Here is a 41,254-nt window from a genome sequence, read left to right as displayed (position 1 = left end):
GCGACACATCTGGTGTGTCCATCCTCGCAGTATCCGGTTCTCAAGGTGCACGCCTGCGCGTCTCATCCGGTCCGACCGGGCCGCGCGGCAAGGAGATATATTGCCAGACCGGAGGGGCCCCGGGGGCGGGAATCACGCACTCCATATTTTGTTCACAAATAAATTGATCCTTCAGCTGTTCCACTGAAGTCATATCTGAAGCATCGGCTTCCGGTATTGGCGATGACCAGCTGGTTTATAGGTGTTGAGGTATCGGTCATCTCTGGTGCGCTACTTTACTCTAACGGCATCTGGTTTTGGTTTCCTGTCGGTAAAAGGCTGGTTTTGGCCGCCAGGCGTCCTTATATATAGAGAAGATCGGGTTCGAACCCGTGCACCGGCAACAAAAAAGCGGCCGGCATCCGCCAGTCGCTTTTCTATTCTATGGTGGGCCGTCAGGGGTTCGCGCCCGCTGCGCGGGCGGCCGCTTCGGCGCCTCCGCGCCTCGCGCGCTGCGCTGGCAAACGCTGACGCGTTTCCTCAGCTCCGCGCCCTTTCGGGTTCGAACCCGTGCACCGGCAACAAAAAAGCGGCCGGCATCCGCCAGTCGCTTTTCTATTCTATGGTGGGCCGTCAGGGGTTCGAACCCTGGACCTTGGGATTAAAAGTCCCCTGCTCTGCCAGCTGAGCTAACGGCCCGCGGATGGCATTGTACCACGGTCTGAGACTATTCCCAACTCCATTGGCCGTTCTGGAAAATCACAATTTCACGTCCATCAGGTGTAATGCCCGTAACATCGATGTCGTCCGTGCCAATCATAAAGTCAACGTGCGTGCTCGAAACGTTGACGCCATGCTCCAGAAGTTCCTCTTTGGACATGTCATACCCGCTTTCGATGCACTCGGGAAAACCGACACCCAACGCAAGGTGACAACTGGCGTTCTCGTCATAGAGTGTGTCGTAGAATAGAATGCCGCTTTCACGAATCGGTGTGTTCTTGGAAATAAGCGCGACCTCGCCCAGATGAGCAGCACCTTCATCGGTTTCAATAATGCTCGCAAGCGTTGCCTTACCCACGCGAGCGTCATAGTCCACTACGCGGCCGTTCTCGAACTTAATCCAAAAATCGTCAACCTTATTGCCGTGGTGAATGAGCGGCATAGCCGAGTACACGATGCCGTCGGCGCGCATACGATCGGGCGAGGTGAAGACCTCCTCGGTGGGAATGTTGGGGAAGAAAGGGTGACCGTCGGGAGTTTTTCCCTTGCCGCCGGCCCACTCATGGCCTTTCGTCATTCCAATCGTCAGATCAGTTCCATTCGAAGCGGTGTAGTGCAGGCAATCAAATTGATTATCGTTTAGGAAGCGCAGGTTTTTTTCGAATGTGGCGTCATGGAGCTCCCAGTCGCTCTCCGGGTCCTGGCCATCAGCACGAGCGGTGTGCAGAATCGCATTCCACAGCTTATAGACTGCAACCTCATCGGCGTCTCCCGGGAATACCTCGCGCGCCCAAGCAGCGACCGGAGCGCCGGCGATGCACCACGGGTTAATGTTGTAGTCCAGTCCACGGCGGAAGACCTTACACTGCATGTTCCTCGCCTTAGAAGCTGCGGCAGGCTTAGCGGGATCGATGCCCTTGAGGGCAGCAGGGTCCGTGCCCTCAATAAAGATAAAGCAGGCTCCGTCCTGAGCCAACGAATCCAGCTGCATGCGCTTCCACTCGGGAGTCTGCTCAAAATAGCTTTTCTCGACATGCTCGTAGGTAAGCCTCGTCACGGCATCGTCAGCCCAGATGACCGTCACGTGACCGGCACCGGCGTCATAAGCCTCCGCAACCACCACGCGCGCAAATGACGCGCACTCGACGGGAGACTGAACGACGACCTCCTGACCGGGCTTAACGTTGACGCCCTTGCGGACAACGAGACGCGCATAATTTTTAATCTTGGGCTCCAGGGACTTCATACCCTCCAGAGCCTCTTCGACCGTCAGGGCAGCTCGAATCATGTGCCACTCCATCTATCTACAGGACAGTAAAAAGGCGCGCCGCAAAAAACGACGCGCCTTATATCTTAGCGATATCTATAGGTTGTAACGCTACTACTTCTTCTTGGAGGCCTTCTTGTCCTCTTTGGCAGCCGAGCGCTCGATAATAGCGTTGAGCTTGTTATCGGACATGCCCTCGGCCTGCGCGCGATACATATTACGCAAGGGACGGATGCGCACGAAGTCGTAGATGAAGTCACCCAGAATGACGATGTAGGACAAAACAATGCCGGCCATCTGGACGGGGCTGGACACCATGCCAGCGGGAGCGAAGTACAGCGAAGACCAAATGGCCACGACGAGCACCATGCCGATAGTAAGCACGGCCCACCAGATGCGACGGCGCTTGGTGTAGTCCTCATCCTGCTTGAGAAGAATGCTCGACACCGTGTAGATGCGGTCCTCCTTGGCGCGCCGCTTAGCCTTGCGGGCGCGCTTCTCCTCTTTAGAGAGGCCCTCGAGGCTCTCGCCCTTCTCGAGCTCCTTGCGGCGTGCCTTGGATGATGCCGGCACGACGTGAACAGAACTCGCTGCCTGACGAGCTGGCTTGGCGGATGCGGCGGACTTGCGCGCAACCCCGGTAACCTCGTGGGATTGCGTGCGCTTGTTCGTGGCGCTACGGGTACTCACTTACGCGTTCTCCTTCATGCTTGTAAACTGGGAGCCCGTGATGATCTGGAAGGCCTCGCGATAGCGCTCGGACGTGCCATCGATGACCTCGGCGGGCAGATGCGGGGTCTCCCCCGTCATATCCCAGTTGGCCTTGAGCCAATTGCGGACGAATTGCTTGTCGTAGCTAGGCTGAATCTTACCCTCCTCGTAGCTGGCGGCAGGCCAGAAACGGCTGGAGTCGGGCGTGAGGCACTCGTCGATCAGCGTGACCTTGCCATCGATGACACCAAACTCAAACTTGGTGTCGGCAATGATGATGCCACGGGTCGCTGCATACTCGGCGGCAGCCTTGTAGATCTTAAGAGATAGATCGCGGATCTGCGTGGCGATGTCCTCGCCAACGATCTCGCAGCAACGCTCAAACGAGATATTCTCGTCGTGATCACCGATCTCGGCCTTCGTGGACGGGGTGAACAGCGGCTCGGGGAGCTTAGAGGCCTCGGTCAGGCCCTCAGGCAGCTGGATGCCGCAGACGGTGCCGTTCTCGTCGTAGGTCTTCTTGCCCGAACCGGTCAGATAGCCGCGGACGATGCACTCGATAGGAATCGTCTGGGCCTTCTTAACCAGCATGGCGCGGCCTGCGAGATAGTCACGATACTCGGCAAACTCCTTGGGGAAATCCGCCGGATCGATGGAGACGAGGTGATTGGGGACGATATCGGCAAACTTGTCGAACCAGAACGCCGAGATACGGTTGAGCACCTCTCCCTTAAACGGAATTTCGTCGGGAAGAATAAAGTCGAACGCAGAAATGCGATCGGTGGCGACCATCAACAGGTTTTCGCCGGCATCGTAGATATCACGAACCTTGCCACGGGAATCCGGACGACGCTCCATCGTTGTCACGTGAGTCACTCCTTACCTAAATACGACAGAAATGCGGGTTCTTTACCGCACGTTTTCGCAAACTCGGAGCGGCAGGGACGCGGTCCCTCCTTCACCGAATAGCGAAAAGCTAGTGCTCCATTGTAGTAGATGCCGCGTCCGCCGTGTGCTCGCGGGGCAGATGAATCGTAAAAGTCGTACCCTTTCCAAGCTCCGACTCCACGGATATGTAGCCATGGTGACGCTCGACGATCTGTTTAGTTACGGCGAGGCCGACGCCCAGGCCGCCAGCTTCGCGGGCGCGGCTGGCATCGGCGCGCCAAAATCGTCCGAAGATACGCGACAGATCGTCCTTGGCAATACCGATACCGGTATCCGAAACGGCAATACTGACATGCTTGCGGCCACTGAGCACCGACACTACGACCCAACCGCCCTCGGGGGTGTAGCGCATGGCGTTGCTCATGAGGTTGATGACGCATTGCGTGATCATGTCGGGATCGGCCTCGACGACATCGTCGTGCCCCTGGGTTTCATCTGCAAAGCGAAGGCGAAGGTCACGGTCGGCAAACAGACGCTCCTGGCCGTTCACAATCGATCGCACGAACGGAACCATGTCCACCGGTTCGAGATTGAGCGGAGCCGTGCTGTTTTCCATACGCGATAGGTCAAGCATCTGCTGCACCAAACGAGCCAGGCGACGCGTCTCGGAAGCGACCGTCTCCAGATGCTCGTCGTCGGTGGGGTACACGCCGTCTTGCATGGCCTCGACCGTTGCAAGCATGGCCATGAGCGGTGTACGAAGCTCGTGTGCGACATCCGAGGTCAGGCGCTTTTCGTGCTTCATATCTTTCTCGAGCGAGGTGGCCATCTCGTCAAAGGTCTCACCCAGCTGGTCGATTTCGTCATCGCCGCGCAAGCCCGTACGAGCAGACAGATCGCCGTCGCGAATTTGCTTGGCTGTGCTCGTAATACGATGAATCGGCTTGGTAAGCATGCGCGACACGAGCGATCCGATAACGACCGAGATGCAGATTGCAACAACCGCGGCAAGAGCCATGGCGTTAAAGGTCTTCTCCCTAAACGCAGAATCTGCCTTAGTGAGCAGAGCGTCGGAGCCGATAGCCCATAGCTTTACCTGTCCGACATGCTCGCCAGAGGACGTAACGATTTCGACGTTGGCAACGCTATCGGAGTCGGTGGGCGCTGACGAGACCGGGCTATGCGAGGCCTTTTTACCGCTCGAGCTGCTCGACGGCAATTCGCTCTCGCGCACATCGGCGGTCGCACTTGCCGAAGGCCATGAGTCGTCATAAACGACAACGCCCTTTTTGTTGACGACCTGCATACCCAGGTCGTCGGACACCAAGCTCGATGTCGCGACCGTGCGCAGCTCGCCCGCAGTCCAATTGCCGTTTTCCTCATACGACGTCGCAAGCTTTTCGGCAGCAGAATTGGCGATCTCGACGATATTGGAGCGCGTGTAATCCGAAAAGACGGTACCCCACACAACGGAGACAACGCCCACCAGCACCAATACCGTCATGAGCGATGTCAGGGCAAAAGCCAAAGCCATACGCGAGGGATAGCTCATCGCCGGCCGTGAATCGGAACGAGGCGTGTTCCAACTTGCCTTGGAACCCGCCTCGTTCTCCTGCTTGTGCTTTTGTCCGATTTCAAAGCGCGCAGGTGTCATATGTGATTTACCTATTTCTCGTCCGACTTATCGGTCTTGGCCGGAGCCTCGAAGCGATAACCGACGCCGTGAACGGTATAGAGCCACTTAGGCTTCTTGGGGTCGTCGCCCAGCTTGGCGCGAAGGTTCTTCACGTGGCTGTCGATGGTGCGCTCGTAGCCCTCAAAGTCGTAGCCGAGCACCTTCTCGACCAGTTCCATACGGTTATAGACGCGACCGGGATGGCGAGCAAGCGTGGTAAGCAGCTTAAACTCGGAAGCGGTCAAATCGACTTCCTTGCCCTCGACCAAGATCTTGTGGCCCGAGATATCGATGACCAGATCGCCAAAGTCGAGTACCTCAACGGCGGGCTCGTCTGCCTGGTGAGCACGACGGAACAGGGCGCGAACGCGGGCGACGAGCTCGCGCGGCGAGAACGGCTTGATCAGGTAGTCGTCGGCACCAAGCTCGAGGCCGATGATGCGATCCTCGATCTCGCCCTTGGCGGTAAGCATGATGATGGGCACATCCGAGGTATCGCGGATAGTGCGGCAAACGCGCTCGCCGGGGATCTTGGGGAGCATAAGGTCGAGCACAACCAGGTCGAACTGGTGCTTCTCGAACTCCTCGATCGCAGACTGGCCATCGCCAACGCCAACAACCCAGTAGCCCTCGCGCTCGAGATAGGCAGCGACAGCGTCACGGATCGCCTTCTCGTCCTCGACCAGCAGAATCTTTTTTGCATCTGAAGCCATAACACGGCCCCCCTGTCTCAATTAGCTAAGAACAAGCCCATTTTAACGCACCTGAGCCCACCGGGCATCGCATGGGCGCGACAGCTCGGCGGGCGGTACTCACGGTTACAATGGGCTTATTCCCCCGTTGGCGCCTTTTTAACCCCTCGGCGCTAAAGAGAGAACAGGCGAGCGGTAACCGTCTCGGGAATTCCTTGGCTATTGCGCACCGTGGCATAGGTTAAAAACGTATTCGATTTTCCCGCCGTAGCTGGATAATCGCCATATTCGAGAGCACGGTCGGGCGACAGCAGTGAACCATAGGTTTTAGCGGAGGTATCGATCAGAAAATGCGACGCCTGAACCTTAACCAGATATTTGCCCTTCCTGCCGGCGGCGCACGCAAGCGGTTCGCGCGATAGAAATTGATACGGGCCGCCCTCGTTACCAATGTAGGTACCCATATTGCCCAGGCCGCCCACGCCGGCATAGGTCGCCTCAATGGAGAACACAAACGTATCGCCCATATATACGGCCTCGAAAGGTGACACCGACGAAGGAAGGACCAGCTGAGCCCTCTTGGTATTGTTGCCGTCCGTCAGGTCGATCGCCGTCATGCCGTAATAGACGCCCTCGTCATTGCGCACGCGGGGTGAGATAGTCAGGATGCCATCGCTCACGCGCGGTGCAGACGCAAAGCGGCCTGTCGACTTCCAGATTGCCTCCGCTTTAGATTCATCGAGCGAACGGCGGTAGCAATATGAATCGCTGCCGGTCTTATTGCCACCGGTCGAAGGCATCTTGTACCAGATGACCGACGAGTCAAAGGCGGTAAACAGCGGAGGGTCGTAATCCTCACCGCCGCGATCAAGCTCAACGGCATTACCAGTAAGCGCCGCGCCCGACAGGGTTTGCGCATAGAGCTTCCACGACGAATTCGCGTAGTTCATCTCAACCCACGCAAACACGCTATCGGTGGCGCGAACGTCGTAAAACGCATAACCGGAACCCTCGACAGGATCGTCGATCAACGTGGTGAGTGAGCCGTCCCCCATGTTGAACACGCCAAGCGTGTTGGCATGCAGCGCAGATGCGGGCGCCATCATCGCCGCAGCGTAACCGCCATCGCAGTAATACAGGAGCGTCCCCAATGGCAACGTCCACGACGCCGTCGGCTTAAGATCAATGTCGACGGCCTCATACTCTTCGGTAATCGAGACGATCTTGGAATCATCTTTGATAACCTGCGGCTCACCGGCAGCATCATCGCTGGTGCCCGTTTTTTTCGAGCACCCCGCAAGCAGCGTGGCAGCACTCGCGGCAGCACCACCCAACACAAATCCTCGGCGCGTTACCCCATTCTTAACGCGATCAAAAATACTCATTAGGCAATCTCGGCACGCGCGGCCTCGATGGCACGCGTAAGCTGGTCGGCACAGGAGGTCTTTTTCGTGCCGCACGTATTGCCGGCCAACACCTCAATCACACGATCGGAAGAAACACCTTCGACCAATTTAGAGATGGCCTTGAGGTTGCCGTTGCAGCCGCCGGTAAACTCAACGCCCAGCACTTTGCTGCCGTCATCGGAAAGATTGAGGTGAATATTGCGAGTACACACGCCCTGGGGCTTGTAATCAAACGAAATCATGCGATCTCCTTCTCAGAATGTCATTCGAGACGACTATTATCCCCGTCTTTCCATAAATGCAACGAGGCGCTTTACCGGCAACACACATTACCAGCAAAGCGCCCTAAAAAGCTAACGTTATGCCCGAACCTACTCGAAGCTCAGCTGCTCCAGACGATCGAAGACCGTATCGATGCGGGTGAGGAAGTCCCACGGATCAAAGATCTCGTCGAGCTTCTCCTGGCTGACGGTGCAGCGCGGATCGGCCTCGAGGCGCTCCTTGAAGGTGGGGCCGGAAACGCAGTCCTGCACCTCATGCCAGGTCGCCATGGCGTTTTCCTGCACGATTGCGTAGGCTTCCTCACGGGTAATGCCCGTATCGACGAGGGCCAACAGAACCTTGGAGGAGAAGATGAGACCGCGGGTCTTGTTGAGGTTGGCCATCATGCGAGCCGGATACAGCTGGAGGCCATCGATAACGCGGATAAGGCACTGGAACATGTGGTCAAGCGCGATAAAGCTATCGGCCTGGGCGACGCGCTCGGCAGAAGAGTGCGAAATGTCACGCTCATGCCACAGGGCGACGTTGTCGAAGGCGACCTGGGCGTTGGACTTCACGACGCGCGACAGGCCGCAGACCTTCTCCATGGTGATGGGGTTACGCTTGTGCGGCATGGCGGAGCTGCCCTTTTGACCCTTGCGGAACGGCTCCTCGGCCTCGAGCGTATCGGTCTTCTGCAGATTGCGAACCTCGGTAGCGATACGCTCGCAGGTGGCCGCCGTGGTGGCGAGGACGCCAGCGAGGTAGGCATGATGGTCGCGGCTGATAACCTGCGTGGACAGTGGGTCGTGAACCAAACCCAGGTGCTCGCAGACATACTCCTCGACAAACGGCTCGATGGAGCTGTAGGTGCCAACGGCACCCGAGATGGCACCGAAGGCGACGTTCTTGCGAGCGTCCTCAAGGCGGTCCAGATCGCGCTTGAGCTCCCAGGCCCAAGAGCCAAACTTCATACCAAAGGTCATAGGCTCGGCGTGGATGCCGTGAGTGCGACCGGCGCAGAGCGTGTTACGCTCCTCGAAAGCGCGACGTTTGCAGATCTCGCCGAGTTTCTTGACGTCCTCGATAATTAGGTCGCAGGCCTGGGTGAGCTGATAGCACAGGGCCGTATCGCCCAAGTCAGAGCTGGTCATGCCATAGTGAACCCAACGGCTGGGCTTAGGCTCGCCCTCGGGAACATCGGCGTCGATATACTCCTTCATATTGGTCAGGAAGGCAATGACGTCATGGCGCGTGACTTCTTCGATCTCGTCGACCTTCGCCTTCTCAAAGTTGGCGTGGTCGCGGATCCACTGAGCTTCTTCTTTAGAAATACCGATCTTGCCGAGCTCCGCCTGGGCCTCGCAGGCCAGAACCTCAATCTCCTGCCAAATGGCGTACTTGTTCTCGAGGGAGAAGATGTGTCCCATCTCCGGGCGGGTATAGCGATCGATCATAGCGGCTCCTTTTTGGTTATTGGCACGTTGGTCGTAACCCAACCATTGTACCGTGCGCAGGTGCAAGTATAGGCAGCAGGTATTAACCTAACATTTTGCCATTTGCCTAACGTTCACACCTTGTCGGGTTCGAGTCCCGGCGCTTTATTGAAAAAAGCACGACACCGTGATGGTGCCGTGCTTGTACTTTTAACTGGAGCGGGCAACGGGACATCCGCGCATTTGCTTCGCAAATCCGCACCGGCTTCAGGCGCCTGTCGGCGCCTTCACCTGCTCGCTACAAACGCTTCGCGTTTGCTTAACGCTCACACCCTGTCGGGTTCGAGTCCCGGCACTTTATTGAAAAAAGCACGACACCGTGATGGTGCCGTGCTTGTACTTTTAACTGGAGCGGGCAACGGGACTCGAACCCGCGAGTGTCAGCTTGGGAAGCTGATGCCTTACCACTTGGCGATGCCCGCATATGTGGGGGATAGTATAACGCGGTTGTCTTGTTTGATACAAGGGCGCCAACCCTTGTTTTACGCATGGAAAATCATCTTCTTGTTGCTCGAATTGCGAAAACAGGGACTCGAGTAACCTGTTTTACACCGTCTTCTACCTGCTCTTTTGTTTGATTATCTAAAACCGGTCTCCATCTGTTGGGAACTTGGCAAGTTCTTGGTCAGCTCGCGGTACTTACCCGTATGACCCCCGGCGCTAATCTCATCCCACGCGCCACAATCTCCCAGCGCGGCGCACAAAGGATAAGGAGCAGCCATGTCCAATGCACCCACGCACTCTGTCCACAGCGCAATCGCAACAGCACCGCTGCTCCTATTCCTCTTGTTGTTTCTAGCCTGCGCCACGCCTGGCACCGCCTGCGCCGTCGACGGAAACGATACGCTTAGTTTTCGCACCATCAGCGATATGTGCGGACCGTTTGGCATTGGCAAGTACGAGGCACAAGACGCCTCGATTTCTTACTGCATGAACCAAGACTGCCCCGGCCCCAGCAGCCCGGGAGGACCCTGGCGGACCTACAATCAGGGTTGGACATGGCTCGACAACGAGTTTGCCGCCGTCATCTGCCATGGATACCCTTCCGCCACATCATTTGGCGGCCATAACCTAACGGCCGAACGCGCCCGCGCCGCAACCCAGATTGCCGTGTGGATGCTCAAAGGAACCACGCGCCCCGATGGCTCTTTTGCGTATACAAACAACGCCGGCGTTGCCAAAAGCGGCAAGTTCAATCAAGACGCCGAGGTTGTCGCGGCGGCGCGCTGGCTCTACGACAACGCAAAAGCCGGAAATATTAAGGCCGACCCGCATCGCGCCAGACGCTATCACGGACCTGTCTCTAACGAAGGCCGTCACCAGGATATGCTCTACGTTTTGCCCACCATCAACGTATCCTTTGAGAAAAGATCTGCAAACACTGTCATTACCAGCGGGAACGATACGTATCAGTTAGGTGGGGCGACGTTTAACATCTTTGAGAAAAACACGGACAAACACGTCGGCAGCATCAAAATGGACGGCAACGGTCGTGCACGGGCAACACTTTTGCCCAACACGGCATATTACCTAATCGAAACCAAAGCGCCGACAGGCTATCTGTCCCGACGCGATCGCATTGACTTTACCACCGGAAAAAGCGACGGACATGTCACAATCAACGAGCAGCCAGGTTCTATCACGCTGCGTGTCGTCAAAACCGATGCCGCCACGAATGCCGGAGCGCAAGCGGGAACCTCGCTCGCCAAAGCCGAATTTACCTGTGTCTCGCAATCTACCCCTGGGTGGACGCGCACCTTCACGACCGAAGGCGATGGCCAGGCGACCTTAAGCGGCATTCCCCTGGGAACCTTTACCCTCTACGAATCGAAAGCGCCAGAGGGCTACCTGCTCCCCCATGACAGCTGGACCTATACGGTCGGTCCCAATCAACTAAACGACATGGGCGTCGTTGAGCTCGAACGCCGCATCCCCAATACTCATATTGCGTTTGACCTCGAGATTTCCAAGTTCAAGGATTACGGGAACGGCGAGCAATCGGGATTAGAACAGCCAGCGGAAGGCGTCGTCTTTGAAATCGTCAGCAACAGCTCTAAGCAGGTCGTAGGCACATTGACGACAAATATCTATGGCTTCGCATCCACCAAAGACCAGCCCAAGGCCTGGTTTGGCGCGGGCACACGACCGGACGGCGTCCATGGAGCCATCCCCTACGATCGTGAGGGGTATACCGTTCGCGAGGTCCCGGAAACTGTTCCCGCAGGCTTCAAGCGGGCAGAGGATTGGACCATCGCGCCCGAGCAAATCGCCGACGGAGCCAAGCTTCAGTACATAGTGGACAATCACACCCTTTCGACACATCTCCAAATCATCAAACGCGATGCCCAGACGGGAGCTTCCGTCCCCCTTGCCGGCTTTAGTTTTCAGCTGCTCAACAGCAACCGTGAACCCATCTCTCAAACATGCTGGTATCCGACGCACAACGTTATGAACACCTTTACCACCAATGCGACCGGCACCGTCACGTTGCCAGAATCGCTCAAGCCGGGCACATATTACGTACGAGAAGTCGCAGCCAAAGCGCCCTACCTTGTGGGCGACGAACTGAAGGTGACGATTCCTGCCGATGCAGATCTCACACCTATCGCCGCCGTCTCGTATTTCAACAGCGCGGCAACCGGAAGCATCGAGATCGCGAAGGCTGACGCAGTAGACGGCAGTGCCCTATCTGGTGCCAAGTTTGAAATTCGCGCTGCCGACGATATCGTTTGCCCCGATGGCCACATTGCCGCCCTTGCCGGTGAAGCCGTTGCCGCCGTCACAACTGATGAACAGGGTAAAGCTCGCGTAGACAACCTTTCGCTGGGTTGCGGAACGGCACGATACGAAGTCGTTGAAACCCAGTCTCCCGACGGCTATCTACTTGATCGGACAGCACATATCGTTGAGCTTACTTATATCGACCAGAAGGTCCCCGTGGTCGAGTCGCAGATCGAATTGTCTAATGATTTCTCCAAGGTCGATTTCTCCAAGGTCGATATAACAGACAAGCATGAAGTTAAAGGCGCCCGACTGGTCTTATGCGACGCCGATGGAACAGAAATTGATTCTTGGATATCATCCGAGCAGCCCCATCGCGTGGAGCACCTTGAACCCGGTTCTTATACCCTACGCGAAACAATGTCCCCGCGCTCCTATGACCTCGCTGAAGACGTATCCTTTGAAGTCGAGGATACGGGGAAGATCCAGGCCGTAACCATGACGGATGCACCGATTGAGATTAAGGGGAGCGTCGACAAGCGACAAGAAATCGCGCGGCCAACCGCAAAGGGAACAGTGGCGAACGGCGACGGTAAAAACCGGGCGGCGACGCAACCCGACAGTAAGGGCTCCTATTCCTACACCATCGACGCTCAAAACGAATCGAGCACCTGGGTCGACGAGTTCACCGTCACCGACGATCTCGAATGTGCCAAAGACGGCACGGCCAAACTTGTCGCCATTAAAACCCCGATCGCCGTCGGCGACTTAAACGGGCTCTGCAATGTTTGGTATCGAACGTCACCGGCAGACAAGTTGGGCATAAAGGAAAAGGCCAACGCCACACTTGACGATGAACACACCAACCCGTGGCTCGAGACAGCCGAGGTCAAAGAGCGGCTGGGCGAGGATGTGCGGATTGTCGATTACGACGGCTGGAGTCTTTGGAAAGCCGATGTCTCGACCACGGAGTCTTCCACCCTCGAAGTAAAGGACCTTACGCTTTCGGACGACGATGTTATCACGGGGATTCGCTTTGAGTATGGCTCGGTTTCCGCAGACTTTACGACCCGGCGCGACAACGATTCTTGGAATCGCAATGGGCTTAAAGACGAGCATGACGACCTTGACGACGCGACGGCATCCCTCAAATCGGATTTACACGGAGCAATCATCCGGATGTGTGCAACCTCATCCTATACGCCCCAAACCGCACTCGCCAACAGTGCCCGTGTTGACCTTTGCCGCAACGGAGGAGGCGAAAAACTCGAGTCGCACGATAAAGATCGTGTTGTTCAAAAATGCGCCATTCCGCAGGATCTTCCAAATACGGGCAATGCACCCATCATCTCTTTTCTCACCGCATTATTGACCGCCGGTGGCACAGCAATTTGGCTCACTTGGCTAAGCTCGGTATCAAAAGAGGAGTAGGTAGAAATAGCGGGCGAGCCGATATGCCGGCTCGCCCGCTATCTGGCGTATGTAACCAAAGGCTATTCCGTAGACGCAGACCCACCGTCAACAAGTTCCAGATCGCCATCCGAAATGCCGTCGGCACCCAAACTCTGCTCTTGCTCCACCTCTTCGCTCATCGTGGACCTGGGCGTCGACCCCTTAGCGCCCACGATATATGCGGCCCCCAGACCCATGGCGATGGCGATCAAAAACAGAACCACATAGACGGGCCAATGGCGTTTGATGTATGAAAACACACTAACTCCTTAGAGGTCCACTACGAACGGCGGATGACCTCGGTGACAACCTCGGACACCGTAGCGATGTTCGTCGGGTTGACGTTGTACGGCAAATCGTCTTCGGTGCGCGCGCAGGCAAGACGCGGGCCATCGACACCGGCAATTGTGAGGGCGCGACGGCTCGCCTCGAGCGCGGCATAGGCATCGGTCTTGGCATAGGGCATCTCAAACGCGCCACAATCAACGTGGAACGACTTGCACACCTTGCTGACCAGATTCATGATGCGGCGATCACCCTTGAGCAACTGCTGCTCGCCTTCGACCGTCACGACCGAAAGCCTACCGGCTCCAATGGACTCAAGATTGATAAAGAACACACCACGCAGCTTATCGCGATGGGCTTCGAGGAACGCCTTCATACCGGCGCCGTCACAATCCGAGGCACCCGTTGCCACAAACCAGATATCGTGACCAAGCAGCTCGTCATCACCCATGGAGGCAACAGCCGAAAGCATGTCCTCGGCAGAAGCGCCGTCAGAAGAGGTGGCACCGCCCTTCCAGCCGTTATCATCGTCCTCAAAGTTATCCCAAGAGCCGATACCGCGGCCAGACTTCTTGGCATCGTAGTCATCCTCGACGCCCAGCCAGTCGCTCATGCTGTTCTGCTCATTCTTCTTTTTGCGTCCGAACAAGCCGCCCAGACCGCGCTTCTGAGGCTTTGCCTCCTTGGCGACGGGAGCCGAGATGGTTTCGATGGGCTGAGCGCCCGAAGAAACGGGCATGGAGGGGGCAACCGGTGCCGACGTGGGCTCGGGCCCCTGAGCCGTCGCGAAAGGATCGTCGGCCTGAGCCGAGGGGTCGGGGAGATCGAAGAGGGATGTGCGGGATGCGACGTTGGCCTGCTGCATCGAGGGCAGCGACGGATCGGGGACCGAGGCAAGCGGCGAAGAAGAAGGTGTGGGCACCGGAGCAGAAGCGGGATCGGGGATATTCATCTGCGGACGCGGTGCGGCCTTGGACGAAATCTGCGCCATGAGCGAATCAACCGTCTCGACCTGCACCGATGCGGGGTTGGCAACCGTGGAGCCGGGATCGCTCGGGGCAGGCATGGTAAAGATCTGCGTAGAGTACGGCCTGGACTCATCGGCGTTAGAAACCACCGGGGTCTCTTCTTGCTCAACGACGACCGTCGCGTCGGCTTCAATCTCGTCGGCGATGTTCGTCTCGGCGACAACGTTCTCAACCTGCTCGGCATCGACACTCTCAGCCGGCTCGGCTTCGGGCGCCTCGATCTCATCTGCAGCATCCTGGGACTCATCGGAAACAGAAAGGGGCTCGGCGATGGCAGTACCCTGCTTCTCGAACGTTATCGTGGCATCGAACTTCGCGGCATCGAGCGTCTCGGTGGCGTCGATTGGCTGCTGGGCCTCAAAGGACGTCGTAGCCTCGGCGACCTCCGTCGCGGCAGGCTGCTCAGCCTCATGCTGTTCAAATTCCCGCGCCGCACGCTCGCGCTCGGCCTCGGCAGCCTGCTGGTGGGCAATAGCCTCCTGCTCTGCCACCTCGCGCGCAGCGGCACGCTTTTCCTCAAGGTCGTCGACAAGTTTTTTACCCTTAGCGAGTGCGCCCTTAAAGAAGCTTGAAGCGCTGGCTCCAATCGAAGAGAACGCAGATGCTATATCGGCATGGGGCGTCGCGACCGGTAGATCGGCCGAAAAATCGGTATCGCTCTCATAGGAAACGCGCTGCGGATACTCATCGTAATCGCTGGCGGAATCGTCGTACACATCCTGAACCACCGGAGCGGGTGCAGCGGTGTCCGGCTCGGGTGCAGGGCTGGGCTCGGGTTCCGTCTCGGGCTCGGTATCGACGGCGGGCTCGTCGGCAGGCGCGGCGACAGGTTCAACCGAAGCAGACTCGGGATCGATCGTCGGCTCCTCGCCCTCTTCGTAATCAAGCGTGCACGACTCGGGAAGCATCCCCAAGGCACGAATGGCATCAGAACCAAAGCGAATATTACCGGCAGCATTGCGATACAGCTTGGGCTCGGGCTCGCTCGGCTCAGCGACAGCGGGCGCCCCAATCGACTCGACGACATCCTCATCCGCGACCGGCTCGGCAGCAACCTCGGCTTCAGCCTGAGCCTCGGGAGCAATGACACCAATCAGGGTTTCGTCAGCTGAGGCACCCTCAAAGCCATCGATCTGCTCGTCAAAAACTTCGCCCTGCTCGGATTCGGGAGCGATCGGCTGGCCAAACTCGTCCTCGGTGTAGGAGGGCTCTTCGTACTCGATCGTGTTACCGTAGTCGTTTTGCTGCTGGGCAGCGGCATACTCAGCCGCCGCGCGCGCCATCTCCTCGGCACGACGCTTTTGCTCACCAAAATAGTCATCAAACGGAATGTCGTTGGGGAACTCGTTTTCGCCCTGGTAAGGGGCAACGTTATCCATGACACCGAGCATCGCGGCTACAGAAGACTTATTGCAGACCGCACCGGACGTATAGGGAAGAACAAAACGGTTGGCAATGATATTGGCCGCGTTGGCGAGCGCCACAAGAGAGGCGAGGATCGCAACGATCCAAAGCAGAACCTTCAGAGCGCCGGGGAGCGGCAGTATACGCAGAATGGCGACGGCAGCGGGGACAATCGTGGCGACCGGCAGCATCTTGGCGATGAGCGCGCGATACGGCGCGTACGGTTCGCGAGCGAGGAGCTCGGCACGCGGAGAATCGTAATGGGCGACAACAACCACCGGACGGTTGCGCGGAGATGCAAGCGGACCTGTGGCCTTGTGATAGGCAATGACATTTTGACTCACGCCCGTCTTGCCCAGGCGAGAGATAACAGGGCGACCGGTACGCTCGAGCACATACAACACGGCACCGACGATGGCCAGCAGAACACCGATTAAGCCGATGCTGCCGCCAATACCCATAAGCAGGGCACCGGCAAAAGACAGGATGCCTGTGACGGCAAATGCCAGCCTGCTGGGTGCAGGAGCGTTAAATTCCTGGACTTCGGGATCAAAGCCATGATTGCGGAAGATCTGGGCGATATCCTCGGCAGCCAAACGCTCTTCTTCGCTGCACGCCGGCGTGATGCCCGTGCCCTGCAGCAGGTGATTGATATAGTTCTGGGTGTTCGCCATGTGCGCTCCACATCCATAATCCGACAAATAGGCCCAATGCTTGCACATTAGAACCGTATATAGTCGAAAGTATACCCCGAGCGAACGCAATCGGCCGAAATCTGGGCATCTTAACGCACTGAGCGGACAAGGATATAGCCTAATCTCCATATCGGATTAAAATCATGGCATCAAATAACCTTCCCATGCGAGGATTCTATGACGGTAAGCGATATGACCGCGACAAACAAAACAAATGCGCCAGAACCCGGTTTCGACAAAACCGCCCAGCGTATCCTCAACCTTTTCTTTGTCCTCAACAGTTCCCCCGAGCCCTTAACTACCGAGCAGATCGTGCTGGATTCTGACCTAGGCTACGGATCGGGCAACGTCGACTCGGATAAGCGAAAGTTTCGCCGCGACCGCGACAAGCTGCTCGAGCGGGGCATTGTGATCAAGGAAGTTCGCGCCGCGGGTGCCCAGGAGACCGAGGAGAGCGCCTGGACAATCGACCGTGAGCATACGTTTGCCGCGGGCGGCTTGATCACCGCAGACGATGCCGACATTCTGCTAAACGCTATCGATCAGACCCTCACCACGGGCTCTTCGGCCTTTGCGACCCCGCTCGCCGACATACGCTCCAAAATTGCCTATCTGACCGGCGAGACGAATACGGCCGAGCACCCCGTTCTTCACTCGCCGACGGTCGATGCGGTATGGAGCGCGTTTGCCGATCGATGCGCGCTGCGTTTTTTGTATCAAAACGGACGGGGTGAGCAACGACAACGCACTGTTTGCGTCTACGGCATGTTCGAGCGCGAAGGAACAGCCTACTTTTGCGGCCTAGATGACGCCACCGGAAAAATCAGAACCTTTCGCTGCGATCGCATCGTTCGTGCGTGGCGTCCATCGCGGGCCTACGCCATTCCCGCAGACTTCAATCTCAACGATTACCTCTTCTTTGAATTCGATTTCTCCGATTGCCAGCCCGTCACGGCAACTTTCTCGTTTGCTCCGCAGGCTCAATCCGACATGGTCCACGGCCTCACACGTGGGCGAGGAAGGCTCGAGCACGCCAAAGACGGCTGGACCTGGACCGTTGACGTTCGCGACCTGAATGCGGCGGCGTCATTTTGCATGGAACACAGTGTTGACGGTATGAGGCCCGTAGCGCCCAACGAACTCAAGCAGGCGTGGAACCGCCTCATCGAAAGGACAGTGAGCGCTCATGGCCGCGCGTAAGCTCACCAGCGAACAAAGGCTCTCGCGCTCCATCGACATTATGGAGGCACTCTATGCCGCCGGCGAGGCGGGCATGACGCGAGACGAAATCTGCAGTCGCTTCGATATCTCCGGAGCTTCGCTCGACGAGATCATCGGCATCATCTCGACGCTCGCAGACCGCGAATCGGGCGCGCGCATCATTTGCGAATGCCGCGATGAACGTGTGATTCTCATCGGCGATGCGGGCCGAGTGCTGCCGCTTCGTCTGAGTGCCGCCGAGGGCGCCGTACTCAACCATGAATTGGAGTCGCTCGGAATCGAAGAGTGCGCGGCGGCGCGCATCCGGCGCGCACTCCTTCCGGCGGAACTCGGATACAACCAACGCGTTGTCGATACCGTCGCTCGCGGATCTTATTGGCAGCAACTCTGCTGTGCAATCCAGGATGGTGTGCGATGCCTCGTCACCTACCGCTCCCTGGACGACCAGCATCCACGCAGGCGATTGATCGACCCCCTAAAGATCACGACCAACGGCGACCAAACGTACCTGATTGCCTGGGATGTCGAGGCAGACGGGCAGCGCTCCTACCGTATGGACAAGATCGAGGAGCTTCTGCTGACGGAAGACTCCGTCGTGCGTCACACGACCGAAACCACGTCTCTGCACGATTCCCTTGCACAGGCAAGCCAGAGCGTTAAGCTCCTGATGCCGCTCGATATGGCAGAACGCGTGAGGTGGGCAGGTATCAGGTCAATTAAAGCCGATGGGGAGGGTACGGCAAGCGTGACCGTTTGCTATAGCTCCGAAAACTGGCTGTTTAGCCAAATTATCGCAGCGGGCGGAGCCATCCGCATCGCAGACGACCCCGCCCTTTCAAAGCGCCTATGTGATGCCGCCGAGGCACTGGCCTTCCGTTCTTAGCGATGGCGTTCGTGCGCTTGGCGCCATAACTGAAGATAGTGGCCGATCTGCGCCGTTTCGATGCGCTGATACGAGCTCGTAGGCAGCGATGTCAGAAATTTCTTGCCGTAACCCTTCGTCACCAGACGCGGGTCGGCCAAAATCAACACGCCGCAATCGGTCGATGAACGAATCAGGCGACCAGCCGCCTGCTTGACCTCGAGAACCGCCTCGGGCAGCGAGTAGCGTACCCAGGCGCGGTCCTCGCGCAGATTGCGCTCGCACGAGAGAGGATCGGTGGGGCTCGAGAATGGCAGCTTGGGGATAATGACGCATCTCAGCGTCTCGCCGCCGGCATCGAAGCCCTCCCAAAATGCTTTGAGAGCAAAGAGCGACGAGGTCGACTCGTTGATAAAGCGATCGCGCAAGCGACGGGGAGACGAATTGCGCTGCTGACAATTGAGTTCCAGGCCGGCACGCGCCAGCTTGGGCTCAACCCGAGCGTACAGGTCTTCCATATCGCGGCGATTGGTGAACAGCGTGAGCACCGACCCGCCCATGGCAAGATGGGCATCGACCAGCACGCGCTCGAGCGCGGACAGGTAGCCCTCGCGGTCGCGAGGGTCGGGAATGTCCCCCGCCACGACTACGGCCATGTTCGAATCGAAGTCATAGCTCGAATCCAGATGTAGTGACGAGGATGCCGAAGCGCCAATGCGATCGAGGCCTACGGCATGGTTAAAGTGCTCAAAGCTCTTGGACACCGTCATGGTTGCCGAGGCAAAGATGGCCGTATGCACCTCGGGCAGCCACTCGTTCGCCAGGGCCTCGCCGATGTCGATGCGCTCGGCGGTCATGGATTCTCCGCCCGCACGTAGGCGGCGGTTGACCTGCAGCGAGTACACATAATGCTCGTCGGTGCCGTCAATGATGAGCTTGAGGTTCTCGGCCAGCTCGTGCAGACGGCGCGAAATATCGCCCAGGTCGACGACGACCTCGGGTTTATCGGCAGCGACAGCCTGCACCAACGCGGCAACATTTTTATCCGCCTGCTCCAGGGCATCGATAGCAGCGCTGGCAGACTGCAAGAAGTCATGCCAGTCATCCGACTCGCGCAACTCGGGGCCAATCCACAGATTTGCGCTGTCGTAGCCACCGCGAGCGCGACGGCCGAGCTCACGCACGCCGTCAAACACCTCGGCGAGTGCCATGCTCGCGCGTGCGACCGTAGACGTCGCCTTCGCGGTGAGCCCCAGATAAAGCGTGGAGCCTTCGGATATCGCCAAATCACGAGATACCTGGCTCAATGCACCGGAGCTCGACCCGCCAAGGCGCTCAAATAGCACACGAGATTCGTCTGCCGAGACCACGCGCGCCCACTGGCGGCGCGCCTCGCGCTCGATGGAATGGGCCTCGTCGATTACCCAGTGGCGGATGGGAGGCAAAATTCTCCCTTCGGCCGCAACGTTGCGAAACAGCAGGGAATGATTTGTGACCACGACATCGGCATGCGCCGCGCGACGACGGGCACCGTGGACGAGGCATTTATCGGGGAAGAACGGACACAGGCGGCGAGCGCATTCGCGCGAGGCCGTCGTAAAGTCGGGGCGGTTGACGCTGCGCCAGCGAATGCCGAGCGAATCGAGGTCACCATCGGCAGATTGGCACACATACGCCATGATCACCGCAACCGCTGTGAGCGTGTCGGCAGGATCGCGCTTGGTGGTAATCTCGGCCTGACTTCGGCTCATGCGCTCGAGTTTGCGCAGGCACGGATAGTGGTCATATCCCTTGAGCGCACAGAATGACAAGCCTCCGTCCAGCTGTTCGGCGAGTTTTGGCAGCTCGTGGTACATAAGCTGATCGGCAAGATTATTCGATTTGGTCGCAATGCCAACGGTAATGTTGTTTCGGCGGGCGGCCTCGGCAAAGGGCACGAGATACGCCATCGATTTACCGACGCCCGTACCGGCCTCTATCACGCGATGCGTATCCGTAACCAACGCGTCGCGTACCTCGAGCGCCATGGCAATCTGCTCGTCGCGCGGCTCATAAGTGGGATACATGCGATTGACTAGACCACCGGGGGCATAATCCGCCTCAATCTCTTCGCGGCTCGGCATGCTAAGAACCGGCAGCTCGTCGGCATCTACGCGATCATCGGCGCGATCGGCCTTGAGCACGTCGGCGCGGGCGGCGGCAAGCGAGAAAATCGAGCCGGGGTTTTGACCTGCCAAAAACGAGAAAATGGGACGATAGGACCAAGGAACATCCGCGTGCATATCCGCCAGACGCGCCATAAGGCCCTGCGGCAAGTCCGTAAGGGCAACCAGCAGCACGCGCCACACCCCACACAGGGCATCGACATCGGCATTTGCACGGTGCGACACGGAGTCGCAGCCAAACAGATCAGCCATAAAGGACAACTTGTGCGATGCCAGGCGCGGCAGCGCGATACGGGACAACGCCAGCGAATCGATCCAGATGTCGCTGACGTTGACACCGCCCTTGACCGATTCGATGAATGATCGGTCAAACGTGGCATTGTGCGCGATAACCGGGCACCCGCCCACAAAATCGGCGAGCGCAGCCACGGCCTCTACAGCCGAGGGGGCATCGGCCACATCGGCGTTTGTGATGCTTGTGAGCTCAGTGATTTCGGCAGGGATCAGCTGCTTGGGATGCACAAACGTGTCAAAGCGGTCAACGACCTCGCGGCCCGAAAGACGGGCCGCGGAAATCTCGATAAGCTCGTTGTCCTGGACCGAAAGACCCGTGGTCTCGGTATCGAGGACGATAACATCCCCCTCGATAAGGCCAAACGATTGTGTGCGGGCACGCTCGGCAAGCGTTGCATAGGAATCAATGACAAACTGCGGCGTTCCAGGAGATACAGCATCCTCGATTAGCATGCAATGCCCGCTCGACGGAGACCCATGCGAATCAGACTGTCACAGACCTGCGGGAAGGTCATGTCTTTGGTATGACGAATCTCGTCCGGATACAGCGATGTATCGGTCATACCGGGAATCGTATTGGTCTCGAGGATGACGGGGCCGTCCTCGCTCACGATAAAATCGCTGCGCGAAATGCCCAGACAGCCGAGGGCTTTGTGGGCCGCACAGGCTAGTTCCTGGGCACGAGCATAGTTTTCGGGCGAAATCTGCGCCGGAATACGGTGGATATCCGTGGGATCGACGTACTTCACATCCAGGTCGTAGAACTCACAGTCCTCAGGCTTGCGAATCTCGACGATCGGCAGGGCGCGCACGTCATCCTCGCCGTAGACGCCTACGGTAATCTCGGTTCCCTCGATGCACTTTTCGACCAGCACCTTATCGCCGTACTCAAAGGCCTTGGCGATGGCGGCAGGCAGCTCAGAGGGCTCGTGTACCAGGGAGATGCCGTAGCTGGAGCCGTTGACGGCGGGCTTTACAAAGCAACGCTCGCCGCAAATCTCAACGATGCGATCGATATCAACCTCGTCGCCCGCCTCAAGCGCCAAACCGGGGGCAATGGGGATGCCTGCCTTGGCATACAGAAGCTTTGAAACCTCTTTATCGGCGCCACACGCGCTGGCGAGCACACCCGACGCCGTATAGGGGATACCCAGCGTCTCCATGGCTCCCTGCATGGCGCCATCCTCGCCGCCGGCGCCGTGCATGGCGATAAACGCCACGTCAAAATCGCCAGTTGCCATAGTCACCATAAAATCATCGGCAGCCGTATCGAGCAGCTCCACCGAAGTGTAGCCAGCCTCCTTTAGGGCCACCACGACGTTCTTTCCCGAATTGAGCGAAATCTCGCGCTCGGCGGAATGGCCGCCCGCCAAGACCGCTACGTGCATGTTCTCTAGGCTTTTACCCGGCATGGGCAGACTCCTCCTCTATGGTTTCTGCAGCTGATACCATATTGTAGCGATACCCCCTACGTTTCCCCAAAATCGAAAGGCTTCCATGAATCCCAGGACTAAATCTCAGGACATTCGCGACTTGAGCCAAAACGATATTCGCGAGCTCGTGGCCGAACTCGGCCAGCCCGCTTTCCGCGCGAAGCAGCTCATTGAATGGGTTTTTGAGAAGAACGTTTGTTCGTTTGACGATATGACCAACCTTCCCAAGGCTTTCCGCGAGCAGTTAAAGGAGGCATTTTCCTTCGACACGCCGACCGAGCTCACCAAGCAGGTGTCCAAGGACGGCTCTCGTAAATACCTACTCGAGTACCACGATGGCATTTCTGTCGAGACCGTCGGCATGCCCCGTCGTAACAAGCTCTCTGTCTGCGTATCCACCCAAGCCGGCTGCGGAATGGGCTGTGCTTTTTGCGCTACCGGTCTCAACGGCCTCAGGCGCTCGCTGACCGCCCAGGAAATCGTCGACCAGGTACTTCACGTTTCCAATGACTTTGGCGAGCGCGCGACAAGCGTAGTGTTCATGGGCCAGGGCGAGCCTTTTGCCAACTACGATGAGGTTCTTAAGGCGCTGCGCATCCTTAATGACCCCGACGGTATCGGCATTGGAGCGCGCCATCTCACCGTGTCTACCAGCGGTGTTATTCCTGGCATCCGTAAGTTTGCCGACATTCCCGAGCAGTTCACCCTAGCTGTCTCGCTGCACTCCGCCATCCAGTCCACACGCAATAAGCTCATGCCCGGTGTCAAGAAATACACACTCCTGCGCCTTCACGAGGCACTGCAGCTCTACACCGAGAAGACCGGCCGCCGTCCGACGTACGAATATGCCATGATCGAGGGCGTCAACGACACCAACCCCGAAATGCAGGCGCTCTGCGACTTCTGCGAGGGCACGCTGTGCCACGTCAACCTGATTCAGCTCAACGATATTGAGGGCAGCCCGCTCAAGCCGTCACCGATCCATAAGGTAGAAGACCTTCAACGCCGTCTTGAGTCCCGTGGTATCGAGACCACGATCCGCAACTCTCGTGGCAACGATATCGATGCGGCTTGTGGCCAACTCAAGCAGCGTTTCAAAGTTCAGAAGAACGCGTAGGGGAGACCAGCCTAAACGTTTCATGTGAAACATCAGAAAGCCCCGGTTGCTTAATTGCAACCGGGGCTGTTTCATATTCATCGACTATCAGCATCATACGATAGTCCAACATTATTTAGGACGAAATTAGGAATCCCTGTTCTAGTGATCAGACAATGGCCCCTCAGAATAGGCGATTAATTGTTAGGTACCTAAAAGCCTACATTTTCCCATTGATGATTAACCCAATCTTGGTTGATCTTGGGATTCTTAGTCATCTGTGCCGTACGCATGGCAACGTCCTCAGTCATAACATCCATTTTCTTTTTTGAGGTATCAACGATATCCTGTGCTCCGCGAAGTAAACGACCACGTAATTCATCATCTGTCGCAATCTTATAACCGGCAAAAGCGCCAACTGCAACAGTAGCAGCCAAAGCGACAGCAGTCAGAACTTTATTCCTCATCCTGACCTCCTTGATCAAACTGAATGATTTCGCCAAGAATGCGAGAGAGTTCCTCTTCATCCTTAAATTCAATCTCGATCTTGTTCTTGCCGCGCGAGCTCTTTACGCGAACGTTCGTGTTAAACACCTGACGCAGAACGCGTGCCGCCTTCTTAAAAGACTGAGGCGTTGCGGTTCGAGGCGTTTTTGGTGTCTCTCCGGCAGAAAACAACGGAGCAAGATTTTCTGTCGCGCGGACGGACAATCCCTCCGCAACAACCTTCTCAGCTAACTTAATGCGTGCATCTTCGTATGGAACTGCAAGAATTGCACGAGCATGGCCAGCAGTCAGCTTACCTTCAAAGATCATCTGCTGAACAACCTCTGGAAGATCAAGTAGGCGCAGCGAATTGGTGATTGCAGAGCGAGACTTGCTAACAGCCTTCGACAAGGCCTCTTGAGTCATACCACTCGCATCGATGAGCTGTCGATATCCCTTAGCCTCTTCGACGGGATTGAGATCAGAGCGTTGCAGATTTTCAATCAATGCAAGCGCAAGCATCTGTTCATCATCAACATCTTTTATGATGACAGGAACTTCCTCAAGTCCAGCGAGCTTAGAAGCCTGATAACGGCGCTCACCCGCGATAATCTCATAGCCATTACCGTGCTTGCGTACAAGAAGTGGCTGAAGAACACCATGCTCCTGAATCGACTCACTCAACTCTCGAAGCTCGGTCTCATTAAAATGAATTCTGGGTTGGTTGGGATTCGGAACGATATCTTCGATTGGAAGTTTAGTTTCCGAAGCAGTATTGGATGCGGACGCCGCAGATCCACCGGTCTCATATTCTGCTTCGGATACCAATGCATTGAGTCCGCGACCCAAACCGCCACGCTTCCTAGGACTAGGCACGCTTGATCACCTCTTTGGCAAGGTTCATATACGCCTTTGCACCCTTATTTTGCGGTGCATATGTAATTACCGGCTCACCGAACGACGGTGCTTCTGATATTTTAACCGTACGCGGAATCAAGGTCTTAAATGCCTTATCGCCAAAGTACGACTGCACTTCTTCGACAACCTGATTTGAGAGCGATGTTCGCGAATCATACATCGTCATAAGCACGCCATAAGTATCAAGGCTCTTATTTAGGCGTGTTTTGACCATCTTCATCGACTCAAGCAGCTTCGTGACACCTTCGAGTGCGTAATACTCACACTGAATCGGAATCAGAACACTGTCCGCCGCCGTCAACGCATTAATGGTCAGCAAGCCAAGTGAAGGCGGACAGTCAATAAATATAAAATCAAACTCATCCTTAACAGGCTCAAGCAGATCCTTCAAGCGTGTTTCTCGTGCAATTGCGCTTACAAGCTCAATTTCGGCACCTGCAAGCTGAATAGTAGCCGGAATTACAAATACCTTATTGCAATTTGTATCAAGAACAAGCGATTCAGCCGGAACATCATTCAGCAATGCATCATAGATGCAGTTATCGAGTTCTTCTTTTTCAATTCCAAAGCCGCTCGTGCTATTACCCTGTGGATCAAAATCGACAATCAGCGTCTTTCGACCCAGTTCGCCCAGTGCTGCTGCAAGGTTTACTGCTGTGGTGGACTTACCCACACCACCCTTTTGATTGATGATTGCAATGATACGCGTGTCTTTTGCGCTCTTCGAACGCTTAACGTCGCGAAATCCCACGGTCCCTCCTGGTGTATTTTAAGCTGTTAAACGGAGGATGTTTCACGTGAAACATTCCGATTCATCATCTGTTATGTTTCACGTGAAACATAACAAGTAATTACTATCCATTATGTTTCACGTGAAACATCTAGGCAAGCGGATTCTTCTTCGCCATGCCATTAGCACGTGGAAGCGAAATAGCTGCCGGACGAGATTTTTTTAGAATGATAAACTCGCGATGACCCAAGCCATTTGGCAAATCTAAATCATCTGTCAAAAGTGTGGTGAACCCGCATATGCTAGCGGCAGTTAGACCAGACTGAAGTTCGACGTCTGACGGGTTTCCCTTAGTAATAACAAAGAGACCACTATCTATTAGAAATGGTGAAGCATACTCGACGAGAACTGGTAACGGTGCAAGTGCACGAGCAGTGACAACAGCAAACTGTTTCTTATGGCTTCGGGCATATTCTTCAAGACGATCATGAACCGCGTGAGCATGCTTGAGACCGAGAGCCTCAACAAATGAGTTGACGGCATCGACCTTCTTGCCAACCGAATCGATATAGGTAGCCTTACGTCCGCAAGCAATTGTCAAAGGGATACCAGGAAACCCAGCACCAGTACCCATGTCTAACAAAGCGCCTTCTGGAGCTATGTCTATATAGGGAAGCAACACAAGCGAATCAAGAATATGAAGAACAGCCGCATCTTCGATATTTAGGATGCGCGTAAGATTGGTGGTCTTATTAGCCTCCAAAACAAGATCAAGATGCTCAATACAGGAGCGTAGGGCATCATTGGAGACCTTCAAAGAATAGTCTTCGCAATACGAAATTAGACGACTAAGCATCTGGCTTGTCTGCTCATCGGTTAGTACAAACAAGACAAACTCCTATCTGACAAAAATCAGTGTATCAAGAACTTTTGACAAAAAAAGGGGACGTGGAAACCACGCCCCCTTAAGATAAGCTCGTTTAGGTTATCGAGCAACAATCACAACATGACGATCGGGGTCAGAACCCTCAGAATGCGTGTCGACGGCATCGTTGCCGCGAAGAGCAATATGAACCAGACGGCGCTCGTAGGCATTCATGGGAGGAAGCGAAACGCTTTTGTGAGTGCGAACTGCCCGCTCGGCAGCAGACTGAGCCATAGAGGCAACCTTGTCCTGGCGGCGGCTCTTATATCCCTCGACGTCGACGACAACCGGATACCTAAAGCCAAGCTTGCGGCTCACCAACAGCGAGAACATAACCTGAAGGGCATCAAGGGTGCGACCATGACGACCAATTAGGACGGCAAGGTCGGGAGCCGTTACATCAAGAATCAGTTCGCCCTCGTCGCCCTCATACTCATCGATAGGAGAGTTGGCGGCGTCGAAATGCGAAAGGATGGAACGAAGAATAGAAATCGCAACATCGGCAATGGTGTCGAGCTCTTCATCCGTAAGCTCTTCACCAGCCTTGTAGCGCTGTGCAATCTCGAGATAATCGCCCGCGGCCTGCGGGGCAACCTCCTCAAGCATATCCTCGACGATCTCTTCAGACATAACGTACTCCAAAAGTTAGGTACCTAAATAAGATTACTATACCGCTACTTCTTCTTGTGCGGGCGCGGCTTCTTCTCGCGACGCGTGACCTCAACCTGCAGTGGGGCGTTCTTAAGACGCTCCTCCTCTTCGGCCTTAGCCTTCTCGATAACCTTCTGCGTCACAAAGATCTGCTGGATGACCTGCCAGGCAGAAGACACGTCGTAGTACAAAAGAACACCGACGGGCAGGCTCCAACCCATCCAGAGCATCATGACGGTCATGACGACGGCCATCATGCGCATGCTCTGGGCCTGCTGACCAGTCTGATTGCGCGACATGTACAGCTGCGGAATCAGGGTCAGGACAGCAAACAGAATCAGGCAAACCAGCGCAGGCAGTGCGACCATAAAGCCATCGGCAAAAGAGGCACTCGGCGTGGTAGTCAGATCGGGCAGAATGTTGAAGAACGAGAAGGTGCCCTCGTTAAAGTAATGCGGCAGGTTGCGCAGAAGCGTAAACAGGGCGATGAGGATAGGCATCTGAATCAGAAGCGGCAGGCAGCCGGACAGCGGATTGAACTTGTTCTCGCTGTAGAACTTCTGCATCTCCTCGGCCTGGCGCTGGGGATCGTCGGCGTAGCGCTCCTGGATCTCGAGCATCTTGGGCTGCAGCACCTGCATACGGGCCGTCGACTTGGTCGACTTGAGCATGAGCGGCGTCAGCAGCAGACGGACGATGACCACCAGGATAATGATGGACAGGCCCCAGTCGACCGCAAAGGTCTGGATGAGCTTGAGCAGCTCGAAAAGGATGTTAACGATCCAATCCCACATGTAATTTTTCCTCCGATAGCGAGTGCCCGCTAGGGCACAGGGTCATAACCGCCGACGTGCAGGGGATTGCAGCGAGCGATGCGCCTCACGGCAAGCCAGCAGCCTCTACAAACACCGTATTTCTCGATAGCCTGGACGGCGTAATGAGAACACGTTGGATAATAAATGCAGGCGTCAGGCAATAAGGGCGAAATAACCTGTTGATATATGCGAATAGGAGCGATGGCAACACGTCGCAAAACGTGATTGCTCATCGCTCCTCCCCGGCAACGCCGGCGCGTATCACAAGCGAACGCAATGCCTCGTTCATCTCCTCCGGCGACGAGATCCTCGTCTTGGGGGTCGCGAACAAGATGATGTCATAACCCGCAACGGGAAATCCGCAGCTGCGGGCGGCCTCGCGCATCACACGCTTAGAACGATTGCGCACAACTGCGCAACCGAGTCGTTTAGCACCAACGAAGGCGACCCTTCCAGAGTCGCCTTCGCCAACCGATTCACATATGGTCATTCGAATCAGAGGATGATTGAAACGACGCCCCTGACTGAACACATGCTCGAAATCTTGCCGAGACTTAATAGTCTTCATGCGAGATGTGTGTATCGCTGCTAGACAGTGAGACGCTTGCGGCCCTTGGCGCGGCGACGGGCGAGCACGGCACGACCACCCTTGGTGGCCATACGGGCACGGAAGCCATGGGTCTTGGCACGCTTACGCTTATTAGGCTGATACGTACGCTTCATCTTAAGTTCCTCCTGCTGCATTTCGAGTGTCCGCGAGGGCGCGGACGCAGATATAGACACGTGAGCTTGAAGATTGTAGGGAAATCAATGTTCAAATGTCAAGAAATCAAAGGTAAAAGGTTGCGCAGTTCACACGGTTCCGCCATAAGCCGGATGAGTTTTTGAGTATGACTCCAACTTTTCACGATATTTCACCGAGTTTTCAACAGGTCATGTTGCCAATGTTGAGAACTTTTCGCCCATTTTCCAAAGTTTTCAACATGTTTTGAAAACTTGTCGAAAGATGAGAAACATTGCGCGGTGAGCTACTATTTATCCGAAACCTTTTGAAAGATTGCGAGCGGCATGTCTGACGACTTTTACACCATGGTCGATTCCGGTGACCCGGCACCCGACAACGAGCACATCAACGGCGTACGCGAAGAGCGCAAAGAGGGCGAGCAGACATCGAAACAGACACCAAAAACCATGTATGCGGCGCGCATCGCCGTCTATGACGACATGCTTTCGACCCCGCGCGTGATCGTCATCGAGCCGCAAGACATCCGCACGTATCTGGAAGAGACGACTAACACCGTCTACCAGTGCATGAAAGAGCAAGGCGGACACATCTCACTCATGGTTATCCGCGAGATTGTCGAAAACTTTATCCACGCCCACTTTGCCGAGCCCATTATCTCGATCCTGGATGGCGGGGAAACTATCCGCTTTGCCGACCAAGGTCCGGGCATCGACGACAAAGAGCGCGCCTTCGACTTTGGCGTCACCAGCGCAAACAGCAAGATGAAGCGGTATATACGCGGCACCGGGGCAGGTTTTCCCATGGTGCAGGAATACCTGGAAAACGCCGGCGGGGCAGTCTCCATCGAAGACAACATGGGCAACGGCACCGTCGTCACGGTGAGCCTCGACCCCAAGCGCGTGCAGGAAATTGAGCGCGCGGGAGGGCGCGGGGCAGCCGTGCGCCCCGAGGCCCAGGGGTCGGAATACCCACTGCCGGGAGCATTTCCACAGCAAGCAATGATGACTCCGCAGCAAACCATGGCCGCGTCCCCACTACAACAGCCCATGGCTTCGCAGCAGATGCATCAACCCGGCATGCCGCCCATGCAGGACCCCCAGCCCGCGGGACAGACGACAACTCAAGGCTCGGCAGAGTCCATGGTCCCGGCCGATTTGGATGCAGCCGCGATGCAGCAGGTGACGGGCATGCAAGGAACTCGGCAGATGGGCTTCCAACCGTACCCGCAGGCATATCCGGGACAATATATGCCGCAGCAGGGATACTCCCAGCAATATATGCAGCAGTATCCCCAGGGCTATCAGCAGCCGTATCAGCAGATGCCGCAGCCGTACAATCCCTGGGCCCAGCAGATGCCGCCGCAGCCATACCAACAGTGGCCGCAAAGTTTTCAACAGCCGATGCCAACCATGCAGAGTTCTCAACAACCAGCAGCTCAAATGATGTATCCTAATGCGGCGAATCAATACGCACAGCCGCAACCGGACATATTTGTGAGCGAGCGCGGCAACGCGGCGCTGGGATATCTGGCTCAAAACCAAGAGTGCGGCGCCACCGACCTGGCGCGAGCATTTGGAAACTCCGCGCCCACGTGGTCACGCACACTCAATGACTTGGCGCAGGCCGGCTTGGTAATCAAACACGGTCAGAAATACCATCTGACCGAACTCGGCAGCGCTCGCGTGCGTGCCCAAAGTTAAGGAACGGGAGAGACAGTGGACGAGGAAGCAAGCATCATCCTGGAGGATGCCATCGCCTTTTGCCAGCGCGACGGCCAAGATGCACGCCTCATCAACATGTTGGGGCAATCGCGTGCCGTGAGCCTGACCGAGGACACCTTGACCATCGAGGCACCGTCGCGCTTTGCCATTGCGCAGCTCAAAAAGCACCAGCCGACTATCGAGCACTACCTAGAAGAGATTGCCTTTGCGCCGATCGCGCTCAACATCGTGGCCCCGCAGGGTCCCACGACAGGCGCCACAGGGGCGGCACCCGTCACTCCCCCTTTGACGATCGTCGCCCCCGTGGCGGCTCTGGAGACCAATGCGAGCGATGTTTCCCGTGAAACCATGCCCCACGCAACAGCCGCGCCGGTAGCAACCGCGCCCAGCGTTTCACACATGCCCGTCGCGCACGACGCGGCGCCGGGCGAAGAACCGGGCATCGCGATCAAAAACACGCTGTCGGCCGACGATTTCCGCCGCATGATGAATCAGATGAAGGGCGTGGCACCCGCCAGGAGCGCAAAACCAGTCTCGACATCGCCTGTGAGCGTCCCCACGGCCGCGGCGCCGGGCGAGCAGAACGCCGATGGCGCGCCCCTCGTGGCCAACTCAAAATTCACCTTCGAAAACTTTGTCTACGGCCCCGAAAACAGCCACGCCTATCGTTCGGCGCTTAAATTCGCCGCACTCGCAGACGAACGCGGTACTTGCACATCCCTGTTCATCTATGGCAAATCGGGCTTGGGCAAGACCCACCTGCTGCTCGCCATCAAAAACGAGCTCGCCGAGAAGTCGCCCGAGATCAAAGTGAAATACGCCAACTCACAGGCATACATCGATGATCTGATGACAGAATTCGACCGCCAAAAGAAGAGTAACGCCCCCATCATGCAGGCATACCACGGCGTGGACGTGCTCATCATCGATGACATCCAAAACATCATCGGCAAGCGCGCGAGCGTGGATTACTTTTTCCAGCTCATGGACGAGTTTATCCGCAACAACAAGAAGGTCGTGATTGCCGCAGACCGTGCGCCCAAGGACCTGAACATGGACGAGCGCCTGACCAGCCGCTTTAACGCCGGCATGCTCTGCTTGGTAGCAGAGCCCAGCTACGAGATGAAGTACAAGATTCTGCAGCGCTATTACGAGAACACGATCGCGGCGGCGCCCGAGGCGGGCGACGACTCGCTGCTGGCGGCCTACGGTGGCGACAGCGGACATCTGACCGACGAGCACTTTAAACATATGGCGGAGGTATCGGGCACCAACATCCGTGAGCTCGAGAGCTTCTGCGAGCGCTGCGCCGGGGAGGCGGGCGACCGCGAGCGCGAGGGTAGCGAGCTGAGCTTCGACGACATCGATGCCATCGCCAGCCAGTACTTCGAAACGTCGGCCAAAAAGATCAACGTGCAGACAGTTCAGTCTGTTATCGAGGAGCAGTACGGCGTGACGCATGAGGAGCTCATTGGTCCGCGCCGCAATGCCAATATCGCCAAGGCTCGCCATATCGCCATTTACCTAGCGATCGAGATGTGCGAGATGACAACCACCGCCGTGGGTGCGGAGTTTGGCAACCGCAACCACTCGACCGTCAGCACGAGCTACAAAAAAGTCCAGAAGATGATCCAGGAAGACCGGACCGTGACCGAGGACCTCAAATCGCTACGAGACAAAATTACACTGCGCTCGTAGGGAAATAGGCACACCTGTTGAAAACTTGTCGAAACCGCGGGCATAAGGTGTCTAAAACCCAGCCCGCTCCGATGAAAAGTTTTGCGCAGGTTTTGAACGTGGAAAACGACCCCTGTTGCACACAGGGAACTGTCGATTCTCTTTTTGGGTTTGACCTGCATGTTTGGGAGTAATCAACAGTTTCGTCAGTACTATTACTATTATTAAGATATTTATATCTATAGAAAGGTATTAAAAGATGAAGTTCACCGTCAGCCAGAGCTCGCTTACGCAAGCAATCGGCGTCGTCATGAAGGGTGTCGCTTCGGCATCCACCCTCCCTATTCTGTCGGGCGTGCTCATCAAGGCACAAGACGGCATCTTGGAATTCCAAACCTCTAACTACACTATCTCGATTCGTCATCGCATCGCGGCACATGTGGAAGAGGAAGGTGAGATGGTAATCCCCTGCAAGATGCTCTCCAACATCACCAAGACCCTTCCCGATGCCCCAGTTACCTTTGAGCTTTCGGAGCGCCAGGTGCTGATCGGTTGCGAGAAGAGTTCCTTCCGCCTGAATACGCTCGATGCCAACGATTTCCCCGAGTTCCCGGCCTATGCCATCGAGAGCGCCGTTGAGCTCCCGACCGACATTCTGTCCGAGATGGTCAGCCGCGTGTGGCGCGTCACCTCGACCGACAAGGCCCGCCCCATCCTGGGCGGTGTGCATATGAGAGTAGAAAACAACACCGTGCGCCTGGTGGCGACCGACTCCTTCCGTCTGGCCGTGTGCGATACGCAGGTGGAGACCTCGACGCTCGAGGGCTCCTTTGAGCTCAACGTGCCGGCCGATGCCTTCAACGACGCCCTGAGCATCATGGCGAGCCAGGCGACCATTATGATCGGTGCCACCGACACCCAGGTTGTCTTTGAAGCCGGCAACACCACCTACGTGTCGCGCCGCATAGAGGGTATGTATCCCAACTACAAGCAGCTCATCCCCGATTCGTGCGTAACGAGCGTCAAGATCGACGTGGCGGCTTTTAATGCCGCCCTCAAGCGCGTGGCGGTCATCGCGAGCGCCAACCCCGCCGTCAAGTTTGAGATCGATGTCGAGAACGGCCAGATGGGCCTGTCCTCCATCTCCAATGACCAGGATCTGGCGCAGGAGACGATCGATGTCGAGGCCGAGGGCGAGTCGGGCACCATTGCCTTTAACTACCACTACATCTTTGGCTGTCTCAACGCCCTGTCCAAGGAGAAGGAGATCACGCTGGAGCTCAAGAGCTACTCGCAGGCCGGCATCTTTAAGTCCTACGACAAGATCAACTATCTGTACCTGGTCATGCCGGTGCGCATCTAGCGGCGCCCTATGGCCATGTTCGCCCGCGATCTTTCCGTCGCGCGCTACCGCAGCTTCGATAGCTATTGCCTGGAACTGAGCGATGGCGTGACGGTGCTCGCGGGGCCCAACGCGGCGGGAAAGACCAACCTCATAGAGGCGCTGCAGCTGCTAACGAGCGGCGCCTCGTTTAGGCATTCCACTGCCGTCGAGCTTGTGCACGACGGCACGGGTTTGTGCAAGGCCGAGCTTAGGCTCGAGGGCGATGGCCGCGTGCTGGACATGGGCCTATGCGTGGAGGACGGTAAGCGTTCGTTTAGCCGCAACGGCAAGCGATGTGCCGCCTCTGGCGTGCGCGGCGTGCTGCCGAGTGTTTTGTTCTGCCCCGATCATCTGGATATGGTTAAGCGCGGTGCCAGCGTGCGTCGCGCCGCGCTCGACGACTTTGGCGTGCAGCTGAGCGCCCGCTATGCCGATCTGGCAAGCGCCTACGGCCGCTGCGTGACGCAGCGCAACGCCCTGCTCAAAGAGACATGGTGCTGTCGCGAGATGCTCGGTGCGTGGAATGAGTCGATTGCCCGCGCCGGATCGGCCCTGCTGGTGCACCGCTTGGCCCTGCTCGATCGCTTGGCCGCCCACGTGCGCAATGCCTACGGGCTGGTTGCGTCCGGGGAGGAGGCCGATGTGGCCTATGCGTCCACGTTGGGGGAGCTGCCCCAGACCGATGACCGCGAGGAGCTGAGGGGCTGGGCATACGAGCGCATGCTCGCGGCGCTCGACGAGCGCGCCGACGAGGAAATCCGCCGCGGCGTGACACTCGTGGGTCCGCACCGCGACGAGATTGAGTTTTCGGTCGCCGGCCGCTCGGCTCGCTCGTTTGCCAGTCAGGGTCAGCAACGTACGTTGGTCCTGGCTTGGAAGGTGGCCGAGGTGGCCGTAGCCCGCGATATTCTGGGTACCGCCCCGCTGCTGCTTTTGGATGACGTGATGAGCGAGCTCGACGGCGATCGCCGCGCCGCTTTTTTGCAGCTGATCGGCGACGACATCCAGACAGTCATAACCACCACCAATTTGGGATACTTTACCGATGAGTTACTTGATCGAGCCAAGGTGGTGAGCATGGGTGAGGCATGCTAATTACGAGCGTGAGAACGGCACGGCTGCCTTCAGTGACTTTTTGGGTGCCGAGCGCCAGCGCATCTTGGCGTCGGCTACGCCCGAGCGTCGTGCGCAAATGGAGGCCGCCGAGGAATCGCGCGCGGTCTACCGTGCTTGGAACGCGGTGTGCTCGGGCACGCGCGAGGGCCGGCACGTGACGGGGCTGCGTTATCTTCCCGAGTCCAACGAGCTGCTGGTGTATCTCGATTCGCCCTCGTGGACACAGGAGATGACACTTTTGCGCGAGATAATCCGCGCACGCATGGAGCGTGCCGGCGCGCATGTGGATGGCCTGGTATTTAAGACGACCCGTCCCGGCCACACGCCGCCCGCGGCAAAGGAGCGCCTGCGCCCGGTCGCGCCCCCGCGCCCGCCCGCGCCGCATGCCGACCTGAATGAAGCCGAGCGCGCCGAGATCGAGCGCCAGGTGTCGCCCATCGAAGACCAAAAACTGCGTGAGGCCCTCCAGAACGCCATGAGGGCCAGTGCCGAGTGGGCCAAGGGCGTGCAAAGCAAAAAAGAGTCTTAAATCGCATCTGGTGGCCTTGTATAGGCAAATACCCTCGTCCCCGAGGGTATTTTTTACGATAAAATAGTAAGGCTATACAGATTTTCTTAACCGAAGGAGGACGTGTGGCAAACGAAAACGATTACGATGGCGGCGAAATTAAGATCCTCGAGGGTCTCGAAGCCGTCCGTAAGCGCCCGGGCATGTATATCGGCTCGACGAGCGCCAGCGGTCTGCACCACCTGGTGTGGGAGATCGTTGACAACTCCGTCGACGAGGCCATGGCCGGTTTCTGCACCGAGATTCAGGTGACGGTCCACGCCGACAACTCCATTACGGTCGTCGATAACGGGCGCGGCATCCCCGTCGACGAGCACCCTGTCAAAAAGATTCCGACGCTCGAGGTCGTCATGACGATCCTTCACGCCGGCGGTAAGTTCGATAACTCGGCCTATAAGGTTTCCGGCGGTCTGCACGGCGTGGGCATCTCCGTTGTCAACGCCCTGTCCAAGCGCGTGGTCGTACAGGTGCGCCGCGACGGCAATATCTACGAGATGGAATTCTCGCGCGGCAAGACCGTCAAGAAGATGGAGGTCGTGGGCACCTCGGATTCGACGGGCACCACCGTCTCCTTCTGGCCCGACGACGAGATCTTCGAGACCTGCGTCTACGATTTCGATACACTGCACAATCGTCTGCAAGAGACGGCGTTTCTCAATAAGAACCTCAAGATCGTGCTGACTGACGAGCGCGAGGCGGCTCCCCGCGTGGAGGAGTTTTGCTACGAGGGCGGCATCATCGACTTCGTCAAGTTCCTCAACGACGGCAAGGACGTCCCCGAGGCCTTTAAGGAGCCCATCTACATTGAGGGTAAATCGGACCCGGATGCGCCCGTGGCCAAGATGGGCGAGGTCGAGGTGTCCCTGCAGTGGAACGCCGGTTATGGCGAGAACGTCATGTCGTTTGCCAACGACATCTACACCCCCGAGGGCGGCATGCACCTTGAGGGCTTCCGCACCGCCCTCACCCGCGTGATTAACGATTACGCCCGCAAGCAGAACCTGCTTAAGGAGAAAGAGGCCAACCTGAGCGGTGACGATGTGCGCGAGGGTCTCTCGGCCGTCATCTCGGTCAAGCTGCCCGATCCGCAGTTTGAGGGCCAGACCAAGGCCAAGCTCGGTAGTTCCTACATGCGCGCGCTTACGCTCAAGATTGTGACCGACGGTCTTGCCGACTACCTTGAGGAGCACCCCAAGCCCGCCCGCGAGATCGTCAAGAAGGCGCAGCAGGCCTGCAAGGCCCGCAACGCCGCCCGCAAGGCGCGCGAGGCGACCCGTCGCAAGAGCCTGCTCGAGACGGCGTCGCTGCCCGGCAAACTCGCCGACTGCTCGGTGCGCGATGCCGAGCTGACCGAGCTCTTCATCGTAGAGGGCGACTCGGCAGGCGGTTCGGCCAAGGACGGCCGTCGCCGAGACATCCAGGCGATTCTGCCCCTGCGCGGCAAGATTCTGAACGTCGAGCGCGTGGGCGACCATCGTGCGTTCTCGAGCGACACCATCCAGTCGCTGATCACCGCGATCGGTTGCGGCGTTACGACGAGCGCCGGCGACGGCGGCGACTTCGATATCACCAAGGCGCGCTACCACAAGATCATCATCATGACCGATGCAGATGTCGACGGTGCGCATATCCGCATCCTGCTGCTGACGTTCTTCTACAAGTACATGCGTCCGCTGATCGATGCCGGCTATGTCTATGTTGCCTGCCCGCCCATCTTTGGCATTAAGGTGCGCAACAAGATCCACTACGTGTATCCCAACGGCCGACAGCCCGAAGACGAGATTCTGCGCGACACCATTCAGAGCCTGGGCCTGAACCCCGACGACAACGACGAGGACGGCAAGGCCAAGGATGGCAAGATCACCAAGAAGCGCAAGGGCTATACCGTCCAGCGCTACAAGGGCCTGGGTGAGATGGACCCCAAGCAGCTTGCCTCGACGACGATGGACCCCAAGACCCGCATTTTGCAGCGCGTGACGATCGAGGATGCCGTGGTGGCGGACCGTGCCGTACGCGAGCTCATGGGTTCCGAGGTGGGCTATCGCCGCGAGTACATTGAAAAACACGCGCATGATGCACGCTTCTTAGATGCCTAACCTGTTCGGCTTTCCCAGCCACCGCACCTTCGCCCTCAACCGTCGGTCGCGTACCCAAGTACGCTTCCCTCCTCTCTCGGGCGAATCTGCGGCACCTGGAAAAGCCGTCTCCGTGGTAGGGAACTAATGGACCACGCAAACCATGAGGAGGTAACGTGGCAGACGATATCAACAACAACGAGGGTATGGACGAGGCCGGCGACGCCGGTATGCCCGATGATCTGAAGCGCCTGCTCGCCCGCGCCGAGCAGGGCGAGGACGGCGATCCGGATTCCTACAACCCCGATGTCGAGGATGAAGAGGAAGAGGATGACGACGCCGAGCTCGAGGAGAGCTTTGGCGCGGTCGATCGCGGTGCCTCGGCCGGCGAGGACATCAACGGCGGCCAGCTCCAGATTTCGGAGTTTGGCCGCGAGATGAAGCAGTCGTTTATCGAGTACTCGATGTCGGTCATTACGGCACGCGCCCTGCCGGACGTGCGCGACGGCTTAAAGCCGGTGCACCGCCGCATCCTGTACGCCATGAACGAGAGCGGCATCTACCCCAACCGCCCGCACAAGAAGTCGGCCTGGACGGTCGGCGAAGTTATCGGTAAGTACCACCCCCACGGCGACTCCGCGGTCTATGAGACCATGGTTCGTCTAGCGCAGTGGTTCTCCATGCGCACGCCGCTTATCGACGGCCACGGCAACTTTGGCAACATCGACGGCGACGGTGCCGCAGCCATGCGTTACACCGAGAGCCGTCTGGCAAAGCCCGCCATGGAGCTGCTCCGCGACCTGCAGAAGGATACCGTCGACTGGCAGCCCAACTACGACGAGTCACTCGCCGAGCCCGTGGTACTGCCCGCACGCTTCCCCAACCTGCTGGTTAACGGCAGCCAAGGCATCGCTGTAGGCATGGCCACCAATATCGCCCCGCATAACCTCACCGAGGCGATCGAGGCCACCTGCTACCTGATCGATAACCCCGACGCCACCGTCGACGAGCTCATGCAGATTATGCCCGGCCCGGACTTTCCCACCGGTGCCATCATCATGGGTAGCGCCGGCATTAGGCAGAGCTACGAGACCGGCCGCGGTTCCATCACCGTGCGTGCCAAGGCCCATGTGGAGTCCACCAAGACCGGCCGAAGCCGTTTGGTCTTTACCGAGATTCCCTACATGGTCAACAAGGGCACCCTACAGGAGAAAATCGCCCAGCTCGTAAACGACAAGCGCATCGAGGGCATCTCGGATATGCGCGACGAGTCCAACCAAAAGGGCATCCGTCTGGTCATTGAGCTCAAGAAGGGCGTTATCCCGCAGGTCGTACTTAACAACCTGTATAAGTACACCTCGCTGCAGACCACCTTTGGTGCCAACAATCTGGCGCTCGTCAATGGCGTTCCTAAATGCCTGAGCCTGCGCGAGATGCTGCAGCACTACATCGACCACCAGGTCGACGTAGTCACCCGCCGCACCCACTTTGACCTTAAAAAGGCCCAGGCCCGTGCACATATCCTTGAGGGCTACCTTATGGCCCTCGACCATATCGACGAGGTCATTAGCATCATCCGCTCCTCGCAGACCGATTCCGAGGCCAGCAGCCGCCTGATCGAGCGTTTTGGCTTTACGCCCGAGCAGACCACGGCCATCCTCGAGATGAAGCTGCGTCGCCTGACCGGCCTGGAGCGGGACAAGATCCAGGAAGAGCTGGACGGCCTGCGCCGTGCTATCGCCTACTACGAGGACCTTCTGACGCACGAGGAGAAGATTCTGGGCGTCATCAAGGAAGAGATGCGCGAGATCTCCAAGAAGTTTGGCGACAAGCGCCGCACCGAGATCAGCCAGGTCGAGAAGGATCTGGACGTCGAGGACCTCATCGCCGACGAGGACATGGTCGTGACGATCACCCACACCGGCTATGTGAAGCGTATCCCGGTGGCCGCTTACCGTGCCCAGAAGCGCGGCGGCAAGGGCGTGTCGGGCGTCAACCTTAAAGAGGACGACGTTATCGACGAGATGTTTATCGCGTCCACCCACGAGTATGTGCTGTTCTTCTCGAGCAAGGGCAAGGTCTACCGTCTGAAGGTGCACGAGCTGCCGGTTGGTACGCGCCAGGCGCGCGGCACCGCAATCGTCAACCTGCTTCCCTTTGAGGAAGGTGAGAAGATCGCGAGCGTCATTAGCTGTCGTGAGTTCCCAGCCGATGAGTACCTGATGTTTGCCACCAAGAACGGCATGGTCAAGAAGACCGTGATGAGCGCCTATGATCGCAGCCGCCGCGATGGCCTCATCGCCATCAACCTGAGGGACGACGACGCGCTGCTCGCCGTGCGCCGCGTGCGCGAGGGCGATAAGATCATTATGGCCACCACTGCGGGCAAGGCGATCATGTTCCCCGAGGACCAGGTTCGCGCTACCGGCCGCGACACCAGCGGTGTCCGCGGCATTGGCATGAAGGACGGCGTGAGTGTCCTGGGCATGGAGGTCACCAACGGCGAGGGCGACCTGTTTGTCATTACCGAGTGCGGCTACGGCAAGCGCACGCCAGTCTCGGATTATCCGGAGCAAAACCGCGGCGGCCAGGGTGTCTACACCATCCAAATGACCGAGCGCAAGGGCAACCTTGCGGCCATGAAGGCGGTCGGCCCGCAGCATGAGCTGTTTATCGTGACGGAGGGCGCGACGGTCATTCGCGTCAAGACCGACGAGATCAGCCAGACCGGTCGAACCACGCAGGGTGTCAAGATGATGACCGTAAGCGATGACGACCGCGTGTGCGCCGTTGCCCGCATGACGGCCGCCGAAGAGAAGCCCGAGGGCGAAAGTGCCGAGACCGCAGACGTCACCGAAGAGGCCCCAGTCGACCTAGGCGACGGCAACGACATGCCAGAGGATCTCCTAGACGAGTAAGAGGCCCTAGCTGGTAAAAATCATCAGACCCCATATATCGGCGGTCGGCGCACAGTGCGCCGACCGCTTTTTTGAAAACCTTGGGACCCCATGGTCGCTGGGCTGGCGAGATAGTGTTGGTTTGTCGCGAGTTCCGCACGCAAAGAAGGCCACTTAATGTGGCCTTCGTCTTGCGCAGGACTGCCCGAGCAGCAAACCAACACTATCTCGCCAGCCCAGCGACCACCCCTCCCAAAGATTTTCAAAAAAGTTGTTGACGCGCGCGTAACGACTCGTCTAATATATCCCTTGCGCGATGGACCTGTAGCTCAGTTGGTTAGAGCGTCCGGCTGATAACCGGGAGGTCACAAGTTCGAATCTTGTCAGGTCCACCACTTTCTTTCGCAATAAACACCCCAGCGAGAGCCGAGTCGCCGCTGGGGTGTTTATTACTGTCTCCGTGGGGGTTTAGCTCAGCTGGGAGAGCGCGGGCTTTGCAAGCCTGAGGTCAGGGGTTCGATCCCCCTAACCTCCACCATGATGGACCTGTAGCTCAGTTGGTTAGAGCGTCCGGCTGATAACCGGGAGGTCACAAGTTCGAATCTTGTCAGGTCCACCATCAAAACGTTAAGAGCCCTGGGGCATTGCCTCGGGGCTTTTTTCTTACCCGTTGGAGCAGTTAATTGAACTGCACCCCAAAACTTGGACGGCTTAAATAAGAACTACGCCGCAAGGGACTGTCTCCGGAACTCCTCCGGGGTCAGTCCCTTCAGTTTAACCTGGCGCCTCCTCGTG

General features: G+C 57.4%; 33 protein-coding genes and 5 tRNA genes. 14 read left to right on the top strand and 24 right to left on the bottom strand.

Annotation, left to right across the window (positions count from 1 at the left end):
• Positions 1–602: 602 nt before the first annotated feature.
• The 10 genes from ACTQ1S_RS07730 to ACTQ1S_RS07685 form a co-directional block, all read right to left on the bottom strand.
• Positions 603–678 (bottom strand) — tRNA-Lys (locus ACTQ1S_RS07730).
• A gap of 28 nt (positions 679–706) precedes the next feature.
• Positions 707–1,987: an aminopeptidase gene (locus ACTQ1S_RS07725; RefSeq protein ID WP_441547441.1), complete on the bottom strand. Its 1,281-nt coding sequence runs from the start codon at positions 1,985–1,987 to the stop codon at positions 707–709.
• A gap of 93 nt (positions 1,988–2,080) precedes the next feature.
• Positions 2,081–2,656 (bottom strand): hypothetical protein, encoded by a 576-nt coding sequence (locus ACTQ1S_RS07720; RefSeq protein WP_441547440.1) that lies wholly within the window; start codon positions 2,654–2,656, stop codon positions 2,081–2,083.
• A complete protein-coding gene (locus ACTQ1S_RS07715) occupies positions 2,657–3,535 on the bottom strand; it encodes a phosphoribosylaminoimidazolesuccinocarboxamide synthase (protein ID WP_154516897.1) in 879 nt (292 codons plus the stop codon).
• Between the two features lie 118 nt (positions 3,536–3,653).
• Positions 3,654–5,219, bottom strand: coding sequence for a sensor histidine kinase (locus tag ACTQ1S_RS07710; protein WP_441547439.1), 1,566 nt, complete (start codon positions 5,217–5,219; stop codon positions 3,654–3,656).
• A gap of 11 nt (positions 5,220–5,230) precedes the next feature.
• On the bottom strand, positions 5,231–5,953 hold the full coding sequence (locus ACTQ1S_RS07705; RefSeq protein ID WP_006236208.1) for a response regulator transcription factor: 723 nt from the start codon (positions 5,951–5,953) through the stop codon (positions 5,231–5,233).
• A 152-nt stretch (positions 5,954–6,105) separates the two neighbouring features.
• Positions 6,106–7,269, bottom strand: a complete 1,164-nt coding sequence (locus ACTQ1S_RS07700) for a hypothetical protein (RefSeq protein ID WP_427794048.1) — start codon at positions 7,267–7,269, stop codon at positions 6,106–6,108.
• Between the two features lie 47 nt (positions 7,270–7,316).
• A complete protein-coding gene (locus tag ACTQ1S_RS07695) occupies positions 7,317–7,580 on the bottom strand; it encodes a TIGR03905 family TSCPD domain-containing protein (RefSeq protein ID WP_427717875.1) in 264 nt (87 codons plus the stop codon).
• A gap of 129 nt (positions 7,581–7,709) precedes the next feature.
• Entirely contained in the window at positions 7,710–9,056 is a 1,347-nt protein-coding gene (gene purB, locus ACTQ1S_RS07690) for an adenylosuccinate lyase (RefSeq protein WP_441547438.1), read from the bottom strand.
• Positions 9,057–9,442: 386 nt separating this feature from the next.
• Positions 9,443–9,517 (bottom strand) — tRNA-Gly (locus tag ACTQ1S_RS07685).
• A gap of 298 nt (positions 9,518–9,815) precedes the next feature.
• Here ACTQ1S_RS07685 and ACTQ1S_RS07680 point away from each other — a divergent pair.
• Positions 9,816–13,247 (top strand): SpaA isopeptide-forming pilin-related protein, encoded by a 3,432-nt coding sequence (locus ACTQ1S_RS07680; protein ID WP_441547437.1) that lies wholly within the window; start codon positions 9,816–9,818, stop codon positions 13,245–13,247.
• Between the two features lie 62 nt (positions 13,248–13,309).
• Here ACTQ1S_RS07680 and ACTQ1S_RS07675 read toward each other — a convergent pair whose 3' ends face one another.
• Together ACTQ1S_RS07675 and ACTQ1S_RS07670 are read right to left on the bottom strand one after the other, a co-directional pair.
• Positions 13,310–13,528, bottom strand: coding sequence for a hypothetical protein (locus ACTQ1S_RS07675; protein ID WP_427729007.1), 219 nt, complete (start codon positions 13,526–13,528; stop codon positions 13,310–13,312).
• A gap of 20 nt (positions 13,529–13,548) precedes the next feature.
• Positions 13,549–16,659 carry a hypothetical protein gene (locus ACTQ1S_RS07670; RefSeq protein WP_441547436.1) on the bottom strand — a complete coding sequence of 1,037 codons (3,111 nt, stop codon included), beginning with the start codon at positions 16,657–16,659 and terminating at the stop codon, positions 13,549–13,551.
• A 198-nt stretch (positions 16,660–16,857) separates the two neighbouring features.
• On the opposite strand from ACTQ1S_RS07670, the gene ACTQ1S_RS07665 reads away from it, so the two are divergent.
• Together ACTQ1S_RS07665 and ACTQ1S_RS07660 are read left to right on the top strand one after the other, a co-directional pair.
• A complete protein-coding gene (locus ACTQ1S_RS07665; protein WP_441547435.1) occupies positions 16,858–17,880 on the top strand; it encodes a helix-turn-helix transcriptional regulator in 1,023 nt (340 codons plus the stop codon).
• Positions 17,867–18,784, top strand: coding sequence for a helix-turn-helix transcriptional regulator (locus ACTQ1S_RS07660; RefSeq protein WP_441547434.1), 918 nt, complete (start codon positions 17,867–17,869; stop codon positions 18,782–18,784). The genes ACTQ1S_RS07665 and ACTQ1S_RS07660 overlap by 14 nt, the downstream gene beginning before the upstream one ends.
• Here ACTQ1S_RS07660 and ACTQ1S_RS07655 read toward each other — a convergent pair.
• Both ACTQ1S_RS07655 and ACTQ1S_RS07650 read right to left on the bottom strand, forming a co-directional pair.
• Positions 18,781–21,675: a helicase C-terminal domain-containing protein gene (locus tag ACTQ1S_RS07655; protein WP_441547433.1), complete on the bottom strand. Its 2,895-nt coding sequence runs from the start codon at positions 21,673–21,675 to the stop codon at positions 18,781–18,783. The two genes, ACTQ1S_RS07660 and ACTQ1S_RS07655, sit on opposite strands and share 4 nt — an antisense overlap.
• On the bottom strand, positions 21,669–22,634 hold the full coding sequence (locus tag ACTQ1S_RS07650; RefSeq protein WP_427748142.1) for a D-alanine--D-alanine ligase family protein: 966 nt from the start codon (positions 22,632–22,634) through the stop codon (positions 21,669–21,671). The genes ACTQ1S_RS07655 and ACTQ1S_RS07650 overlap by 7 nt, the downstream gene beginning before the upstream one ends.
• 85 nt (positions 22,635–22,719) lie before the next feature.
• On the opposite strand from ACTQ1S_RS07650, the gene rlmN reads away from it, so the two are divergent.
• A complete protein-coding gene (gene rlmN / locus ACTQ1S_RS07645; protein WP_441547432.1) occupies positions 22,720–23,772 on the top strand; it encodes a 23S rRNA (adenine(2503)-C(2))-methyltransferase RlmN in 1,053 nt (350 codons plus the stop codon).
• 191 nt (positions 23,773–23,963) lie between these two features.
• Here the strand turns inward: rlmN and ACTQ1S_RS07640 are convergent, their stop codons facing one another.
• From ACTQ1S_RS07640 to rpmH, 9 genes are all read right to left on the bottom strand, one after another.
• On the bottom strand, positions 23,964–24,218 hold the full coding sequence (locus tag ACTQ1S_RS07640; protein ID WP_154516796.1) for a hypothetical protein: 255 nt from the start codon (positions 24,216–24,218) through the stop codon (positions 23,964–23,966).
• The gene (locus ACTQ1S_RS07635) at positions 24,208–25,086 is read right to left on the bottom strand and encodes a ParB/RepB/Spo0J family partition protein (RefSeq protein ID WP_441547431.1); all 879 of its coding nucleotides are present in this window, start codon (positions 25,084–25,086) and stop codon (positions 24,208–24,210) included. Before ACTQ1S_RS07635 ends, ACTQ1S_RS07640 begins: the two co-directional genes overlap by 11 nt.
• 19 nt (positions 25,087–25,105) lie before the next feature.
• Entirely contained in the window at positions 25,106–25,906 is an 801-nt protein-coding gene (locus tag ACTQ1S_RS07630) for a ParA family protein (RefSeq protein ID WP_441547430.1), read from the bottom strand.
• Between the two features lie 130 nt (positions 25,907–26,036).
• Positions 26,037–26,774 (bottom strand): 16S rRNA (guanine(527)-N(7))-methyltransferase RsmG, encoded by a 738-nt coding sequence (gene rsmG / locus ACTQ1S_RS07625; protein ID WP_441547429.1) that lies wholly within the window; start codon positions 26,772–26,774, stop codon positions 26,037–26,039.
• 96 nt (positions 26,775–26,870) lie between these two features.
• Positions 26,871–27,440 carry a Jag family protein gene (locus ACTQ1S_RS07620; protein WP_154516793.1) on the bottom strand — a complete coding sequence of 190 codons (570 nt, stop codon included), beginning with the start codon at positions 27,438–27,440 and terminating at the stop codon, positions 26,871–26,873.
• Between the two features lie 44 nt (positions 27,441–27,484).
• Positions 27,485–28,255 (bottom strand): YidC/Oxa1 family membrane protein insertase, encoded by a 771-nt coding sequence (locus tag ACTQ1S_RS07615; RefSeq protein WP_427717906.1) that lies wholly within the window; start codon positions 28,253–28,255, stop codon positions 27,485–27,487.
• A gap of 29 nt (positions 28,256–28,284) precedes the next feature.
• Positions 28,285–28,509 carry a membrane protein insertion efficiency factor YidD gene (gene yidD / locus ACTQ1S_RS07610; protein WP_154516787.1) on the bottom strand — a complete coding sequence of 75 codons (225 nt, stop codon included), beginning with the start codon at positions 28,507–28,509 and terminating at the stop codon, positions 28,285–28,287.
• Positions 28,506–28,844, bottom strand: a complete 339-nt coding sequence (gene rnpA, locus ACTQ1S_RS07605; protein WP_154516785.1) for a ribonuclease P protein component — start codon at positions 28,842–28,844, stop codon at positions 28,506–28,508. Before rnpA ends, yidD begins: the two co-directional genes overlap by 4 nt.
• Before the next feature lie 20 nt (positions 28,845–28,864).
• Positions 28,865–28,999 (bottom strand): 50S ribosomal protein L34, encoded by a 135-nt coding sequence (gene rpmH / locus ACTQ1S_RS07600; protein WP_019127408.1) that lies wholly within the window; start codon positions 28,997–28,999, stop codon positions 28,865–28,867.
• Positions 29,000–29,344: 345 nt separating this feature from the next.
• On the opposite strand from rpmH, the gene ACTQ1S_RS07595 reads away from it, so the two are divergent.
• From ACTQ1S_RS07595 to ACTQ1S_RS07550, 10 genes are all read left to right on the top strand, one after another.
• Positions 29,345–30,721: an ATP-binding protein gene (locus ACTQ1S_RS07595; RefSeq protein WP_441547428.1), complete on the top strand. Its 1,377-nt coding sequence runs from the start codon at positions 29,345–29,347 to the stop codon at positions 30,719–30,721.
• Positions 30,722–30,736: 15 nt separating this feature from the next.
• The gene (locus ACTQ1S_RS07590; protein ID WP_441547427.1) at positions 30,737–32,440 is read left to right on the top strand and encodes a DnaA ATPase domain-containing protein; all 1,704 of its coding nucleotides are present in this window, start codon (positions 30,737–30,739) and stop codon (positions 32,438–32,440) included.
• Positions 32,441–32,678: 238 nt separating this feature from the next.
• Positions 32,679–33,782 (top strand): DNA polymerase III subunit beta, encoded by a 1,104-nt coding sequence (dnaN, locus tag ACTQ1S_RS07585; RefSeq protein WP_427729028.1) that lies wholly within the window; start codon positions 32,679–32,681, stop codon positions 33,780–33,782.
• A 9-nt stretch (positions 33,783–33,791) separates the two neighbouring features.
• Positions 33,792–34,898 (top strand): DNA replication/repair protein RecF, encoded by a 1,107-nt coding sequence (gene recF, locus ACTQ1S_RS07580; protein WP_441547426.1) that lies wholly within the window; start codon positions 33,792–33,794, stop codon positions 34,896–34,898.
• On the top strand, positions 34,885–35,448 hold the full coding sequence (locus ACTQ1S_RS07575) for a DciA family protein (RefSeq protein WP_441056457.1): 564 nt from the start codon (positions 34,885–34,887) through the stop codon (positions 35,446–35,448). The genes recF and ACTQ1S_RS07575 overlap by 14 nt, the downstream gene beginning before the upstream one ends.
• Positions 35,449–35,552: 104 nt before the next feature.
• Positions 35,553–37,583, top strand: a complete 2,031-nt coding sequence (gene gyrB, locus ACTQ1S_RS07570; protein WP_427717924.1) for a DNA topoisomerase (ATP-hydrolyzing) subunit B — start codon at positions 35,553–35,555, stop codon at positions 37,581–37,583.
• A 185-nt stretch (positions 37,584–37,768) separates the two neighbouring features.
• A complete protein-coding gene (gene gyrA / locus ACTQ1S_RS07565) occupies positions 37,769–40,480 on the top strand; it encodes a DNA gyrase subunit A (RefSeq protein WP_441547442.1) in 2,712 nt (903 codons plus the stop codon).
• A gap of 297 nt (positions 40,481–40,777) precedes the next feature.
• A tRNA-Ile gene (locus ACTQ1S_RS07560) sits at positions 40,778–40,854 on the top strand.
• Between the two features lie 67 nt (positions 40,855–40,921).
• Positions 40,922–40,997: transfer RNA gene (locus tag ACTQ1S_RS07555), tRNA-Ala, on the top strand.
• 4 nt (positions 40,998–41,001) lie between these two features.
• Positions 41,002–41,078 (top strand) — tRNA-Ile (locus ACTQ1S_RS07550).
• A 103-nt stretch (positions 41,079–41,181) separates the two neighbouring features.
• Here ACTQ1S_RS07550 and ACTQ1S_RS07545 read toward each other — a convergent pair.
• A partial coding sequence (locus ACTQ1S_RS07545; protein WP_441015707.1) for an IS3 family transposase occupies positions 41,182–41,254 on the bottom strand: 73 nt, incomplete at its 5' end.

It is taken from the genome of Collinsella sp. LCP21S3_D3 (assembly GCF_052118305.1).
Lineage (GTDB): Bacteria > Actinomycetota > Coriobacteriia > Coriobacteriales > Coriobacteriaceae > Collinsella.
This window is presented reverse-complemented; position numbering and strand designations above follow the sequence as displayed.

Coding starts and splice junctions, on each gene's coding strand:
- ACTQ1S_RS07725 (WP_441547441.1), bottom strand. CDS start 1,987: ATGATTCGAGCTGCCCTGACGGTCGAAGAGGCTCTGGAGGGTATGAAG.
- ACTQ1S_RS07715 (WP_154516897.1), bottom strand. CDS start 3,535: ATGGAGCGTCGTCCGGATTCCCGTGGCAAGGTTCGTGATATCTACGAT.
- ACTQ1S_RS07710 (WP_441547439.1), bottom strand. CDS start 5,219: ATGACACCTGCGCGCTTTGAAATCGGACAAAAGCACAAGCAGGAGAAC.
- ACTQ1S_RS07705 (WP_006236208.1), bottom strand. CDS start 5,953: ATGGCTTCAGATGCAAAAAAGATTCTGCTGGTCGAGGACGAGAAGGCG.
- ACTQ1S_RS07695 (WP_427717875.1), bottom strand. CDS start 7,580: ATGATTTCGTTTGATTACAAGCCCCAGGGCGTGTGTACTCGCAATATT.
- purB (WP_441547438.1), bottom strand. CDS start 9,056: ATGATCGATCGCTATACCCGCCCGGAGATGGGACACATCTTCTCCCTC.
- ACTQ1S_RS07680 (WP_441547437.1), top strand. CDS start 9,816: ATGTCCAATGCACCCACGCACTCTGTCCACAGCGCAATCGCAACAGCA.
- ACTQ1S_RS07670 (WP_441547436.1), bottom strand. CDS start 16,659: ATGGCGAACACCCAGAACTATATCAATCACCTGCTGCAGGGCACGGGC.
- ACTQ1S_RS07665 (WP_441547435.1), top strand. CDS start 16,858: ATGACGGTAAGCGATATGACCGCGACAAACAAAACAAATGCGCCAGAA.
- ACTQ1S_RS07660 (WP_441547434.1), top strand. CDS start 17,867: ATGGCCGCGCGTAAGCTCACCAGCGAACAAAGGCTCTCGCGCTCCATC.
- ACTQ1S_RS07655 (WP_441547433.1), bottom strand. CDS start 21,675: ATGCTAATCGAGGATGCTGTATCTCCTGGAACGCCGCAGTTTGTCATT.
- ACTQ1S_RS07650 (WP_427748142.1), bottom strand. CDS start 22,634: ATGCCGGGTAAAAGCCTAGAGAACATGCACGTAGCGGTCTTGGCGGGC.
- rlmN (WP_441547432.1), top strand. CDS start 22,720: ATGAATCCCAGGACTAAATCTCAGGACATTCGCGACTTGAGCCAAAAC.
- ACTQ1S_RS07640 (WP_154516796.1), bottom strand. CDS start 24,218: ATGAGGAATAAAGTTCTGACTGCTGTCGCTTTGGCTGCTACTGTTGCA.
- ACTQ1S_RS07620 (WP_154516793.1), bottom strand. CDS start 27,440: ATGTCTGAAGAGATCGTCGAGGATATGCTTGAGGAGGTTGCCCCGCAG.
- ACTQ1S_RS07615 (WP_427717906.1), bottom strand. CDS start 28,255: ATGTGGGATTGGATCGTTAACATCCTTTTCGAGCTGCTCAAGCTCATC.
- yidD (WP_154516787.1), bottom strand. CDS start 28,509: ATGAGCAATCACGTTTTGCGACGTGTTGCCATCGCTCCTATTCGCATA.
- rnpA (WP_154516785.1), bottom strand. CDS start 28,844: ATGAAGACTATTAAGTCTCGGCAAGATTTCGAGCATGTGTTCAGTCAG.
- rpmH (WP_019127408.1), bottom strand. CDS start 28,999: ATGAAGCGTACGTATCAGCCTAATAAGCGTAAGCGTGCCAAGACCCAT.
- ACTQ1S_RS07595 (WP_441547428.1), top strand. CDS start 29,345: ATGTCTGACGACTTTTACACCATGGTCGATTCCGGTGACCCGGCACCC.
- dnaN (WP_427729028.1), top strand. CDS start 32,679: ATGAAGTTCACCGTCAGCCAGAGCTCGCTTACGCAAGCAATCGGCGTC.
- recF (WP_441547426.1), top strand. CDS start 33,792: ATGGCCATGTTCGCCCGCGATCTTTCCGTCGCGCGCTACCGCAGCTTC.
- gyrA (WP_441547442.1), top strand. CDS start 37,769: ATGGACGAGGCCGGCGACGCCGGTATGCCCGATGATCTGAAGCGCCTG.